Annotated in this window: 54 protein-coding genes (1 of these 54 cut by a window edge); 30 read left to right on the plus strand and 24 right to left on the minus strand. The window is 71.6% G+C overall.

Annotation, left to right across the window (positions count from 1 at the left end; translation table 11 throughout):
* On the minus strand, positions 1–1,017 hold a 1,017-nt coding region (locus AB0M88_RS32500; RefSeq protein ID WP_364109118.1), incomplete at its 3' end, for an MFS transporter.
* 4 nt (positions 1,018–1,021) lie between these two features.
* The gene (locus AB0M88_RS32505; RefSeq protein WP_364109120.1) at positions 1,022–1,276 is read right to left on the minus strand and encodes a hypothetical protein; all 255 of its coding nucleotides are present in this window, start codon (positions 1,274–1,276) and stop codon (positions 1,022–1,024) included.
* 184 nt (positions 1,277–1,460) lie between these two features.
* Between AB0M88_RS32505 and AB0M88_RS32510 the strand changes: the two genes are divergently transcribed.
* Together AB0M88_RS32510 and AB0M88_RS32515 are read left to right on the plus strand one after the other, a co-directional pair.
* Complete coding sequence (locus AB0M88_RS32510) at positions 1,461–1,697, plus strand: hypothetical protein (RefSeq protein ID WP_364109122.1); 237 nt, start codon at positions 1,461–1,463, stop codon at positions 1,695–1,697.
* Between the two features lie 39 nt (positions 1,698–1,736).
* Entirely contained in the window at positions 1,737–2,609 is an 873-nt protein-coding gene (locus AB0M88_RS32515) for a helix-turn-helix transcriptional regulator (protein ID WP_364109124.1), read from the plus strand.
* 49 nt (positions 2,610–2,658) lie between these two features.
* Here the strand turns inward: AB0M88_RS32515 and AB0M88_RS32520 are convergent, their stop codons facing one another.
* Entirely contained in the window at positions 2,659–3,630 is a 972-nt protein-coding gene (locus AB0M88_RS32520; protein WP_364109126.1) for a helix-turn-helix domain-containing protein, read from the minus strand.
* A gap of 96 nt (positions 3,631–3,726) precedes the next feature.
* Between AB0M88_RS32520 and AB0M88_RS32525 the strand changes: the two genes are divergently transcribed.
* The 5 genes from AB0M88_RS32525 (at position 3,727) to AB0M88_RS32545 (ending at position 10,565) form a co-directional block, all read left to right on the plus strand.
* Positions 3,727–7,899 (plus strand): carboxypeptidase regulatory-like domain-containing protein, encoded by a 4,173-nt coding sequence (locus AB0M88_RS32525; RefSeq protein ID WP_364109128.1) that lies wholly within the window; start codon positions 3,727–3,729, stop codon positions 7,897–7,899.
* 260 nt (positions 7,900–8,159) lie between these two features.
* On the plus strand, positions 8,160–8,504 hold the full coding sequence (locus AB0M88_RS32530; protein ID WP_364109130.1) for a S24/S26 family peptidase: 345 nt from the start codon (positions 8,160–8,162) through the stop codon (positions 8,502–8,504).
* Between the two features lie 10 nt (positions 8,505–8,514).
* Positions 8,515–8,799, plus strand: coding sequence for a hypothetical protein (locus AB0M88_RS32535; protein WP_364109132.1), 285 nt, complete (start codon positions 8,515–8,517; stop codon positions 8,797–8,799).
* Positions 8,790–9,800 (plus strand): alpha/beta fold hydrolase, encoded by a 1,011-nt coding sequence (locus tag AB0M88_RS32540; RefSeq protein ID WP_364109134.1) that lies wholly within the window; start codon positions 8,790–8,792, stop codon positions 9,798–9,800. The genes AB0M88_RS32535 and AB0M88_RS32540 overlap by 10 nt, the downstream gene beginning before the upstream one ends.
* A gap of 48 nt (positions 9,801–9,848) precedes the next feature.
* Positions 9,849–10,565 carry an isoprenylcysteine carboxylmethyltransferase family protein gene (locus AB0M88_RS32545; protein WP_364109136.1) on the plus strand — a complete coding sequence of 239 codons (717 nt, stop codon included), beginning with the start codon at positions 9,849–9,851 and terminating at the stop codon, positions 10,563–10,565.
* 87 nt (positions 10,566–10,652) lie between these two features.
* Here the strand turns inward: AB0M88_RS32545 and AB0M88_RS32550 are convergent, their stop codons facing one another.
* Positions 10,653–11,888, minus strand: coding sequence for a beta-ketoacyl-[acyl-carrier-protein] synthase family protein (locus tag AB0M88_RS32550; protein ID WP_364109138.1), 1,236 nt, complete (start codon positions 11,886–11,888; stop codon positions 10,653–10,655).
* Between the two features lie 29 nt (positions 11,889–11,917).
* On the opposite strand from AB0M88_RS32550, the gene AB0M88_RS32555 reads away from it, so the two are divergent.
* Together AB0M88_RS32555 and AB0M88_RS32560 are read left to right on the plus strand one after the other, a co-directional pair.
* The gene (locus tag AB0M88_RS32555; protein WP_364109140.1) at positions 11,918–12,508 is read left to right on the plus strand and encodes a TetR/AcrR family transcriptional regulator C-terminal domain-containing protein; all 591 of its coding nucleotides are present in this window, start codon (positions 11,918–11,920) and stop codon (positions 12,506–12,508) included.
* Positions 12,509–12,618: 110 nt separating this feature from the next.
* On the plus strand, positions 12,619–13,365 hold the full coding sequence (locus AB0M88_RS32560; RefSeq protein WP_364109143.1) for a YcnI family protein: 747 nt from the start codon (positions 12,619–12,621) through the stop codon (positions 13,363–13,365).
* Positions 13,366–13,934: 569 nt separating this feature from the next.
* Here AB0M88_RS32560 and AB0M88_RS32565 read toward each other — a convergent pair.
* The gene (locus AB0M88_RS32565; RefSeq protein ID WP_364109145.1) at positions 13,935–14,510 is read right to left on the minus strand and encodes a DUF5134 domain-containing protein; all 576 of its coding nucleotides are present in this window, start codon (positions 14,508–14,510) and stop codon (positions 13,935–13,937) included.
* A gap of 145 nt (positions 14,511–14,655) precedes the next feature.
* Complete coding sequence (locus AB0M88_RS32570) at positions 14,656–15,078, minus strand: SRPBCC family protein (RefSeq protein WP_364109148.1); 423 nt, start codon at positions 15,076–15,078, stop codon at positions 14,656–14,658.
* Positions 15,079–15,102: 24 nt separating this feature from the next.
* On the opposite strand from AB0M88_RS32570, the gene AB0M88_RS32575 reads away from it, so the two are divergent.
* Both AB0M88_RS32575 and AB0M88_RS32580 read left to right on the plus strand, forming a co-directional pair.
* Complete coding sequence (locus AB0M88_RS32575) at positions 15,103–15,699, plus strand: helix-turn-helix domain-containing protein (RefSeq protein ID WP_364109151.1); 597 nt, start codon at positions 15,103–15,105, stop codon at positions 15,697–15,699.
* A 223-nt stretch (positions 15,700–15,922) separates the two neighbouring features.
* Positions 15,923–18,958 carry an amidohydrolase family protein gene (locus AB0M88_RS32580; RefSeq protein WP_364109153.1) on the plus strand — a complete coding sequence of 1,012 codons (3,036 nt, stop codon included), beginning with the start codon at positions 15,923–15,925 and terminating at the stop codon, positions 18,956–18,958.
* Here the strand turns inward: AB0M88_RS32580 and AB0M88_RS32585 are convergent.
* Positions 18,955–19,719 carry a crotonase/enoyl-CoA hydratase family protein gene (locus tag AB0M88_RS32585; RefSeq protein WP_364109155.1) on the minus strand — a complete coding sequence of 255 codons (765 nt, stop codon included), beginning with the start codon at positions 19,717–19,719 and terminating at the stop codon, positions 18,955–18,957. The genes AB0M88_RS32580 and AB0M88_RS32585 overlap by 4 nt on opposite strands.
* Positions 19,720–19,797: 78 nt before the next feature.
* Between AB0M88_RS32585 and AB0M88_RS32590 the strand changes: the two genes are divergently transcribed.
* Positions 19,798–20,898, plus strand: coding sequence for a cellulose binding domain-containing protein (locus AB0M88_RS32590; RefSeq protein WP_364109157.1), 1,101 nt, complete (start codon positions 19,798–19,800; stop codon positions 20,896–20,898).
* A gap of 35 nt (positions 20,899–20,933) precedes the next feature.
* Here the strand turns inward: AB0M88_RS32590 and AB0M88_RS32595 are convergent, their stop codons facing one another.
* Together AB0M88_RS32595 and AB0M88_RS32600 are read right to left on the minus strand one after the other, a co-directional pair.
* Positions 20,934–21,098, minus strand: coding sequence for a hypothetical protein (locus AB0M88_RS32595; RefSeq protein WP_364109159.1), 165 nt, complete (start codon positions 21,096–21,098; stop codon positions 20,934–20,936).
* Entirely contained in the window at positions 21,095–21,532 is a 438-nt protein-coding gene (locus AB0M88_RS32600) for a MarR family transcriptional regulator (RefSeq protein WP_364109162.1), read from the minus strand. Before AB0M88_RS32600 ends, AB0M88_RS32595 begins: the two co-directional genes overlap by 4 nt.
* A gap of 83 nt (positions 21,533–21,615) precedes the next feature.
* On the opposite strand from AB0M88_RS32600, the gene AB0M88_RS32605 reads away from it, so the two are divergent.
* A complete protein-coding gene (locus AB0M88_RS32605; protein ID WP_364109164.1) occupies positions 21,616–22,395 on the plus strand; it encodes an ABC transporter permease subunit in 780 nt (259 codons plus the stop codon).
* Positions 22,392–23,192, plus strand: coding sequence for an ABC transporter permease (locus AB0M88_RS32610; protein WP_364109167.1), 801 nt, complete (start codon positions 22,392–22,394; stop codon positions 23,190–23,192). Before AB0M88_RS32605 ends, AB0M88_RS32610 begins: the two co-directional genes overlap by 4 nt.
* A gap of 6 nt (positions 23,193–23,198) precedes the next feature.
* Here the strand turns inward: AB0M88_RS32610 and AB0M88_RS32615 are convergent, their stop codons facing one another.
* On the minus strand, positions 23,199–24,851 hold the full coding sequence (locus AB0M88_RS32615; protein ID WP_364109169.1) for a thiamine pyrophosphate-binding protein: 1,653 nt from the start codon (positions 24,849–24,851) through the stop codon (positions 23,199–23,201).
* A 55-nt stretch (positions 24,852–24,906) separates the two neighbouring features.
* Here AB0M88_RS32615 and AB0M88_RS32620 point away from each other — a divergent pair, with 55 nt between their 5' ends.
* Positions 24,907–25,887: an ABC transporter substrate-binding protein gene (locus AB0M88_RS32620; protein WP_364109172.1), complete on the plus strand. Its 981-nt coding sequence runs from the start codon at positions 24,907–24,909 to the stop codon at positions 25,885–25,887.
* A gap of 2 nt (positions 25,888–25,889) precedes the next feature.
* A complete protein-coding gene (locus tag AB0M88_RS32625; RefSeq protein WP_364109175.1) occupies positions 25,890–26,711 on the plus strand; it encodes an ABC transporter ATP-binding protein in 822 nt (273 codons plus the stop codon).
* A gap of 64 nt (positions 26,712–26,775) precedes the next feature.
* On the opposite strand, the gene AB0M88_RS32630 is transcribed toward AB0M88_RS32625, so the two are convergent.
* The 3 genes from AB0M88_RS32630 to AB0M88_RS32640 form a co-directional block, all read right to left on the minus strand.
* Positions 26,776–27,942: a UDP-N-acetylglucosamine--N-acetylmuramyl-(pentapeptide) pyrophosphoryl-undecaprenol N-acetylglucosamine transferase gene (locus tag AB0M88_RS32630; protein WP_364109177.1), complete on the minus strand. Its 1,167-nt coding sequence runs from the start codon at positions 27,940–27,942 to the stop codon at positions 26,776–26,778.
* 24 nt (positions 27,943–27,966) lie between these two features.
* Positions 27,967–29,103: an NAD(P)/FAD-dependent oxidoreductase gene (locus AB0M88_RS32635; protein WP_364109180.1), complete on the minus strand. Its 1,137-nt coding sequence runs from the start codon at positions 29,101–29,103 to the stop codon at positions 27,967–27,969.
* Positions 29,104–29,466: 363 nt separating this feature from the next.
* Complete coding sequence (locus AB0M88_RS32640; RefSeq protein WP_364109186.1) at positions 29,467–30,048, minus strand: dihydrofolate reductase family protein; 582 nt, start codon at positions 30,046–30,048, stop codon at positions 29,467–29,469.
* Between the two features lie 188 nt (positions 30,049–30,236).
* Here AB0M88_RS32640 and AB0M88_RS32645 point away from each other — a divergent pair, with 188 nt between their 5' ends.
* From AB0M88_RS32645 to AB0M88_RS32660, 4 genes are all read left to right on the plus strand, one after another.
* Complete coding sequence (locus AB0M88_RS32645) at positions 30,237–30,998, plus strand: SDR family oxidoreductase (protein ID WP_364109189.1); 762 nt, start codon at positions 30,237–30,239, stop codon at positions 30,996–30,998.
* A complete protein-coding gene (locus AB0M88_RS32650) occupies positions 30,995–34,027 on the plus strand; it encodes an SUMF1/EgtB/PvdO family nonheme iron enzyme (protein WP_364109191.1) in 3,033 nt (1,010 codons plus the stop codon). The genes AB0M88_RS32645 and AB0M88_RS32650 overlap by 4 nt, the downstream gene beginning before the upstream one ends.
* Positions 34,024–34,245: a hypothetical protein gene (locus AB0M88_RS32655; RefSeq protein WP_364109193.1), complete on the plus strand. Its 222-nt coding sequence runs from the start codon at positions 34,024–34,026 to the stop codon at positions 34,243–34,245. Before AB0M88_RS32650 ends, AB0M88_RS32655 begins: the two co-directional genes overlap by 4 nt.
* 168 nt (positions 34,246–34,413) lie before the next feature.
* The gene (locus AB0M88_RS32660) at positions 34,414–35,247 is read left to right on the plus strand and encodes a hypothetical protein (RefSeq protein WP_364109195.1); all 834 of its coding nucleotides are present in this window, start codon (positions 34,414–34,416) and stop codon (positions 35,245–35,247) included.
* Here the strand turns inward: AB0M88_RS32660 and AB0M88_RS32665 are convergent.
* Both AB0M88_RS32665 and AB0M88_RS32670 read right to left on the minus strand, forming a co-directional pair.
* Positions 35,201–35,647 carry a hypothetical protein gene (locus tag AB0M88_RS32665; RefSeq protein ID WP_364109197.1) on the minus strand — a complete coding sequence of 149 codons (447 nt, stop codon included), beginning with the start codon at positions 35,645–35,647 and terminating at the stop codon, positions 35,201–35,203. The two genes, AB0M88_RS32660 and AB0M88_RS32665, sit on opposite strands and share 47 nt — an antisense overlap.
* Positions 35,648–35,690: 43 nt before the next feature.
* Positions 35,691–36,785, minus strand: coding sequence for a helix-turn-helix domain-containing protein (locus tag AB0M88_RS32670; RefSeq protein WP_364109199.1), 1,095 nt, complete (start codon positions 36,783–36,785; stop codon positions 35,691–35,693).
* Positions 36,786–36,788: 3 nt separating this feature from the next.
* Between AB0M88_RS32670 and AB0M88_RS32675 the strand changes: the two genes are divergently transcribed.
* From AB0M88_RS32675 to AB0M88_RS32690, 4 genes are read left to right on the plus strand one after another with little or no spacing between them, the layout of a single operon-like run.
* A complete protein-coding gene (locus AB0M88_RS32675) occupies positions 36,789–38,153 on the plus strand; it encodes a benzaldehyde dehydrogenase (RefSeq protein WP_364109201.1) in 1,365 nt (454 codons plus the stop codon).
* Positions 38,154–38,200: 47 nt separating this feature from the next.
* On the plus strand, positions 38,201–39,823 hold the full coding sequence (gene boxC / locus AB0M88_RS32680; protein WP_364109203.1) for a 2,3-epoxybenzoyl-CoA dihydrolase: 1,623 nt from the start codon (positions 38,201–38,203) through the stop codon (positions 39,821–39,823).
* Between the two features lies 1 nt (position 39,824).
* On the plus strand, positions 39,825–41,240 hold the full coding sequence (gene boxB, locus AB0M88_RS32685; protein ID WP_364109205.1) for a benzoyl-CoA 2,3-epoxidase subunit BoxB: 1,416 nt from the start codon (positions 39,825–39,827) through the stop codon (positions 41,238–41,240).
* A gap of 12 nt (positions 41,241–41,252) precedes the next feature.
* Complete coding sequence (locus AB0M88_RS32690) at positions 41,253–42,737, plus strand: benzoate-CoA ligase family protein (RefSeq protein ID WP_364109207.1); 1,485 nt, start codon at positions 41,253–41,255, stop codon at positions 42,735–42,737.
* 33 nt (positions 42,738–42,770) lie between these two features.
* Here AB0M88_RS32690 and AB0M88_RS32695 read toward each other — a convergent pair whose 3' ends face one another.
* Positions 42,771–43,583 carry a PaaX family transcriptional regulator C-terminal domain-containing protein gene (locus AB0M88_RS32695; protein ID WP_364109209.1) on the minus strand — a complete coding sequence of 271 codons (813 nt, stop codon included), beginning with the start codon at positions 43,581–43,583 and terminating at the stop codon, positions 42,771–42,773.
* A 53-nt stretch (positions 43,584–43,636) separates the two neighbouring features.
* Between AB0M88_RS32695 and AB0M88_RS32700 the strand changes: the two genes are divergently transcribed.
* Entirely contained in the window at positions 43,637–44,488 is an 852-nt protein-coding gene (locus tag AB0M88_RS32700; RefSeq protein ID WP_364109211.1) for an amidohydrolase family protein, read from the plus strand.
* 76 nt (positions 44,489–44,564) lie between these two features.
* The gene (locus tag AB0M88_RS32705) at positions 44,565–44,891 is read left to right on the plus strand and encodes an STAS domain-containing protein (RefSeq protein WP_364109213.1); all 327 of its coding nucleotides are present in this window, start codon (positions 44,565–44,567) and stop codon (positions 44,889–44,891) included.
* A gap of 14 nt (positions 44,892–44,905) precedes the next feature.
* Here AB0M88_RS32705 and AB0M88_RS32710 read toward each other — a convergent pair whose 3' ends face one another.
* From AB0M88_RS32710 to AB0M88_RS32745, 8 genes are all read right to left on the minus strand, one after another.
* The gene (locus AB0M88_RS32710) at positions 44,906–45,409 is read right to left on the minus strand and encodes a DinB family protein (RefSeq protein ID WP_364109216.1); all 504 of its coding nucleotides are present in this window, start codon (positions 45,407–45,409) and stop codon (positions 44,906–44,908) included.
* A 22-nt stretch (positions 45,410–45,431) separates the two neighbouring features.
* Complete coding sequence (locus tag AB0M88_RS32715) at positions 45,432–45,917, minus strand: GNAT family N-acetyltransferase (protein ID WP_364109218.1); 486 nt, start codon at positions 45,915–45,917, stop codon at positions 45,432–45,434.
* 121 nt (positions 45,918–46,038) lie between these two features.
* Complete coding sequence (locus AB0M88_RS32720) at positions 46,039–46,305, minus strand: beta-propeller fold lactonase family protein (RefSeq protein ID WP_364109220.1); 267 nt, start codon at positions 46,303–46,305, stop codon at positions 46,039–46,041.
* A gap of 150 nt (positions 46,306–46,455) precedes the next feature.
* Entirely contained in the window at positions 46,456–48,537 is a 2,082-nt protein-coding gene (locus tag AB0M88_RS32725) for an alpha-galactosidase (RefSeq protein ID WP_364109222.1), read from the minus strand.
* Complete coding sequence (locus AB0M88_RS32730) at positions 48,534–49,748, minus strand: cellulase-like family protein (protein WP_364109224.1); 1,215 nt, start codon at positions 49,746–49,748, stop codon at positions 48,534–48,536. Before AB0M88_RS32730 ends, AB0M88_RS32725 begins: the two co-directional genes overlap by 4 nt.
* A gap of 5 nt (positions 49,749–49,753) precedes the next feature.
* The gene (locus tag AB0M88_RS32735; RefSeq protein WP_364109226.1) at positions 49,754–50,632 is read right to left on the minus strand and encodes a carbohydrate ABC transporter permease; all 879 of its coding nucleotides are present in this window, start codon (positions 50,630–50,632) and stop codon (positions 49,754–49,756) included.
* Positions 50,632–51,534, minus strand: coding sequence for a sugar ABC transporter permease (locus AB0M88_RS32740; RefSeq protein WP_364109228.1), 903 nt, complete (start codon positions 51,532–51,534; stop codon positions 50,632–50,634). Before AB0M88_RS32740 ends, AB0M88_RS32735 begins: the two co-directional genes overlap by 1 nt.
* On the minus strand, positions 51,531–52,814 hold the full coding sequence (locus AB0M88_RS32745; protein ID WP_364109230.1) for an extracellular solute-binding protein: 1,284 nt from the start codon (positions 52,812–52,814) through the stop codon (positions 51,531–51,533). Before AB0M88_RS32745 ends, AB0M88_RS32740 begins: the two co-directional genes overlap by 4 nt.
* A 103-nt stretch (positions 52,815–52,917) precedes the next feature.
* On the opposite strand from AB0M88_RS32745, the gene AB0M88_RS32750 reads away from it, so the two are divergent.
* The 4 genes in view from AB0M88_RS32750 to AB0M88_RS32765 are tightly spaced (at most 46 nt apart) and all read left to right on the plus strand, a layout consistent with a single transcriptional unit that may run on beyond the window.
* The gene (locus AB0M88_RS32750) at positions 52,918–53,667 is read left to right on the plus strand and encodes an SDR family oxidoreductase (RefSeq protein ID WP_364109232.1); all 750 of its coding nucleotides are present in this window, start codon (positions 52,918–52,920) and stop codon (positions 53,665–53,667) included.
* Between the two features lie 46 nt (positions 53,668–53,713).
* A complete protein-coding gene (locus tag AB0M88_RS32755; RefSeq protein ID WP_364109235.1) occupies positions 53,714–54,430 on the plus strand; it encodes an FCD domain-containing protein in 717 nt (238 codons plus the stop codon).
* Positions 54,427–55,575 (plus strand): galactonate dehydratase, encoded by a 1,149-nt coding sequence (dgoD, locus tag AB0M88_RS32760; RefSeq protein WP_364109237.1) that lies wholly within the window; start codon positions 54,427–54,429, stop codon positions 55,573–55,575. The genes AB0M88_RS32755 and dgoD overlap by 4 nt, the downstream gene beginning before the upstream one ends.
* Positions 55,576–55,616: 41 nt before the next feature.
* Positions 55,617–56,098 carry the 5' portion of a hypothetical protein gene (locus tag AB0M88_RS32765; protein WP_364109239.1) on the plus strand. The gene runs 214 nt beyond the window's last position, so the window shows 482 of its 696 coding nt (coding positions 1–482); it begins with the start codon at positions 55,617–55,619; its stop codon lies beyond the right edge, outside the window.

A 56,098-nucleotide genomic window follows, 5' to 3' on the forward strand; every position in this document is an offset into this window, starting at 1 on the left:
CGCCAACCAGATCAGCGGATCCACCGCCCCGCCAGCGTAACGGAACTCCGTCACGACATATACCGGGCCGCCGCGGTTGCCCTTCACCTCGGCGGAGTCCAGGCTCTGGACGCCCACCGTCGCGAGCGCCAGCAGGCCGCCGGCCACGGCCCAGGTCGCGGTCAGGGCGATCACCGATCCGGCCCACGGGATCAGCGCCACGAACACGCCGCACCCGGCCAGCCCGGCCGCCGCCGCGAGCGGGGCCCCGATGCGGCCGCTCACCACGCCCCAGTAGGGCGCCAGCAGGATCGCGGCGACGCCGAAGCCGACCAGCACCAGGCCGAGGACGGTGCTCGACTCCCCCAGCCGGCGCTCGGCGTAGAGCGCGACCAGGAACGGCAGGCCCGCCCCGGCCGCGTAGGTGGCGAAGCCGGCCGCCGAGATGACGCCCATGCGGCGGGTGATCAGGGGCCGGAAGCGCGGCGCGTCGGCCTTCGGCCGCGCCTCGCCGCGCGGTGGGACGAAGGCGAGCGCGACCGCGACGAGCGCCGGGAGGACGTACGCCCACCGCCAGCCGACCGGCAGCGAAAGCGCCCCGACCAGCGGAGCCAGCGACTGCCCGGCGGCCTGACTGGCGGCGAAGACGCCGAGGGTGCGGGGCAGCAGCAGCGGCCCGGCCAGTTCGGCGAGACCGGCGACGAGCAGGGGAGTGGTGAACGCGTTCGCCACCCCTTGCAGGATCCGCCCGGTGAAGAACAGCGCGGCCCCCGGCGCGACCGCGCACAGCACGCTGGCGACGGCGTACGTCAGGAAGGCGGCGCGGGTCGTGCGCCGCCGCCCCCACCGCTCGCCGAGCGTGCCCGACACCAGCTGGACGACGGCGAACGGCACGAAATACGTGGTGATCGCCCAGCCGGCGGCTCCGAGCGACAGGTGCAGCGACTGGGCGAGCTGCGGCAGCATCGGCGCGGCGACACCCCCACCGAACGGGCCGAGCAGGCCCCCGACATGTAACGCCGCCCGCCTGAAGTCCACGTGATCAATCTTGCCCCGGTGGCCCGGCGTAGTGCGCGACGGCCAGCAGTAGGCCGAGTGTGCCGGCGAACGCGCCGCCGCCGGTGAGGATCGCGCCGGGCACGTTGTTTCCGGCCGCGTGCGACAGCAGCCCGGCGATGCCGCTGACCGGGGTCGCGACGACCAGCAGCAGGGTGATCGGAGGCCGGCGCCGGATGAGCGCGGGTTTGTCGGCCTGCAGACGGGATGCGCTGTTGACCATGGTTACCACTCCAGCCATCGTGTGGAACCCCGAGCATCTATTCACGGCCCGTGAATTTCCAGATGAATTCACAGACCGGCAAAGGATCTCGTGTTCCGGCCGATCAGACAGGTGGCAGGTTGCTACCATACACAACGCCAGTCCGCAGCTCGCGGACCCTCTCGCGGGCAACCGTCCGCCGTGAATATATTAGGGTGTTCCCGTGAATAGCACATCAGAATCGGCGGCTCCCGCGGGGCAGCCGATCATCGTTCGCCCCATCGCCAACCTCTGCACGAGTGGATCGTGCCCGACGATCTATGAAACGGGTGACGACTCCGTGGTGGTGCAGGGTTTCGTGGTGTCGGCCGACCAGGCCGGCGTCGCGTTGCCCTCCGGTGAGGCGCTGGTCAAGATTCCGGCCGCCCTGCTGGCCGAGGCTCTTCGTAACCTCGGCTGAGCCGTTCCGCAACTGTCAGTCACGTCGGAGGGGGTTCACGTGTCGGATGATCCCGGCTTCCCCGACGACGAGCTGGTCGGGGCCACGTTGGCGCGACTGCGCCGCGAACGTGGCCTCACCGGTGCCCAGCTCGCCGCCCGGGTCCGGATGAGCCAGCCCAAGATCTCCCGCATCGAGCGCGGCAAGGGCGTCGTCGATCCGGCCGACGTCCGAGCCATCGCCCGGGCGCTGGGTGCCCGCGACGACGAGGTGGCCCGGCTGGTCGAACTCGCCGAGCGCCCGCACGACCGCATGACCGACTGGCGCTCGACCGCCGACAACCTGGCCTCGCGGCAGACCACGGTGGCCGGATGGGAGAGCACGGCCGCGGTCATCCGGGAATTCCAGCCCGCGGTGGTGCCCGGGCTTCTGCAGTCGAGCGGATACGCCGAAGCCACCCTCACCGGCTTCCAGCAACTCGTCCTGGGCGGCTCCAACGCGGAGTCCATCATCCGCGCCGCGGTCACGGAACGCCTGCGACGCCAGCAGATCCTGGCCGATTCCAGCAAGTCGTTCTCGTTCCTGATCACCGAGCAGGTCCTGCGGAACGAGATCTGCCCACCGGCCGAGATGCTGGCCCAGATCGGCCGGATTCGCGACGCGGCCACGCGGTGGCCGAACGTCACCGTCGGTGTCATCCCGGACGGCATCCGGCTCGCGCTGCCTCCGCTGCACGGCTTCTGGGTCCAGGACGACTCCAAGGTCATCCTAGACGTCTTCAACACCGGGATCCTGACGCGCGGGCCCAAGGACGTGGCCGTCTACAACCGCGCCTTCGAGATCTTCGCGGCCAGCGCCGTGGCGCCCGGCCCCCTGCTCGACAAATACGAGGCTTACTACATCGGCCGCCTGCAGGCCCACCGCCCAGCCTGACTCAGACCCAGCCTGACTCAGACCCAGCCTGACTCAGACCCAGCCTGACTCAGACCCAGCCGCGGCGGACCGCCTCCATGCCGGTCTGGAAGCGGGTCTGGGCGCCGACCTGCCGCATGATGTCGTGCAGATGTCGTTGGACGGTGCGGATGCTCCAGCCGAACGTGCGGGCGATCACCTCGTCGGTCGCCCCGGTCGCCAGCAGGCCCAGCAGCTGGCGGTCGGTCTCGTCGATCGTGGCGTCCTCGCTGTCGCCGCGGTTGAGGGGCAGGGCCCGGTCGAACGTCGCCTCGAACAGGCCGCCGGCCAGGTCGAGCAGGGAGGACGGGCGCAGGATGTAGGCGAGGCCGCGTTCGAAGTCGGCCGGTGAGCTGATGATCGCCTCGGTGCGGTCGCTGATCACGAGCTTGACCGGGACGCCGGCGACCCGGGCCCGTTCGCCGCGCCGGATGCCGTCCCAGATGTTCTCCAGGCGGCCCGGCAGGGCGACCGACTCCTGGTCGTAGACGACGCGGTAGCCGACCTGGCCCTGTTCCAGTGACCGGCGTTCCTCCAGGTTGGGCCCGTCGTCGCCGTGTTCGCCCGGAGGCACGAAGTAGGGCGGCTTGTCGAACGCGCGTACCTCGTGCCGGGCCGCCCGCTGGATGCGGACGAAGGCCTGGTAGATGCGGGTCGCCCCCTCGATCACCTCGACCGGGTCGGCCGGCCCGGCGGTGGTCAGCCCGGCCTGGAACGACTCCTCCAGGGTGTTCAGGTAGTGCTGGAGTTTGCCGAGCTCGTATTCGCGCTTGGCGATCAGCACCGAGCCGGCCAGCGAGGGCGCGAGCGCGGTGTAGCGGGCGGGGCGTCCCGGCGTCTTGGTGACCAGCCCGCGGCCGATCAGGTCGGTGAGGGCCCGGGTGATCCGGGCCGGCTTGATGAGCGTACGGCGGTGCAATCCGTCCACAGTCGACATGGCCTGCGGGATCAGTGCCTCGTAGACCTGTGCCTCGGTCGCGGGTATCCCCACCGTCTCCCACATTGAACACTCTCCATGTCATGTTCGTGACAGGTGTCGGGAACACCCATCGATCAAAATCTTGTCCTGAGTGACACGAATATGACAGCGTCCGTTCGCATGATCTATCGATCGAAGGGTATGCGGCGCGGCCGTGCCGGCGCGGTGGTGGCCGCTGCCGCCGCCCTGGTCGCCGGCGTCCTCGTCGGGGCCGCCCCCGCCCAGGCGGCGCCGACGCGCTACACGCCCGCCCCCTGCAACTCGCTCACCGCACGTCAGGTGGCCGCCGACGTGCCCTACGCCCGCTGTTTCGCGGTCAGCCCGTCCGACCCGTCGACCGGAAAGAGGCCGGCGGCTCGCACGGCCGCGGCCGGACCGCCCGACTACGCGCTGACCCCCTCGGACATCCAGAACGCCTACCAGCTGCCGGACGCCGGCGCCGGGACGACCGTCGCCATCGTGGACGCGTTCGGCTACGACAACGCCGAGTCCGACCTGGCGGTGTTCCGCTCGTTCTACGGGCTGACGCCGTGCACCTCGGCCGACGGCTGCTTCACCAAGATCGACCAGCGGGGCGGCACCGACTACCCGGACCAGGACGGCGGCTGGTCGATCGAGACCGCGCTCGACCTGGACGCCGTCTCGTCGGCCTGCCCCAAGTGCAGGATCCTGCTGGTGCAGGCCGACTCGAACGACGCCCAGGACCTCGCCGAGGCGGTCGGCACCGCGGCGGCGAAGAAGCCCACGGCGATCTCCAACTCGTACGGGGTGGACGGCGAGTTCCCGGGTGAGGACTCGCTCGACACGTACTACGACCACCCGGGCATCGCGGTCACGGTCTCGACCGGCGACACCGGCAACGTCCAGTCGTACCCGGCGACCAGCCCGGTCGTGACCGCGGTCGGCGGCACCGAGCTGATCAAGGACGACTCGGCCCGCGGCTGGAACGAGGTCGCCTGGGACTCGGGCGGCTCCGGCTGCTCGGTCTACGAGCCGGCGCCGGACTTCCAGTCGAGCCTGAAGTCGGGCTGCGACAGCCGCGTGACCGCCGACATCTCGGCCGACGCGGCGACCCCGATCGGCGTCTACAACACCCTCGGGCAGACCGGCTGGGCGCCGTGGGGCGGCACCTCGCTCGCCTCGCCGCTGACCGCGGCGATGTACGCGCTGGCCGGCACCCCGACGCCCGGGACCTACCCGGCGACCTACCCGTACCTGAACACCGGCAAGCTCTACGACGTCACCGAGGGCGCCAACAGCGACTGCGGCAACGTCCTCTGCCAGGCCGGACCGGGCTGGGACGGCCCGACCGGACTCGGGACCCCGGTCGGGCTGTCCGCCCTCACCCTGGGCGACTCCGGTTCGGTGTCCGGCGCGGTCACCTCGGGTGGCGCGGCCCTCTCCGGAGCGGCCGTGGTCGCCACCGGCGCCAAGGGTGACACGTTCACCGCCACGACCGGCAGCGACGGTTCCTACGACCTGCACGCCCCGGTCGGCACCTACGACCTGGCCGTGTCCAAGTTCGGCTACAGCGCCGGATCGGCGGCCGGTGTCGTCATCGCCAAGGGCACCCCGGCCACGCGGAACTTCGACCTGCAGGCCCTGCCGACCCGGACGATCTCCGGCCACGTCACCGACGGCTCGGGCCACGGCTGGCCGATGCGCGCCAAGATCACCGTGGACGGTTACCCGGGTGGCGCTCTCTATTCGGACGCGTTCACCGGGCACTACTCGGTCTCGCTGCCGACCGGTGCGACCTACCAGCTGCACGTCGCCTCGGCCGACCTGCCCGGCTACGTCGACCAGGACCTCAGCGTGCCGCTGAGCGCCAACACCCAGCGCGACATCGCGCTGGCCGCCGACGCCACCGCGTGCGACGCCCCCGGCTACGCGTTCCAGGAGGAGGGCCTCACCCAGGCGTTCACCGGCTGGACCGGCGCCACGCCGAAGGACGGCTGGACGGTCACCGACGCGGCCGGCCAGGGCCAGACCTGGCGGTTCGAGGACATGGGCGGCTTCGGCCCGCCGCCGGGCGGCGACGCGAGCTTCGCCGACGTCGACTCCAACGTGTACGGCGCGGGCGGCAAACAGGACACCTCGCTCGTCTCCCCGGTCGTCGACCTGAGCGGCCGCGCCGACCCGGAGATCGGCTTCGACAGCACCTACATCGGATTTCCCGACCAGACCGGCTACGTCGACCTGAGCCTGGACGGCGGCACCACCTGGTCAACCGTGCAGACCCTGAGCGGCGGCGTCGTCCAGCACGTCGACATCCCGGTCCCGCAGGCGGCCGGGCACGCCCAGGCGCGGGTGCGGTTCCGCTTCGTCGGCGACTGGGGCCGGCGCTGGGAGATCGACAACGTGGTCGTGGGTGCCCGCTACTGCGGTGCGCAGCCGGGCGGCCTGGTCGCCGGGCACGTCACCGACGCCAACACCGGCGACGTCCTCAGCGGCGCCACGGTCACGGCCGACGACGACCCGGCCACCCTCGGGGCGACCGACGCCGACGGCTACTACTGGCTCTACAGCAGCCACCTCGGCAAGACCGCGTTCACCGTCACCGACGGGCGCTACGCCGCCGGCCACCCGGCCGTGAACGTCCCCGCCGACTCGGTGCGCGAGGCCGACGTGGCCCTCGAGGCCGGGCACGTCACGGTCTCCCCGTCGAAGTTGACGACGAGCATGACGCTGGGTGCCTCAACCTCGCAGACGGTCACGTTCGGCAACGACGGCAAGGTGCCGGTCCACGTCCACCTGGGCGAGTCGGACGCCGGTGTCACGCCGTCCTCGCATTCGGCCGTTCCGCCGATGCGGGTGCCGGCGAAGACGACCATCGCCTCCCAGGCGTCCCCGTCCCCGTCCGCGTCGGCGCCGGCCAAGCCGAGCATCGCCCCGTGGACCGACATCGCGGACTACGCGCTGCCGGTCATGGACAACACGACGGCCGCCCACAACGGCACCGTCTACGTGGCGGGCGGCAACGACGGCATCAACAAGCTGTCGGTGGCCGGCTACTACGACGCCACGGCCGGAGGCTGGCACCAGCTGCCCGACCTGCCGGAGGAGCTCAGCGCGGCCGCCGGCTCCTTCATCGACGACACGTTCTACGTCGTCGGAGGCTGGAACGAGCAGGGTGACACGTCGGTCCACGCGTACGCCCTGAAAGACGGAGCCACCGCCTGGCGCAAGGTGGCCGACCTCCCGTCCGGCGTCGCCGCCGCGGGAACCGCGGTGGTCGCCGGCAAGCTCTACGTCGTCGGCGGCTGCACCACCGGAGCCTGCCTGCCGGTCTCGGCCGGCGCCTACTCCTACGACCCGGGTGCCGACAAGTGGACCCGCGAACCCGACTACCCGACCGCGGCCGGCTACCTCGCCTGCGGCTCGGCCGCCTCCGCGGTCATCTGCGCCGGCGGCAACTCCGGCGGTGGGTCGCTCGCCAAGACGTACGCGTACGTCCCCGGCAGCGGCGCCTGGAAGGCGAAGGCCGACCTGCCGGCCGACACGTGGGGCGCCGCGGCGGCCTCGGCGAACGGCCGGTTCGAGGTCATCGGCGGTGCCGTCGGCGGCGGCTCGGCGATCACCAACCAGGGCTGGGAGTACGACCCGTCCACCGACTCGTGGGCGTCGCTGCCGAACGCGAACAACGCCACCTACCGGGGCGGCGCGGCGTGCGGCATCTTCCAGGTCGGCGGCTCGACCGGCGGCTTCAACCCGACGTCGGCGGCCGCGCTCCTGCCCGGCTACGGCGACTGCGGCGGCGACGTGCCGTGGCTCTCGTCCAGCGCGACCGACCTGACGGTGGCGCCCGGCGCGACGGTCAAGGTTCGCGTGTCCGCCGACTCCTCGCAGGTCGCCCAGCCCGGTGTCTACAGTGGCCTGGTCACGGTGAGCACGGACACGCCGTACCCGACGGCCGCCCCGATCTCGGTCACCATGACCGCCACACCGCCCGCGGCGTGGGGCAAGATCGAAGGCACGGTGTCGTCGGCCGGAAAACCCGTCGCCGGGGCGACGGTCGCGGTCTGCACGATGTACGACACCAAGACCGGCGCCTGCGGCCCGATCACGTTCACGCTGAAGACCGACGCGGACGGGCACTACCAGCTGTGGCTCAACAAGGGCTACAACCCACTGCAGGTGATCGCGGCCAAGGACGGCTACACGCCGCTCCTGAAGCTCGTGAAAATCCAGAAGGGTGAGACCGTGACCAGCGACTTCTCGTTGGCCGCCAACTCCGCCTTCTCGGCCGCGAAAGTGAACCGGTACCTGGCCGGCGCCCTGAAGAGGAGCTGACCTTCCCCCCGGTCCGGCACGGGCCCGTGTCCTGCCCCTCGCAGGCCCGTGCCGGACCCCCTTTCCGAGCGGCTGCCCTGCCCGCAGGCCCTCAGCCGGATGCGTCCACCGGCGTCGGGGGAGGACCTGCGGCAGGCTTCCGAGTCCCCTCGGGTCCCGCCGCCGCCCTTGGGCGTCCTCTCGGCCCGGGAGCCGCAGGCCGCGCCGAGCAGCGAATATTCGGTAGTGCGCGGCGGCCGGCGTGCCGCAAGCTGGGCGCGATGGGAGTCATGGACGCGGTCGCGAGCCGGGTGGCCGGCGGCGCCACCGTCGAGTTCCGGCCGAGCGGCGGATCTATGGTGCCGCTGATCCGCAGCCGCCAGCTGGTGACGGTTGCGCCGGTCGACCCGGCGAAGGTCGAGGTCGGCGACATCGTGCTGGCCCGGGTCGCCGGCACCGTCTATCTGCATCTGGTCTCGGCCGTCGACCCCGGCGCCGGCCGCGTGCGGATCAGCAACAACCGGGGCCGGGTCAACGGGTGGACCAACCACGCCCGCGTCTACGGCATCTGCACCTCGGTCGACGGTGCGCGGCGGCCTCGCCTGGACGGGAAGGTCCGCCGGTAGGTTAGCCCCTATGGAACCGTGGGCGGCCGAGCGCGAGGGCCAGTGGCTGACGGCCGGCGGCTGGCGGGCCACGCCCTCGCGCTCGGCCGCCCCGGTTCAGGTCGAGGGCGTGCTCCCCGGGGGTGAACTGTTCTATTTCCGGGCCCGGCACGACGAGGCCTGCCTGGCGATCGGCGGCCCCGACCCGGCCGGCCGGGCCCCGTGGGAACGGTGCCGCCCGCATCGGGAGGCCGGCCTCCTGCCCGCGGCCGACGGCCTGGCGATGTTGCGCGAGCTGTACGAGGAATGGCAGTGACCGGCCAGCGCATCGCCATGACAGCGTCCGGGGTCGCCTACGCCGTCAGCGGTGACGGGCCGCCGCTGGTCTACGTGTCGGGGTGGCTCAGTCACCTCGAGATGAGCTGGGCGTTGCCGGCCGAGCGGGCCTTCTACGAGGCGCTCGCCGACGGCCGCACGCTCATCCGGTACGACAAGCCGGGGTGTGGGCTGTCCGCGGCCGCCGCCCCGCGGGCATACACGATGCAGAGCGAGCTGGACGCTCTGCGCGACGTCGTCGCCGCGGCGGGGCTGCGGCGGTTCGACCTGATGGGCATCTCGCTCGGGGCCGCGGTGGCCGCCGCGTGGGCGGCGTCGGCCCCGGTCGCGCGGCTGATCCTCTACGGCGGCTGGGCGCACGGGCCGTCGGTCGCCGAACCGGCGATCCAGCACCATGTGCTCGGGCTGGTGCGGGAGCATTGGGGGCTCGCCTCCGACCTGTTGGCGAGCATCTTCACGCCCGACGCCGACGCGGCGACCAGGGCCGCTTTCGCCCTTTACCAGCAGGAGTCGGCGACCGCGGAGACGGCTTGCGCGATGCTGGCCCTCGCGTACGAAATGGACGTCGGGAATCTGCTGCCGCGGGTCGCGGCACCCACGCTGGTGTTGCACCGGGATCGCGATCGGGCGGTTCCGCTCGCCGAGGGCCGGCGTCTCGCCGACGGCATTCCGGGAGCCGTTTTCTCGGTTGTTCCCGGCCGTTCGCACCTGCCTTATATCGGCGACCGTGAGTCGTTGACCCGGCCGATCCGGCGTTTTCTCGGCCTGCCGGCGCGGCATCGCGGTGCCGCGCCGACGCTGACCGCGCGGCAGCGTGAGGTGGCCGCCCTGATCGCCCAGGGCTGCACCAACCGGGAGATCGCGGCGCGGCTGGGCATCGCCGAGAAGTCGGCCGAGGCGCACGTGGAACGGATCCGCTACCGGATGGACTTCCGTTCCCGGGCCCAGATCGCCGCCTGGTATGTGGCCTCCGCCGACTGAGGTATTTTCCCGCCTGTTTCGCGGATCCGCGGTCGCCACGATGGGGTCATGAGGCTTCTGCTGCTCGGGTATTCGGCCCTGGCCTACATCGCGTTTCTTCTCAGCTCGGTCTGGGCGTTCCTGTTCCTGGCCGGGCACGGTATCGACGATCCGGCCACCCACAACGCCTGGGTGTCGCTTTCGATCGACGGGGCGCTGCTGCTTGCCTTCGCCCTGCACCATTCGGTGATGGCCCGCGCCGGCCTCAAACGGTTTCTGCCCAAGGCGGCCGAGCGCAGCACGTTCGTGCTGGTCGCGAGCCTGCTGCTGGCGGCGGTCTTCACGTGGTGGCAGCCGGTGCCGGCGTCGGTCTGGCACACCGGCCGGCCCTGGTCGATGCTGATCTGGGCGCTTTACGGGCTCGGCTGGATCATCGTCGTCGGCGCGACCTACATGGTCGACCACGCCGACTTCTTCGGCCTGAAACAGGCCTGGCGTCACTCACGCCGGGAGGCTTACTCGCCCCCGGCGTTTCGCGAGCGTTTCCTGTACGCGTGGTTGCGTCACCCGATGATGCTCGGCCTGATCGTCACGTTCTGGGCGACCCCGAGGATGAGTGTCGGGCACCTGTTCTTCGCGGTCAGCTCGAGCGCGTACATCGCGGTGGGGATCCGGTTCGAGGAGCGCGACCTGCGCGCCAACCTGGGGCCGGCCTACGACGACTACGCCAGCCGGGTTCCCGCGCTGGTGCCCACCGGGCGTTCCCGGTCTCTCCTTCGCGAGTGATCTCGCGTGCCCGGCGTTCCAGTCGGCGCAGGTCGCGGGGCGGGTGGCCGGCCGGCGCTCCGGAGGGGGAGTGCCGGCCAGGTCAGCTCAGGCGGTGAAGACCAGCGAGACGTTCTGGCCGCCGAAGCCGAACGAGTTGCACACGGCGGCCCGGACGTCGTGCTTGCGGGGCTCGCCGGCCACCACGTCGAGCGCGACCTCGGGTGCCTTCTGCTCCAGGTTGAGCGTGTGCGGGATGACGCCGTTGGTCACCGTGAGCAGGGTCAGGATGCTCTCGACCGCGCCCGCCGCGCCGACCAGGTGGCCGAGGCTCGACTTCGGGGCGGTCAGGATGACGTCGTCGCCGAGGGCCTTCTGGATCGCCACCGCCTCGCCGACGTCGCCGACCACGGTCGAGGTGGCGTGGCAGTTGACGTGGTCGATGTCGCCCGGGGTCAGACCCGCGTCGGCGACCGCCCGCTGGATCGCCCGGATCTGGCCCGCGCCGGACGGGTCGGGGCCGGTGATGTGGTAGGCGTCGGAGGTGACCGCGAAGCCGGCCACCCGGCCGAGCACCCGGGCACCGCGGGCCGCCGCGAAACCGGCCCGCTCCAGCACGAGCACGCCGGCGCCCTCGCCGAGCACGAACCCGTCCCGCTCGACGTCGAACGGCCGGGACGCCCGCTCCGGCTCGTCGTTGCGCTTGGAGAGCGTGCGGGCCTGGGCGAACCCGGCCACGGTCAGCGGCGCGATCGCCGCCTCGGCGCCGCCCGCCACCACGATGTCGGCCTCACCGGCCCGGATCAGCCGGATCGCCATGCCGATCGCCTCGGCACCCGACGCGCAGGCCGAGACCGTGGCGTAGACCCCGGCCTTGGCGCCCAGCTCGAGGCTGACCCAGGCGGCCGGCCCGTTGGGCATCATCATGGGGACGACCAGCGGGGACACCCGGGACGGTCCGCGCTGCTCGATCACGTCGTCCTGGTCGAGCAGGGTGTTGAGGCCGCCGATGCCGGTGCCGATGACGGCGGCCAGGCGCTCGGGGTCGACCGCGGGGGAGCCGGCGTCGGCCCACGCCTGCTTGGCCGCGACCACGGCGGCCTGCTCGGCGCGGTCCATGCGCCGGGCCTGCACGCGGCCCAGCTGCGTCGCGGGGTCGACCGCCATCGGGGCGCCGATCAGGGTCGGCAGGTCGGCGGCGTGCGCGAACCCGGCGAGGCGGTCGTCGATGCGACGCACCCCCGACCGCCCGGCCAGCACGCCCTGCCACAGCGACTCGACGTCCGGGCCCAGCGGAGTGGTCGCGCCCAGCCCGGTGATCACCACGTCCTCGTTGCTTGTCACGAGCTATTTGTATCGCATACAAATAGAGAATGTCCACCGACGAGCCGGCCCGTGCCCGCGGGCGCCGCACCCGTGCCCGCATCCTCGACCAGGCCGCGGGACTGTTCGCCGACCAGGACTACACCGCGGTCAGCGTCGCCGAGATCGCCCGCTCGGCCGGCGCCCACCCCCACCAGGTCACCTACTATTTCGGCTCCAAGGACGCACTGTTCGTCCAAGCGGCATTCCTCCTTCTCCTGCGCGACGCCCGCCGGCTCGAGCCGATCGGCACCCGCCAGAAATCCCCGGCCAGCTTCCGGGCCGCCGTCTCCCGCACGACACTCGCCCTGCCCGCGCTGCCGGTCGTCGTCCGGGCGATGTCGATCAGCCGACAGCGCCCCGAGCTGCAGAAACTGGCCCAGCACCGGCTGGCGATCCTGTTCCGGCAGGCCGAGCACTACCTGGCCCGCGTACTCGACCGCCGCGGCTGGACCCTGGACCGGCCGATCGAGGTCGAGGTCCGCACCTTCTGGAGCGCCGTACTCGGAGCGAGGCTGATCTCGGAGTCCGGCTACGGCGGCCATTCCTCGGACATCGACGTCGCCGGAGTGCTGACGATCCACTCCAAGGGGGCCGATTAGGGTCGGGCAGTTATGCGCCGTCCACAGGCAGAGGAATTGCCCGGAACTAATCGCAGGCCCCCGACGACCTGTGGACGACCGCTGAAACGAAACGAAAGGCACTCCCCCCGATGAACCGCTCCCTGCTCGGCCGGATCGGCGTCGTGACCGCCGGTGCCGCCGCCCTCGTGCTCGCGATCGCCGGCCCGGCGTCGGCGCACGTGACCGTCAACCCGAACACGGCCGCCCAGGGTGCCTACACCAAGGTGTCGTTCCGGGTGCCGACCGAGAGTGACACCGCCTCGACCACAAAACTGCAGGTCAACCTGCCGACCGACACCCCGATCGCGTCGGTGTCGACCAAGCCGGTCGTCGGCTGGACCGTGGCGACGGTCAAGTCCAAGCTGGCCACCCCGATCAAGTCGGACGACGGCGACATCACCGAGGCGGTCACCCAGATCACCTGGACCGCGTCGAAAGGCGCCGAGATCAAGCCGGGCGAGTTCCAGGAATTCGACGTGTCGCTCGGCCCGCTGCCGACCACCGCCAACCAGATCATCTTCAAGGCGCTGCAGACCTACTCCGACGGCACCATCGTCCGCTGGATCGACGAGCCGACGACCGACGGCAGCGAGCCGGACCACCCGGCGCCGGTCCTCAAGCTGACCGCCGCCGCAGCCGCTCCGGCCGCCGCGCCCGCCACCACGACCGTGGCGCAGACGTCGGCCTCCCCGGCGAAGAGCAGCAACTCCGGCCTGGGCTGGGGCATCGCCGCGCTGGTCGTAGCGGTCATCGCACTACTCCTCGGCCTCGCCGCCTTCCGCCGCGCCGGCGCGGGCGCCGCTTCGACCGGCGCGGGCTCCGGCACCGCCGCCTGAGGCGGGCTTCCGAGCCCGTACGCGGCTGATCCGCCGCGTCGGGGCGGCCCGGCGGGTCATGCCTCCCGCGACGAGGGCGTGAGCAGGTCTTCCTGCTCACGCCCTCGTTCGGCTTATCGGCGGCGATCGTGGGCCCGCGGCCTTCGCCGGAGGCTGCTGTCCGGTAGGGCGGGTCGCGGGGTGAGCGCGTCGCCCGGGGGAGGGCACGTCGTGGGGTGAGCAGGTGGGCGGGCGTGGGGCGCGTCGTGAGGTGAGCGGGTCGTCGGGGCGCCGCGGGGTTGCCGGGTGGGCGGGTCGATCGGGGTAAGCGGATCGCAATGGCGGGTCGCGCTGTCGCGGGGCGAGCGGGTCTTGCGGTGGGCGGGTCGCATGGCGGGGCGGGTGGTGGGTCAGTAGTCGTGCGATGGGGCGGGTCGCGCGGTGACGGGTCGCTCGCTGGCAGGCCGCTCGGTGTGAGCGGGTCGCGGTGAGCGGGTCGTGCGCGGGGAGGCCGCACGGTGAGCGGGTCGCGGTGAGCGGGAGGCCACGCAGTTGCCGCGTCGCAGTGAGCGGGGTCGCCGTGGGGCAGCTCAGATCATGGTGAGCATGGCGAGGCCCATGCTGACGCCCATGATGCCGTGGCACAGTGCGGGCCAGTGCCAGGTGCCGCAGTGTGCGGTGTCGGGCGATGTCGTCCGTAAGGCACCCAGGCGTAGTCCGCTGAGGAGCCAGCACAGGCCGGCCGCCACGAGGTAGCCGCCGATCGCCGCGGCGGCCCAGGCGGCGGGGCTGGTCGGGGTGTGTTCCATGCCTGGCATGTCCATGGCCGTTGCCGGGGTCGCCGGCATCGTGCTGCTCATCCAGACCATGGCGGCGGCGGCCGAGGCGAAGTAGACCGGTACGACCCACCGTTTGCCCGCCCGGGACGCCTGGGCGGCGAACCAGCCGGTCGATCCGGCGAAGACGACCAGCCAGGCCGAGGCGGGCACCGTCCGGCCGAACGGCCACAGCATGGTGACCATGGCCAGGCCCATGACGGCGTGGAGGGACTCCGCGATGCGATGCTCGTGTGCCAGGCGGGGCCGCAGCGCCCGGCCCAGGTGGAACGTCGTGCCGGCGGCCAGGGCCAGCGTGAGCAGCCATCGCAGGGGTTCGGGGACGACCATCGAGAGCGACCTCCGGCCTCGGGTGCCCTCACGCTAGTGGCCCGATTCGGCGGGCGTTAAGGGGGAATTAGCCGCTTTCACCCGGGTCGCGTTGCCCACGAGCGGCGGCCGGCCGGAACCGGTGCGTCAGGGTCGCCCTGGGGCCTTACGCCGAAGCGGTGGCCTGGCGGGCGAACGCGGCCGCCTCCTGGTGGAGCGACTTGCGCATCAGGGTGCCGAAGAGGGCCGAGAACACGCCGGCGGCCGGGCCCGCGGTCTCCAGCACGAGGGTGTTGCGGGTGCCGGTGCCCGACGGTTCGAGCAGGTGGCGGCCGGTCATGCGGATGCCGAGGCGCTGGGTCTCCCAGGTGAACTCGCGCATCGGGTCGAGGCGGGTGACGGTCCAGACGGCGGGGGTCTGACCGGGCTGCTTGAGGCGGGCGGTGCTGCCGACCCGGACGGGGCCGTCGTCGAGCCGGTCGAGCCGCTGGACGGTGGGCATGAATGCCGGCCAGTCGTCGATGTCGGTGGTGAGGCGCCAGATCAACTCGACCGGCGCGTCGATGAGGGTGGTTTCCTCGTAGCGCATGCCCGTCACTGTACCATTTGGTACATGCCTGATTCCCGTGCCGATCTGCTCGCTCGCGTCATGGAGTTCGCCCAGCGTGCGGGGCTGGCCGACCGCAGCCTGCGGGAGATCGCGACCGGTGCCGGCACCAGCCACCGGATGCTGCTCTACCACTTCGGCTCCCGTGAGGGCCTGCTCGCCGCGGTGGTCGGGGCGATGGAGGCCCGGCAGCGGGCCGCGATGACCGCGCTGGCCGAAACCGTGACCAGCCCGGGTGAGCTGATGAGCGGCATCTGGCGGCAAGTCTCCAGCCCCGAGGTACGCCCGTTCGTCCGCCTGTTCTTCGAGGTGTTCGCGCTGGCAACCCGAGGGGAGCCCGGCCCCGGAGGCGAGCCCGGCACCCCAGGCGAGCCCGGCGTCCACGGCAAAACCGGCACCGGGCAGATCCTGCCCGGCCTGACCTCGTCCTGGCTCGCCGACGCCGCCGCGGTCGCCGAGCGCCTCGGCATCGAGCCCGACCCCGCGGCCCTGCGCCTGGGCGTCGCCGTCTCCCGGGGCCTGCTCCTCGACCTGCTGGCCGGCGCCACCCTCGAAGAGGTCACCGCCGCCCACGACTTGTTCGTCCGGCTGGCCCAGGACTGAGGCGGCCCAGGACCGAGGCGGCCCAGGACTGAGGCGGCCCAGGACTGAGGCGGCCCAGGATGAATCCGCCTCGAATCAGTGCGGGAACTCGCTCGAACAGCCGGTCCGGGAGCGGCGGCTTTGTCACTCTCCAGGTGATCGGGCCGTGACAACCGGGTGATGAACCATCGAGACTCATCGAAGGATTGAGGTCCGAGGTTCACCAATCGGAAGGAACGGAACGATGACGGGAATCCCCAGGCGTACGGTCCTCGCCGGAGGTGCCGGCCTGGCCGGCGCCGCCCTGATCGGCGTGCCCACCGCGGCGGCCGCGCGGGCGAAAGCCCTCGACCAGGGCACCGACATCGCCGCCCGCCTCTCGCCGGACGGGCGCACGATCGCGTTCGACCTGGTCGGCGTGCTTTGGCTGATTCCGGCGAGCGGCGGCCCGGCGCGGAGGCTGACCAGCGACTTCATCGACATCGCCCAGCCCGACTGGGCGCCCGGCGGGGAGGAGATCGTCTTCCAGGCCTATGCCGCGGGGTCGTTCGACCTGTGGACGGTGCGGCCCGACGGCTCGAAGCTGACGCGGCTGACCGAGGGGCCGTTCGATCATCGCGAGCCGCGTTTCAACCCGCGGACCCGGCAGATCGCCTTCTCGTCTGATTCGTCGGGGACCTATGCGGTCTATCTCTGGGACGACGGCAAGGTCAGCGCCGTGGCCGACGGGTACGAACCGGCCTGGTCGCCCGACGGCACGCGGATCGCGTTTGTCGTCGCCAATACCGCCATCGACGTGGTCGACGTGGCGACGGGAGTGCGGACCACCGCCGTCACCGTCCCGGCCGGCACGGTCCTGCATTCGCCCGAGTGGACCCCGGACGGGCGGGAGCTGATCTATACCGTGGTCGTCGACGGGCGCAGTGAACTGTGGCGCAACGGCAAGCCCGAGGTCACCGGCCAGGACGTCTTTCCGTTCCGGGTCTCGTGGAGGTCGCCGGGCGAATACGTCTACACCGCCGACGGTCAGATCCGCCGGGGTGGGACGGGCCGCGGCCGCATCGGCTTCACCGCCGTCACCTCGATCGCGAAGCCGGCGTATCGCAAGCGGCACCGCGATTTCGACTCGACCGTGCCCAGGCCCGTCAAGGGCCTCGCCAGCCCGGCGATCAGTCCGGACGGCAAGTGGGTCGCCTTCTGCGCGCTCAACGACATCTGGGTCATGACGATCGGGGAGAAGCCGCGGCGGGAGATCACCGGCGCGTCGTGGAAATCCCATCCGGCCTGGTCGCCCGACGGCCGCCACCTGTCGTACTCCACCGACCGGTCGGGCAAGCTCGACATCTGGCTCCGCGACCTGCACACCGGCACCGACCGCCGGCTCACGGCCCTGCCGAACGCCGCCGCGGTCTCCGGCAGCTGGTCGAAGGACGGCACCCACCTGGCCTTCCTCGACCAGACCGGCGCGGTCTACACGGTCGAGGTCGCCACCGGCACGGTCGAGAAGATCTACGCCGCCACCTTCGAGCCGGGGCGCCCGACCTGGTCGGCCGACGGCACCACGGTCGCGGTGGCCGCGATTGTGCCCTACTCGGCCCGCTACCGGGAAGGGCTCAGCAAGATCCTCCTGATCGACCGCGCGACCGGCACCGGTCGCTACCAGGACCCGCTGCCCGACCGCTCGATCCAGACCCGCGGCGACGACGGACCGGTCTGGTCGCCCGACGGCACGAAGATGGCGTTCGTGGTGGCCAGCGTGCTCTTCGTCGCGCCGGTCGCGCCCGACGGCACCTTCACCGGGCCGCCCCGGCAGGTCACCCGCGAGGTCACCGACGCACCCACCTTCAGCGGCGACTCCAGCACCATCCTCTATCTTTCCAACGGCCGGCTGCGCCTGGTCGCCGCCGGCGGCGGCGACCCGCGCCCGGTTGCGGTCGGGCTGAGCTGGGCGAACAGCTCACCCCGCGGCCGTACGGTCATCCGCGCCGGACGGGTCTGGGACGGCTCGTCGAAGAGCCTGCACCACGACGTCGACATCATCGTCGACGGCAACAAGATCAGCGCGGTCGAGCCGCACCGGGCCGGCCGCGACGGCGTACAGGTCGACGCCCGCAACGACGTCGTCATCCCCGGCATCATCGACATGCACCACCACCGCGAGATGCAGGGCTACTCCTACGGCGCCCGCCAGGGCCGGCTCTGGCTCTCGCTCGGCATCACCACGACCCGGTCGCCGGGCAGTCCGGCCTACCACATGGTCGAGGAGCGCGAGTCGATCCAGTCCGGCGCCCGGCTCGGCCCGCGCTACCTGGCCACCGGCGAGGCGATCGACGGCTCCCGCATCTTCTACAACTTCATGCGGCCGACGTTCGACGACGACCAGCTCGCACTCGAACTGTCGCGGGCCGGGGCACTCGACTACGACCTGATGAAGGCGTACGTCCGCCTGAGCGCCACCCGGCAGCGGGCCGTCATCGACTGGGCCCACCGGCACGGCATCCCGGCGACCTCCCACTACCACTACCCGGCGCTGGCGGTCGGCGGCGACGGGATGGAGCACGTCGGGGCGACCAACCGGTTGGGCTACTCCCGGACGGTCACCGCGCTCGGTGCCGTCTACTCGGATGTCGCCGACATCTTCCTGGCCAGCGGCGCCTCGCTGACCCCGACCCTGTTCAACTCGCTGTTCCTGCTCGCCACCGACGACTCGCTGGTCGAGGACGAGCGGGTCAAGACCCTCTATCCGAGCTGGGAGTACGCCAACCTCCAGGCCTCGCTGGAGTCGGCCCGCACCACCGACCAGACCGCCAACCTGGCCAACCTCGCCCGGCAGGTCGCGCACGTCGTCCGCCTGATCCGGGGCGGCGGCGTGGTGGTCACCGGCACCGACTCGCCGATCGTCCCGACCGCGGTCAGCACCCACATGAACCTGCGCGGCATGGTCGCCTACGGCGCCACCGCGTGGGAGGCGATGAGCAGCGCCACCCGGGTGTCGGGGGAGTTCCTCGACCTGCCGCTGGGCCGGCTGGCACCGGGCTACTTCGCCGACCTGGCCCTGCTCGGCGGCGACCCGCTGACCGACATCAAACAGGCGGCCAACGTGCGTCAGGTGATGGCCAACGGCGTCCTGCGCACCCCCGCCGACCTGATGGCGCCGTTCGCGGGAGTGGAAACGCGCCGGTCCGCGCCGGTCGCGATGGAGAAGGCCCCGGACCACTACTGGTGGCACGACCCGCACTGGGTCGAGGCCAGCCGGCACGCCTGCTGCTCCGACGACTAGAAGGCGCCGTGGCGGCCCTCTCCGGCAACGAAGCGGGCCGCCCCGGCCACCCCCTCGCGCTCCACGATCGGCCGCCCGCCCGCGCCCTCGGCTCGAAGCGCCTCGCCGAGCGGCAGATCAAGGCCGGCATAGACCGAGGCACGGTCGGCGAGCACGCACTCGAACGGGAAATCGGCGATCCGGGCGGCCAGGGCCCGGGCTTCGGAGACCCCGCGGCCCGGCTCGGCCACCAGGGTGGCCAGGCCCATCCCGTACGCCTCGGCGGCCGTGACCGGGCGTCCGGTGAGGATGAGATCGAGGGCCCTTCCGAGCCCGACGATGCGCGGGAGCCGCACCGTCCCGCCGTCGATCAGCGGCACGCCCCAGCGCCGGCAGAAGACGCCGAGAACCGCGTCCCGCTCGACCACCCGCAGGTCGGCCAGCAGCGCGAGTTCGAGCCCGCCGGCCACCGCGTGCCCGGCGATCGCCGCGATCAGTGGCTTGCCCAGCGCCATCCGGGTCGGCCCCATCGGCCCGTCGCCGTCCGGGTCGAGCGGGTTGCGCCGCCCCGGATCGCCGACTGCGGTCAGGTCGGCCCCGGCGCAGAACGTCCCGCCCGCCCCGGCCAGCACCGCCACCCGCTGGGCCGGATCGTTCTCGAACTCCTCGAACGCCGCGCGCAGCTCCGACGCCATCGGCCCGTCCACGGCGTTGCGCCGGTCCGGCCGGTCCAGCCAGATCGTGGTGATCGCCCCTGAGTTCTCGACCCGGATATCCGCCATGGGTCCATTCAACCCGTCCGGGCCTGGCTATGAGGGGCGCACCTTGACGGCCATCGATATATGGGTGACCGTCGAGAAATGCCGAACCGTCCACGAAGGATCTTCGCCGCGTTCGTCCTCGCGGCGGCCCTGACGGGGGCCGGGATCGTCACCGGACACGCCGCTCTGGGCAACGCACCCGCCCCGTCGGCCTCCGTGCCGCCCACTCCCAGCGATCCGGTCCCGCCGCTGCCGTCGGGACCGATCAACCCGTCTCCCTATCCGCCGAGCGTGCCCGGCGACCTGACCGCCACCGCCGTGCACGCCACCTCGGTCACGCTCTCCTGGACCGCCTCGCACGGCGGCTGCTGCGGGGTCGACCACTACGTGGTCCAGTACTGGCAGGCGTTCGACGACGTCATCAGGTCGGCCGACGTCGGCAACGTGACCACCGCGACCATCACGGGCGGCATCCTCGCCCGTCACCAGTACTACTTCCGGGTCAGCGCGCTCGACGACCTCAACCACCAGTCGGCCGGGTCGAACCAGGTCGTCGTGGTCACCCCGGCCTCCGACACCGCGGCCGACACGACCCCGCCGAGCGCACCCGGCGCCCTGGCCGTCGACGGCGCCTCGTTGACCTGGGCACCCTCGACCGACGACGTCGGCGTCGTGGCCTACGACATCTACCGTTTCGACGGCTGGTACACCTCGCAGCTGGTCGGTTCCACCGCCGCCACCAGCTACCCGGCCCCGGACGGCGGCGGGCGCATCCTGTTCTACGTCCGGGCCCGCGACGCCGCGGGCAACGTGTCGATCGCGTCGAACACGGTCACCACCGGGACCGCCTCGCCGCCCCCGACCGCGCCGCCCGCGACCCCGGCCTGCCGGGCCGGCTACCGCACGACCTCCAACTGGACCGGCGGCTTCGTCGCCGAGGTGACGCTCACCAACACCGGTTCGTCCACGGTCGACGGCTGGACGCTCGCCTTCACCTTCGGCGGCGACCAGCGGATCGGCGCGGCCTGGAACGCCTCGGTGGCCCAGTCCGGCGCGACGGTCACGCTGACCGACGTGAGCTGGAACCGCACGCTCGCGCCCGGGGCCGCCGCCACGATCGGCGTGATGGGTTCGTGGAAGGCCGGCAACGGCGTACCGACCGCGTTCACCCTCAACGGCGGCGCCTGCGCCGTCGCCTAGAAACGGGCCCGCCGGCGCCGGCCGCCGGCGGGCCGCTATTCGCCGAGCGTCTCCGTGGGGCCGGCACGGAAGTTGCCGTGCGGGTCGGCGTCGGTCAGGCCGTCGACCTTGACGATCACGGTGGCCCGCAGGAAGTCGAGCATGCCCGCCAGGGTCTCGCGCTCGCCGCCGTTCTCGGCCGGGCGCTGCCGGGCGGTCATCGGGGCAGGGCCCGGCGCTCGGCGTCGTCGGCCACGACCCGGGTGGCCAGGCGGGTGAGTTCCTCCCGCTCCGCGGTCGGGAGGCCCACGACGTACGCGTCGATGCGTGACCCGAACTCCAGCGCGACCTGACCGCCCAGCGCGCGCCCCGCCTCGGTGAGGGAGACGCGCACCGCGCGGCGGTCTTCGGCGCTGGGTGTCCGCCGGACCAGCCCTCGGCGCTCGGCGCGGTCGACGAGACCACTGATCGACGACTTGTCGAGGCCGAGGAACCGGCCCAGCTCCCGCATCGTCGGCTCGCGGTCGCGGAGGACGCCGAGCAGGCGGGTCTGGATCACCGACAGGTCGTGGCCGCCGGCGACCTCGGACAGGGTGCCGTGGACGAGGAAGGAGAGCTGGGCGAGCGCGTCCATGGTGCTGAGCCGGTCGGTCACGCCCGCATGATAGTTCGTGCCACAAACTACCGGCAAACGGTGACGCTTCCGCCGGTGCCGCCGCCCCTGGCAGGATGACCGGGGTGCGGTTGAAAAGGGGGCTCCGCGGTCTCACCGGCGTGCTGGCGTTTCTGCTGGCCGGTGAGGTTCTCGGGCGGATCGGCCTGGTCGACCGCGCCTACCTGCCGCCCTCCTCGGCCGTGCTCGCGCGGGCGGCCGGCCTGATCACCGACGCCGGCTTCCGGCAGGACGTGGCCGCGACCCTCGAGGTGTGGGCGGGCGGGCTGCTCCTGGCCCTGCTGATCGCGGTGCCGGCCGGCCTGCTGCTGGGCAGCCTGTCGGGGGTGAACTCCGCGGTACGCGTGCTGATCGAGTTCCTGCGCCCGATCCCGGCGGTCGCGCTGGTCCCGCTCGTCATCCTGATCGTCGCCGGCCAGCGCCAGATGGAGCGCGACCTGGCCGCCTACGCCGCGCTGTGGCCGATCCTCGTCAACACCGTCTACGCGGTCGGGGACGTCGACCCGGTCACCCGCGACATGGCCCGCACCTTCGGGCTCTCCCGGCCGGCCATCGTGGCCCGCATCGCGCTGCCCGGCGCCGCGCCGTTCATCGCGACCGGCACCCGGGTCGCGTCGGCGATCGCCCTCGTCGTCACCATCAGCACCGAACTGATCGCCGGCGGGGGCGAGCACGGCATCGGCATTTTCGTGCTCAACGCGAGCGCTGACGCCGGTCACGCCGACGTCGTCTTCGCCGCCGCCGGGATCGCCGGCCTCCTCGGGTACGCGATCGACCTGTCCCTGCGGATGCTGGAGCGGAGGGCGTTCCGATGGCACTTCCAGCGGCTGGCTCTGGCCGCGTGACCGGGGCGGCCGGGCTCCGCGGCTTCCTTCTGCGGTGGGCCGTCTTCGCGGCGGCCGTCGCCGCGTGGCAACTGGTGACCGCGGTCGCGGTGCCCGAGGAAAAGAAGGTGTTCTTCCCGCCGCCGTCGGTGATCGCGCGCCGGATGTACGAGCTGTGGCTGTCCGGCCCGGCCGACCACGCCTTCCTCACCCCGGCCGTGGCGGCCGACATCGTCCCGAGCGTCGAGCGCCTGCTGGCCGGCTGGCTGATGGCGGCGGTGCTCGGCATCGGGCTGGGGGTGCTGCTCGGGCGGCTCCCGGACGTACTCGACTATGTCGACCCGCTGATCCAGTTTTTCCGGGCCGTTCCGCCGCCGGCCCTCATCCCGGTGTTCATCGTGCTGTTCAAGCTCGGCCCGACGATGCGGCTCGCGGTGATCGTGTCCGGGGTGGTCTGGCCCATTCTGCTGAACTCGATCGACGGTGCCCGGACGGTCGAGCCACTGCGGCTGGAGGTCGCCCGGGTGTTCGCCCTGACGCGCTGGCAGCGCCTCCGGGGCATCATCCTGCCAGCCGCCGGACCCAAGATCTTCGCCGGGCTCCGGGTCAGCCTGTCGATGTCGATCATCCTGATGGTGATCTCGGAGATGGTCGGTGGCACCGACGGCCTCGGTTACCGGCTCTTCACCACCAAGGACGCGTTCCAGCTGCCCGACATGTGGTCGGTCATCGTGCTGCTGGGCCTGCTCGGATACACCCTCAACGCGCTGCTGCTCGGGCTCGAGCGCCACGTCCTGGCCTGGCAGCGCGGATCCTGACCGAGGTCACGGGCCGAGGTAGTCGGGATCGGTCATGATCTCGATCAGCGCCGGCCCGGGATGCGCCCGCGCCTTGGCCATCGCGGCCGGCAACGCGTCCGCGCGATGCAGGCGCTGGGCGAAGACGCCGTACCCGCGGGCGATCGCGGCGACGTCGATGCCGGACAGGTCCTTGCCCGGGTAGACGCCGCGCTTCACCGCGGTGCCGCCGTAGCGGCGCAGCGCCGCCGCCACCGCCGCGTAGGACTCGTTGTTTATCACCACATAGGTCACCGGGATGCGGTAGCGGGCGGCGACCCACAGGGCCTGTGGGCTGAACTGGAACGCGCCGTCGCCGAGCACGGCGATCACCTCGCGTTCGGGCCGGGCCAGCTTGAGCCCGAGGGCCGCGCCCATGCCCCAGCCGAGCGAGCCGGAGGACGTGGTGTGGTGCTGGTGCGGCGGGTCCTGCGGGAGCCGCCGCAACAGGATCGCCCCGGTGGTCGTCGCGTCGCCGACCACGGTCGTGTCGTCGGCGACGAGCCGGGCGAGCGCCTCCGCGACCGCGGCCACGTTCTCGACGCCGTCGCGCTCGGGCGGCAGCGGGCCGCTGTCGGCGAGGAACTCCGCCCGCATCGCGGCGACTCGGTCGTCGCCGGCCGGACCCCGCTGACCGTCCAGTTCGGACCGGAGCCGCGCGAGGGCCAGGCGCTCGTCGGCCACGATGCCGACGTCCACGCCGTAGATCGCGCCGATCTCGCCGGCGTCGCTGTGCAGGTGGATCACGCGGCTGCCGTCCGGCACGTCGGGGCGGCCCGGCACCTCGAACTCGGTGAAGCAGCGACATCCGGCGAACAGGATCACGTCGCGGTCGGCGACCGTCGGGCGCTTCGCGTCGTACAGGCCGGCGTAGTTCGGGTGGGAGCTGGGGAAGCCGGGGCGTTCGAAGGTACGCCGGTCCTCGTTGACCACCGGCGCGCCCAGCCGCTCGGACAGCGCGACGAGCTCGGCGACCGCGCCGTGGCGTGCCACCTCGGCCCCGGCCACGAGCAGGGGGCGGCGGGCCGTGGCGAGCAGCTCGGCGGCCTGGCGGACCTGCCGCGGATCGGGGGCGGTGCGGGCGCGGGGACGGTAGCGCTCCGGGTCGGGCACGGGCGTCTCGCACGCGGCGTTCATCAGGTCCTGCGACAGCCCCACCCACACCGGCCCGGTCGGCTCGGTCAGGGCGAGTCGCAGCGCGCGGTTGAGGTCCTCCGGGAGGTCGTCGGCGCGCAGCGACTGCCACTGGTGCTTCACGTACGGCTCGGCGAGCCGGCCGGTGTCGGGTACGCAGGTGAAACCGCGGTGGGACTGCAGGCGGGCGGGCTTGAGTCCAGTGAGGACGACCACCGGCGAGCGAGCCAGGCGGGCGGCGTTCAGGTGGGCCAGCGAGTTGGCCAGCCCCACGTGCGTGTGCAGGTACGCCACGGCGAGCTCGCCGGTGCCGCGGGCGTACCCGTCGGCCGCCGACACCGCGACGGACTCGTGCGGGGTGAGGACGACCTCGAAGTCCGGATGGTCCACAGTGGCGTCCAGAAAGGACGCCTCGGTGCTCCCGGGGCACGTGAAGACCCGCCGCACACCCCAGGCCAGCAGGGTCTCCAGAACCGCCCGGCCGCCGCTGCGCTCCGATTCACTCACCTGGTCCCGTTTCGCCGAGGTTGTCTTCTATCGCCAGATGTCTATGTTTATTCGCATGCTACGACACCGCAAATCGAAGAGCTGGGCCCCGGCGGTCGTGACCGGCCTCCTCGTCGCCGCGGTCCTCGCCGGATGCGGCGGCTCGGACAAGGGGCCGGCCCCCGGCACCAACGGGCTGGAGAAGACGGATCTCAAGGTCGGCATTCTGCCGATCCCCGACGCGGCCACGGTGTACATCGCCAAGAGCAAGGGCTACTTCGCGGCCGAGGGGCTGAACGTGACGCCGGTGGTGCTCACCAACGGTTCCGAGACGGTCAGCCGGCTCGTGTCCGGCAGCGTCGACATCGCCTACAGTGCCTACGTGCCGATTATCCAGGCGGCGTCCTCGGGCGTACGGGTGCGGGTGATCTGCGACGGCTACCGGGGGCGCACCGACCTCTATCCGATCGTGACCCGGCCGGACTCGCCGATACGCGACCCGCGGCAGCTCGCCGGCAAGAAGATCGGCCTGATCAACACCAAGGGGTTCCCGTCACTGCTCACCGACGCCGCGCTGGCCGGCGTCGGCGTACCGGCGTCCGCGGTCCACCTGGTCGAGATCCCGTACCCGAACATGCCGGCCGCACTGCAGAACGGCTCCATCGACGCCGCGTTCATGACCGAGCCGTACCTCAGCCAGTCCCGCAAGACCTTCGGTGCCCGCGTGGTCGTCGACACGATGAGCGGCCCCACCGCCGATCTCCCGGTCGGCGGGTACGTCTCGTCCCCGCGGTTCGTGACCGGCAACCCGAAGACCCTGGCCGCCTTCGACCGCGCGATCGCCAAAGCCCAGGCCGCGGCCGCGGACCGCACGCTGGTCGGCCAGACGCTACCGATGTACGTGCACGGCCTGTCACCCAGTGTCGCTCAATCGATCACCCTCGGCGTGTTCCCGTCATCCCTGGACCCGGCCCAGCTCCAGCGCGTCGCCGATCTGATGACCCGGTTCGGCGCCATCCCGAAGCACTTCGACGTCCAGCAACTCCTGCGGTCCTGACCGTGCTCGAGGTCATCGGCCTGAGCCACGCCTACGACGACCACGCCGCCCTGGCCGGGATCTCGTTCGACGTCCGGGCCCGCGAACTGGTCAGCGTGGTCGGCCCGTCCGGCTGCGGAAAGTCCACCCTGCTGCGCGCGATCGCCGGGCTGATCCGCCCGGCCGCCGGCGAGATCCGGCTCGCCGGGCGGCCGGTCAGCGGCATACCGGCCGGCCTGGCCGTGGTCTTCCAGGACTACTCGCGCTCGCTGCTGCCGTGGATGTCCGTCCGCGACAACGTGATGTTCCCACTGCGCCGGCGCGCTCTCGGCCGGGCCGGCCGGCGCCGGGCCGCCGACGCGGCGCTGGCCGAGGTGGGCCTGGCCGAGGCGGCGGGCCGGTTCCCCTGGCAGCTGTCCGGCGGGATGCAGCAACGGGTGGCGATCGCACGGGCGCTCGCCTACCGCCCGTCGCTGCTGCTCATGGACGAGCCCTTCGGGTCGGTCGACGCCCAGACGCGGGAGGACCTGGAGGACCTGCTGTTGCGGGTGCGGGCCGACACCGACATGACGATCCTGCTGGTCACCCACGACATCGACGAGAGCGTGTACGTCGGCGACCGGATCCTCGTGATGGGACGCGCGCCCGGCCGGGTGCTGGCCGACCTCGCCGTCGACCTGCCAACGGCCCGCGACCGGATCGAGACCCGCGAACTGCCGGCGTTCATCCGGCTGCGCTCGGCGGTCGGACGCCTCGTCCGCGACAACGCCCCCGGCCTGGTCGCCGGCGGCCGGTCCGCCCCCGACGCCCGAAGCGGGCACCCACAACCCGACCGGCCGGGCTGAGCCGCCGGCCCGGAAACGTGCTCAGATCCGGCGCGTCGCGCGGCTGACGTTCAAGTCCGGGGCGCTAGCGGGCGCTGACCGCCAGGAGCTCGGCGACGACGTGGTCGGCCGCCTCGGGTTTGCCGTGGGTGCGGGCGGCCTGGGCCATCGCGGCGCGGTGCTGGGGGTCGACCAGCAGGCCGTGGATGGCGTTGCGGAGTTCTTCCGGGGTGGCCGTCGGGCCGTCGAGCATCAGCGCGGCGCCGGTTGCGGCCAGGTGGCGGGCCGTGACGCGCTGTTCGTCGGCCGCCGAGTGGGGGTAGGGGACCAGGACGCAGGCCTTGCCGAGGGCGGTCAGCTCGGCGACCGTGCCGGCGCCGCTGCGGGCGACCACGATGTGGGCCGCCGCCAGCAGGTCGGGGAGCTCGTCGTGGATGAAGTCGAGCACGTGGTAGCGGGCGGCCAGGTGCGGCGGGAGGGCGGCGGCCACCTGCTGCATCTCGGCGTAGCTGAGGCTGCCGCACTGGTGCACGATCTGGCTGTGCTGGAGCAGGTCGCCCAGGGCTCCGGTGAGCATGCGGTTGATCTGCTGGGCGCCCGCCGCGCCGCCGGTGACCAGCACCAGCGGCAGGTTGGGGTCGAGGTTGAAGGCCTGGTAGGCGCGGGCCGGGTCGCCCTGGAAGACCTCGGCGCGGATCGGGTTGCCGGTGACGACCGCCTTGGCGCGGGCCTTCGGCGGCAGGTGTTCGAGGGACGCCTCGTGGCTGAGCAGGATGCGGGTGGCGACCCGGGCCAGGATGCGGTTGGCCAGGCCGAGGCTGAGCGTCTGCTCGTGCAGCAGGTAGGGGACGCCGAACAGCTTGGCGGCCAGGCCGATCGGCACCGAGACGTAACCGCCGGTGCTCAGCGCGACCGCCGGTTTGGTGCGGGCGACCGTGAGCACGGCCTGGAGGACGCCGACCGGGATGCGGAACGCGTCGACGAAGTTGCGGGCCAGGTCGCGGGGGCTGACCGAGCGGCGCAGCTTGCCGGTGGTGATGGCGCGGAACGGGATGTGGTTGCGTTCGGCGATTTTGGCCTCGAGGCCGCTGGCCACGCCGACCCAGAGGACCTCGGGGGCGGCCCCGGTCTCGGCCAGGCGACGCTGCAGCGTCGTGACCGTGGTCAGCGCCGGATAGGTGTGCCCACCGGTGCCACCGCCGGTCACGATCACGCGCAGGGTGTGCAGGCGCTCGCTGCTGTAGAGAGACATACGGTCGGCGAGTCTACGGGGTCTTCAAATCCGGTCGCCGTTGAGGACGCTGCTGCAGCGCCGGATGGTCATCAGCTGCAGCCGGGTGAACAGCGACGGCCCCATGAGCCGGCCGGCCAGCCGGGCGGCGGGGGCCGGCGGCCGGTTGGTGATCTCGCTGGCGGCCAGCGACGAGATGCGGCGGACGCGGCGGGCCCGCACCCGCTCATACCCGCGCAGAGCGTCGGACACCGTGCTGGCGGACGACAACGCCCGCCGGAGCATCCACGCGTCCTCCAGGGCCTGGTTGGCGCCCTGGGCCTGCGACGGGGGAAAGGCGTGCGCGGCGTCGCCGAGCAGGGTCGCTCCATCGGTTCCCCACCGGTCGGGAATGGGGTGAACGGCGTGCCGGAAGGCGTGGACGTCGGCCTCGGTCAGCACGTCGAGCAGCTTGCGGACCGGGTCGGCGTAGGAGCGGAACCGCTCGCGGAGCCAGCCGATCACCGGCCGCCCGGCCGGGGCCGGCCCGTCGACGTCGAACCACCACTGCACCAGGCCGCCGCCGGCCGGCATCAGGCCGCAGAGCCCGGCGTCGCCGACGATGCAGCGCGCGTAGGCCCCGGCCGCCAGTTCGGGCATCGTCGCGGTCAGCCCCTGCCAGCTCACCCACCCGTTGTAGGACGGGTCGGCCGAGCCGAGCAGGGCCCGCCGCACGGCCGACCGGACGCCATCGGCTCCGACGACGAGCGCGGCCTCCTCGCGTACGCCGTCGGCGGTGACCACCGCGGCGCCGGAACCGGCGGTCTCCACCGTCCGGACCTGCCGCCCGTAGTCGACCGCGTCGGCCGGAAGGCCGGCGGCGAGTCGCTGCAGCAGCGTGGCCCGTGGGATGGTGGCGACCCGGTAGCCGGTCCAGCGGCGCAGCAGCGTCAGGTCGGCGTGGGCGAACGCGTGCCCGCCGGCGTCGAAGAACCCGAGCGTGTCGATGGCGCCGCCGAGGTCGTCGAGGGAGACCCCGAGTCCGGCCGCGGCGGCCGCGCCGTTGCTGAAGATCGTGACCGCGGCGCCGTCGGTGCGCGGGGCGTCGGCCCGTTCGAGCACGCGCACGTGATGACCGTCGGCCACCAGCCCGTTGGCCAGCGCCAGTCCGCCGACACCCGCTCCCACGATGAGGATGTCCATGATTCGGCCCCTTTCGCGGAGGGTGTCCCAGCGGCCCGGTTCCGGAGGTTACGGGCCGCTGGGGCACTCGCTCCCAGGAAGGCTCAGATCGATCAACGTCGCTGATTCACATTCTTTTCAGTCCCGGTGCAGAAAGTCAACCTCCGAAGTTCCGATACTTGGCCGGAATTTTCGGCCGGCTCCGAGCCTGTTGACGCTCCAGGTGGAAGCCTGAAGATCAACTGTTCGGAGCCACGCCGGTTCCGAAACTATCGGGGAGGCCGCCAACGGTGGCTGTGCCCCGGCGTCGTGCTGAGGCCCGGCCTGGACGGCCGCCTCCGACGCCGCGGCTCGGCACCTGCGACCGCATCCACGCCGGCCCGGTCAGTCCTCGACGTGCAGGGTAGGCCGGTAGATCAGCTCCTGGATGTTGCCGTCGAGCGTCCGCCGCTCGAGCAGCTCGAGGTCGAAGTCCGCCGCCCCGGCGAAGATCGGGTCCGACCCGGTCTGCCCGGTGATCACCGGGAACAGCGACACCTGGATGCGGTCGACGAGGCCGGCGGCCATCAGCGCCCGGTTCATCGACAGGCTGCCGTGCGACCGCAGCGGCACGTCGGACTCCTCCTTGAGTCGCGCGACGACATCGACGGCGTCCCCCTTCACGAGGGTCGCGTCCGGCCAGTCGAGCGGCCCCTGCAGCGTGTTCGACACGAACGTCGCCGGCAGGTTGGTCATCCGGGTGACCCACGCGTCGTGCACGGTCTCCTCCTCGCCCGACGCCAGCAACTGCGAGAACGCCCGGTAGGTGTTGGCCCCGAAAACCATCCGCTGTGGTTCGTCGTAGACGGCGAGGCGGTGTTCGAGCAGCTCGGGGCCCTGCTTGCCCCAGTAGCCGCCCCAGCCGCTGACGGCCGTGCCGAATCCGTCGAGGCTGGTGAATACGTCGAAGGTGTAGGTGACGGTCATGGTGTTCTCCCATTCATTGCGTGTTCGCCGGGACAGACCACCGGCCGCGGCGAAACTCATCGGGGCCGGGACGGCAGAGTGGACCCTCGTTGTGGTGATAGATCAAAGTGGCCGCATCGTGACAGCCGTACTACCCTGCGCTACGGGATGTGCGCCTTGGGTAGGCGCTGCTCTCGAGCGGAGGCGAGATGAGCGCAGGTGTCGGCAACGAACCACCCACGCCGTTGCACATCTTGATCACCGGCGGAACCGGGACGCTGGGCGAAGCCATGGTGATGGCGTTCGCCAAGGCGGGAAACCGGGTCTCCTTTCAGTACCATCGCAACCTCGAGATCGCGGAACGACTGGAGTCCCAGTGGGGCGCCGCCGGCGTGCCGATCGATTTCGCCGGTGAGTTCGACACCCCGGCGGGCGAGTTCGACGTGCTGATCAACTGCGCCGGGATCAACGAGTCGGAGGAGCTGACCGGAAGCGTCAGCCTCGCCGTCTGGGAGCGGATGCTGCGGATCAACGTCACCGTACCGCTGCTCCTGACGCAGGCCGTGCTGCCGGGCATGGTGAAACGCGGGTGGGGCCGCCTGATCAACATCGGCTCGATCTACAGCCTCCGGGTCGCACCTCACCGGGCACCGTACGCGGCGTCGAAACACGCCCTGAGCGGGCTGACCAAGACCATCGCCAAGGAGTACGCGGGCGCCGGCATCACGTGCAACGAGATCTGCCCGAGTGCCGTCGAGTCCCGGCTGATCAACCGGATCGCCGAGGACCGGGCCGCCGCCCGCGGCATCGATGCCGAGCGGGTGCTCGACGAGTACCGCTCGATGAACCCGCTGGGCCGGCTCGTGACGGCCGAGGAGGTGGCTTCGGTCGCGTTGTATCTCGCCAGCGGGCAGGCGGGCAACGTGAACGGCGTCTCGATCCCCGTCGACGGCGGATCGGTGGTCGGATGACCGCCCCGGAGGACCCGCTGGGCACGCCGCCGGCCCAGATCAAGTACGGCATCTGGAGCGACAACCCCGCGCCGGCCGATCAACTGCTCCACGAGCTGAGATCGCGCAACCAGCCGGTCGCACTGCTCGGCGCCGGGCTCACCACCCCGGTCGAGTGCCTCGTCGTCCTGATGCGGTCGCCGCTCAGCGAGGCCGGTCTGACCCGGCTGACCGAGCTGGCGAACCGGGCCCGGATGACGGTCGCCGTCGAGCCGCCCCGCGATCGTCGACAGGGGCCTCCGTGGCCCCGGGAGGCGACGCTGTGCTGGACCGGGCAGGGCGCCGACCTCGAGCGCATCGCCGAGGGCCTGATCCGGCTGATCAGCCGGACCGGCCTGCCGTTCGCCCCGTTCCCGTCGCTGCTGAGGACCGTGCGGCCGCTGCCGCAGCTGCCCTGGGCGAGTTCGCGCCAGTCCCTGGTCGAGCAGCTGCGCCGTCCGGAGCTGCCCCGGGTGATCCCGGTCGCGCAGGGGCTCTACGACGAGCTGGTGCATGCCGAGAAGGCCACCGGGGCGATCGACTACGACCTGATCCGGCTGGCCCGGTGGACCCGCGACGAACGCCGCAACACCGTCATCAACCTCCGGCTCGGCAACCGCGACGACCTGAACTCGTCGCTGACCCGGCCGCAGTCCCTCGAAGAGGTGGTGCTCGGCCGGCGCACCCGGCGGCTGATCATGGTGCTGGGCGAGCCCGGCGCGGGCAAGAGCCTGCAGTTGCGCTACCACGACGCGCTGGCCGCCCTGCGGTCGATCCGGCGACCGGGAGATCCGTCGGCCAAGGGCAACTCGTTCTACGTGGCCCTCGCTGATCAGCCGGCGAGCCCGGACATCTCCTTCAACTGGCTGGCCTCACGCTGGAGCGACCTGGTCGACACCAGCCAGTGGTGCGACCTCGACCAGTTCGTCCACGACGGCGGCACCGTCCTGCTCGACGGGCTGAACGAGGGCGGCATCCGCACCCTGCAGCTCACGCAGTGGATGGTGCACTGGCGCGACGTGATCCGCGACCTGTTGCGGCGCGGCGCGTCCAAGGTGGTGGTCACCTGCCGCACCCGAGACCAGGTGATCAACATGCGGGCGCCGGAGAACCGGGACCCGACCGAGGTTTCCCTGCTGCCGCTGTCCCGCGACCACATCATCGCGATCGCCACCGGACATGACGTCGACACGGGTGCGCGCCTGCACGAGGCGCTGCGGTCCGACGAGGGCCTGATCGAGCTCTACTCCAACCCGTTCCGGCTGGCGTCCTTCCTGCGCTCCGGCGCGCCGCAGGTCGCGGACACCGAGACGCTGCTGTTCGGCACGGCCGTGTCGGCGGCGATCGTGCACGAGTGGGAGCACGACGCCTCGCACGGGCCGCTCGTGCCGGTCGGCATCCCGAACCACCTCAAGCGCATCGCGAACTCGGGCGCCGACCCCTGGCCGATCCTGGAGAGCATGCCGCTCATCCGGGCGCTCGGCGTGCTCGCCCGGCAGTTGACGTTGCCCGCGACGCCGGGCGGCCGCGCCCGGCTGACCATGTCGCCGCGGGACGCCGGGGCGACGCTCAGCCGGGCCCTGCACGACGCCGGTGAGCGGGCGGTCGACCCGGCGCTGATCGTGGAGACCGCGAAGGATCTGCACATCCTCGCCGACGACCCGACGCATGTGCGCTTCGCTCACCCGTCGATGCAGCACCTGTTCGCGGCGCTCGGCACGCCGGTCGACGGCATCGTCTCGCTGGCCCAGCAGGAGCTCAGCGTCAGCCCGGCGCCGGACAGCCAGGCGCCGCCCGCGCCGCCGGTCACCGCGCCCGGCTACGCGCACCGCCGGTACGAGGAGCTGTTCAAGTTCGCCGCCCAGCTGCGTGGCGTCGAGGTCGCCGACCGGCTGGCCGACGTCGACCCGGTGCTGGCCGCCCGCGTCTACCTGTCCATCCGGTCGGACGTCGACGCGACGATCGCGGCGCGGATCCGGAACGCGATCCTGCGCCAGCTGCGCGACCTGACCGATCGCCGCCCGCGCAGCGCGATGCTGGCCGCGCTGGGCGACATGGGCTGGAGCCTGCCCTCGACCGATGAGGGCAGCGGCGCGACCGTGCTGGTGCCGGCCCGGGAATGGCAGCTCGGTGACCGCCGGAAGGAGAACTTCGACCGGCGGGTGGGCAGCGAGGTCCGCACGATCAGCCTGCCGGCCTTCCGGATCGCGCGCTTCCCGGTGTCCAACGCCGAGTTCGAACTGTTCATCCAGTCCGGCGGCTACGAGGACCCGACCCTGTGGTCACCGGAGGGCTGGGAGTGGCGCATGCGGCGCCGCGCGGTCGACCAGTTCGTCTCCGACTGGCAACGGCGTCAGGCGAAGCTGAACAGCGAATATCCGGAGATGGTCCTGAAATTGCTGCGCAGCGGTGCCGCCACGCCGGTCGGGGCGGCCGCCCTGGTGCGCTTCGCGAAGATGCCGGAGTGGGAGATAGCCGAGCACGCCCGCACGCAGCTGGCCCAGCCGGTGACCAAGCCGAAATACTGGCACGAGACGACCCTGCGCAACCGCCTGCAACCCGTGGTGGGCGTCTCGTGGTTCGAGGCCAACGCCTACTGCATGTGGCTGGGCCGGCTGCTGCGGGCCACCGTCCGGCTGCCGAGCGAGAACGAGTGGGAGGCGGCCTGCCTGCACTCGTGGCAGGTCCAGACGACGGCCGGCATCGAGGCGGTGCTGGGCGCCGCATACGCGAACACCAAAGAGTTCGGCTATGAGGCGACGACGCCGATCGGCACCTTCGCCACCCGCGAGCAGGAACGGAGACTGCTGCCGGTCGAGCTCCTCGGCAATGTGTTCGAGTGGACGTTCGACTACTACGCGGCCGGTGTCCACAACCGCCGAACGGTCAAAGGTGGCTCCTGGCAGCACGAGTTGTGGCGTGCGCGCCCGGCGTACCGTGGACGAGGCGACGTCGACAACCGCAACAACGACCTCGGATTCCGTTACGTGATCACGGAGGAGCCGGCATGAGTGGGCACGATGACACGTACGGCAAACCCGCCGACGAGATGCGGGCGACGCCTCCCGGCACCGAGGATCAGGTCGGCGAGATCGCGCTTCTGGCCGCCGACCCCGACTCGGACGACGACGAGATTCTGCGGAAGCTGAACGCTCTCGCGAGCAGTTTCACCGCCGAAGAGATCTTCACCGCGCTGGTCCGGTTCGACGTCCCCGACGTGCTCGGGTAATCCTTGCGCCAATCGGCGGCACAACCTGTCCATCCGTGTTGTCGTTGGAGGCGTGGGCGCGGCGGAAGGCATCCTCTCTGGTGCTGGTCGCTCGACTAGGGCTAGAGTCGCGTCCCTCACCAGCGGAGGTGCAAGGTGCTGCTGCACGACATCGGTCGACAAAAACGGTTGACGCGTCTCATCCCGCACACCGGTGCGGCCCTCTGGCTGCCGCTCGACGACGGGCTGATCTCCGGCCCCGAGGATCACCTGCGTGACCTTCGGCCGTTCCTCAAGCGTGATGTCGTCGAGTCGGTCACCGCGGTCCTCGGTTTTCGGGGGGCGCTGCGCTCCTGCCACCGCGAGCTGGCGCGGACTCCCACGATCATGAACCTGACGGCCAGCACGACGCTGGGCGAGCACACCCGCAAGGTGGTGGTCGGCTCGGTCGCCGACGCCGTCCGCGACGGGGTCGACGCGGTCGCCTGCCACGTCAACATCACTTCGGCGTACGAGGGAGAGCAGCTCGAGATCCTCGGCCGGGTGGTTTCCGAGGCCGACGCGTACGGAATGCCGGTCGTCGCCATGGCCTATCCCCGTCGCCGGCACCCGAACGGCACCGACGACAACCATCTGGGGCTCCGCGAAAAGAACCCGGACGAGTTCGCTGTGCTGGTGCGACACGGCGTGCGCGCGGCCGTGGAGCTCGGCGCGTCAGCCGTCAAGACGATCTACACGGGGACGGTCGAGTCGTTCCAGACGGTTGTCGACTGCGCGATGGACGTGCCCGTGCTGATCGCCGGCGAGAAGCTGATCGACGAGGGTGACGCGGTCGCGAAGGCTCAGTACGCCATTCGGGCCGGCGCCGCCGGGGTGGCGTTCGGCCGGCAGATCTTCGCCCGGCACGACCCCGGCCCGTTCGTGCACAAGCTGCGGACCGGCATCGACGACTGCTGGGCCGAACGCAACCGGACGGTCACGTCCGTTCCTCCCAGATCAAACGCGCTGCTGGGCGGGGGCTGACCGCGATACCGCCGGTCTCCCGCAGCTCACCGGACCCGAGCCGCTCCCACCGCCGCCCGAACGAGTCGACGATCTCCAGCGGCAGGAACAGCGTCCCGACCTCCACATCGCTGGGCACCCGCAGGCCCCGGGTCTCGCTGGGGGAGAGGGCGACCGGGGCGGACCACGTCTCCGCGTCGACCACCACCCGTACGGAAACGGCGACACCGTTGCCGTTCTTGACCGACCACCGCCGGGGGTTGACGGGCCAGCAGCTGACCAGAGCGGCCTGTTCCCGCGCCCGTTCGGCGTTCTCCCGGCGTCGCTCCTGCCCGTTGCGCACATAGGAGACCGCGGCGATGGTCAGGGAGATTCCGGTGAGGAGCGACCCCACCCACGCCGGGACGTTCCCCCAGTCCATGCCCCGATGGTAACGAGCCGGGCCGCCCGGACTCGCCGATGCCTTACCGGGCCGCGCGGCGGCGATAGGCGGCCGGCGTCATGCCGAAGCGGGCGTGGAACGCCCGGATGAAGTGGGCCTGCACCGGGAAGCCCCAGAGGGCCGCGATCTCCATCGTGGGGTGGCGGGCCAGCGCCGGTTCGGCCAGGTCGGCGCGGATCCGGTCCAGCCGCCGGCCGCGGATCGTCTCGGCGACGGACTGGTCGGCGCCCTCGAAGAGACGGTAGAGGGTTCGCGTCGAGATGTGGTGGGCCCGCGCGACCGACGCCGGGTCGAGGCCGGGGCGGCCGAGGTGGGTGGCGATGTGGGCCAGCACCGAGACCCTCAGCGCCTCGTCGGTCAGGTCGGCCGGCGGGCCGGCTTCGGCACTGATGAGGCCGGCCAGCAGGTTGGCCCCGGCCTCGCCGAGATGCGGTGCGGCAAGCGCTCCGGCCTCGCCGAGATGCGGTGCGGCAAGCGCTCCGGCCTCGCCGAGATGCGGTGCGGCAAGCGCTCCGGCCTCCCCGGGATGCGGTGCGGCGAGCGCGCCAGCCGCGCCGGGATGCGGTGCGGCGAGAGCTCCGGCCTCCCCGAGATGCGGCGTGACGAACGCTCCGGCCTCGCCGAGCGGCGCCCGGCCGGGTGAGCCGGTCGCGGCGCGACCGGCGCCGCTGCCGTCCGGGCCCGGCTCGGCCGCCGGAGCCGCGATCGCCGTTTCCAGCAGGTGGGTGAGCACCGCGCCCGGCCCCGCGAGAGCCCCGAACGCATGCCGCATCGCCGCGACCAGCACCCGCTGCGGCACCGACAGGGCGTCGCGCGGCACCGTCATCACCGTGCACGCCCAGGCGCCTTCCAGCCGCAGGGCGTAGGGACGGCCGGTGTCGTAGACCGCCAGCTGGCCCGGTTCCAGGGTCAGCGTGACGTCGCCCTGGTGCAGGACGGTGCGGCCGGCCCGCTGGATGCAGATCTTCAGCGGGTCGGCGGGCGCGGTCCTCAGCGAGGTCGTGGTGCGGCGGAGGATCTGCGGGCTGCCGGCCACGCGGAACGCCCGGGCCAGCCCGAGCGGGGTCGAGCGCACCCGGCCAACGGGCGGCGGCGCCGAGGTCAGCGGCGCCGGCACCAGTTGGGCGAACGTGTCGGCCGCATCACCACCGCGACCGCCGCCGACGTCGGCGTGGCGGCCGGGAACGCGGCCCGGGCGCAACCGGAGTGGGCCGCCACGCCGGGACCGCAGCGGGCGGCGCTGATTCGCCGGGCGGCGAGGACCCTCGAGGACAACCGGGCCGAGTTCGAGCGCTGGCTGGTCCGCGAGGGCGGGTCGATCCCCGGCAAGGCGGCCTTCGAGGTCGACCTGGCGCTGGGCGAGCTGTGGGAGGCGGCGGCCCTCCCGACCCAGCCGTGGGGTCACCTGCTGCCGACCAGCGAGCCCGGCCGCGACAGCATCGCGCGCCGCGTCCCGCTGGGTGTCGTCGGCGTGATCAGTCCGTGGAACTTCCCGCTCATCCTGTCGATGCGGGCGGTGGCTCCCGCGCTGGCACTCGGGAACGCCGTACTCCTGAAGCCGGACCTGCAGACGGCGGTCTCCGGCGGTGTTCTGCTGGCGCGACTCTTCGAAGAGGCCGGCCTGCCCGAAGGCCTCCTCGGCATCCTGCCGGGCGACGCCGAGCCGGGAAAGGCGCTCGCCGAAGACCCCACGGTGGCGATGATCGCCTTCACCGGCTCGACCGCCGTCGGCCGGGAGGTCGGCGCGGCCGCCGCCCGTACGCTCAAGCGCGTCTCGCTCGAACTCGGCGGCAACAACGCGCTGATCGTCCTCGACGACGCCGACCTGGAGGTCGCGAGCTCGGCCGGCGCGTGGGGCGCGTTCCTGCACCAGGGCCAGGTCTGCATGACCGCCGGGCGCCACATCGTGCTCGAGTCGGTGGCCGGCGAATATCTGGACCGTCTGGCCAAACGGGCGGCGAACCTTCCGGTGGGCAATCCGTTCACCGACCAGGTCGCCCTGGGGCCGCTGATCAACGAGCGCCAGGCGGCCAACGTGGAACGCATCGTCGCCGAGACGGTCGCCGCGGGGGCCGAGGTGCGGGCCGGCGGCGTACGCGATGGTTTGTTCTTCGAACCGACGGTCCTGGCCGGGGTGACGCCGGCGATGCCGGCCTTCCGTGAGGAGATCTTCGGCCCGGTCGCTCCGGTGATCGTGGTGGCCGACGAGGCCGAGGCCGTGGCGGTCGCCAACGACACCGACTACGGCCTGGTCGTGGCCGTGCAGACCGGCTCGGCCCAGCGAGGTCTCGATCTCGCGGCCTACCTGAATTCCGGCATCGTCCACGTCAACGACCAGACTCTGAACAACGACGCCTTCGCCCCGTTCGGCGGCGTCGGGGCGTCCGGCAACGGCAGCCGGTTCGGCTCGCGGAGCAGCTGGGACGAGTTCACGTCCTGGCAGTGGGTCACGTCGCGCGCCCAGGCGCACGGCTTCCCGTTCTAGTTCTACAAACCATTGACGTAGCTGGGAGCTTCTGTAGAGTTTTGAACGTGAACGTTGAGTTCCGCACCGACCCGGCGAACTACCGGCACTGGCGGCTGGAGTTCGACGGTCCGGTCGCGACCCTGACCATGGACGTCGACGAGCAGGGCGGCCTCGTCCCGGGCTATGAGCTGAAGCTCAACTCCTACGACCTCGGCGTCGACATCGAGCTCTACGACGCCGTCCAGCGGCTGCGCTTCGAGCACCCCGAGGTGCGGGCGGTCGTCATGACCAGCGCCAAGGACAAGATCTTCAGCGCCGGGGCGAACATCCGCATGCTCGCCGCCTCGGAGCACGGCTGGAAGGTCAACTTCTGCAAGTTCACCAACGAGACCCGCAACGGCATGGAGGACGCGTCGGCCAACTCGGGCCAGGTCTGGATCGCCGCGTGCAACGGCACCGCCTCGGGCGGCGGCTACGAGCTGGCGCTGGCCTGCGACCACATCATGCTGGTCGACGACCGGTCGTCCACGGTGTCGCTGCCCGAGTTGCCGCTGCTCGGGGTGCTTCCCGGCACCGGCGGGCTGACCCGGGTGGTCGACAAGCGGCGCGTCCGGCGCGATCGGGCCGACTATTTCGCCACGCGCGCCGAGGGAATCGGCGGGCGGCGGGCGGTCGAGTGGGGTCTGGTCGACGAGGCGGTGCCGCGTACTCAATGGGCCGCGAGCGTCGCCGCCCGGGCGACCGAAATCGCCGCGCGATCCGCTCGCCCCGAAGGGGAGAGCGGCATCGAACTCACCCCTTTGCACAAGGGGCGCTCCGGGAGCGCCATCGCTTACCGGTACGTCGAGGCCTCGCTCGACCCGGAGCGGGGCTGTGCCGAAATCACCGTGAAAGGCCCCGACGGTGTCCCGGGTGAACTGACGGCCGATTTCTGGACGCTCGCGATGACCCGCGAGCTGGACGACCTCATTCTGGATCTGCGCACCAATGAGCCGCTGCTCGGCACCTGGGTCCTGCGGACGAAGGGCGATCCGGCGGGCGTTCTGGCCCATGACGATGTGCTGCTGGGGCTGCCCGACGACTGGCGGGCCACCGAGATCGTGCTCTACCTGAAACGGACGCTGAAGCGGCTGGATGTTACCAGCCGGAGCCTCCTCGCCCTGATCGAACCCGGCAGTTGTTTCGCCGGTTCCCTGTTCGAGCTGGCATTGGCCGCCGACCGGTCCTACCACCTCGACGGCGTTTTCGAAGACGTCGACCCGGGTGCGGCGCCGGCGACCGTGATCGTCGGCGACATGAACCGGGGGCCGCTGCCGATGGGCAACGACCTGACCAGGCTGGCCACGCGTTTCGGCGGCGGCGAGGCCCCCGACTTCCCGGACAAGCCGCTGGACGCGCGGGCGGCGGAGGCGGCCGGGCTGATCACTTTCGCCCCGGACGACATCGACTGGGCCGACGAGGTCCGCATCGCGATCGAGGAGCGCGCCTCGTTCAGCCCCGACGCCCTCACCGGCCTCGAGGCCAACTACCGCTTCGCCGGCCCGGAGACGATCGAGACGAAGATCTTCGGCCGCCTCTCGGCCTGGCAGAACTGGATCTTCAATCGCCCGAACGCCTCGGGCCCGGAGGGTGCCCTGCGCCGCTTCGGAACCGGGCAGCGGGCCGCGTTCGACCGGAAGCGAGTGTGAGATGACCAGCGCCGACTATTCCGAGAAGATCCCGAACAACGTCGAACTGCACGAGGACCGCCGGTTGCAGCGCGCGCTCGAGTCGTGGCAACCGAACTTCCTCAACTGGTGGTCGTCGATGGGCCCGACGCTGCCGACCCAGGACGTCTATCTGCGCACCGCGGTCAACGTCGGCCGCGACGGCTGGGCACACTTCGGGCACGTGCCGATGCGGGAATACCGCTGGGGCATCTTCCTCGCCGAGCGCGACCGCGAGCGGACGATCGGTTTCGGACAGCACAAGGGCGAGCCGGTGTGGCAGAAGGTGCCCGGCGAATACCGCGCCGACCTGCAGCGGCTGATCGTCATCCAGGGCGACACCGAGCCGGCCTCGGTCGAGCAGCAGCGCAATCTCGGGGCGACCGCGCCCAGCCTCTACGACCTCCGCAATCTCTTCCAGGTCAATGTGGAGGAGGGACGGCACCTGTGGGCGATGGTCTATCTGCTCCACGCGTACTTCGGGCGCGAGGGCCGCGAAGAGGCCGAGGAACTGCTCCACCGCAATTCGGGCAGCGAGGAGTCGCCGCGCATCCTCGGCGCCTTCAACGAGGAGACGCCGGACTGGCTCTCGTTCTTCATGTTCACCTACTTCACCGACCGGGACGGGAAATATCAGCTCGGCACGCTGAAGGAGTCGGCGTTCGACCCGCTGTCGCGCACCTGCGAGTTCATGCTCAAGGAAGAATCGCACCACATGTTCGTCGGGACGACCGGGGTGGACCGGGTCGTCGAGCGGACCGCCCAGCTGATGGTCGAGAAGGACTCCGACGACGTCGGGCCGTTCGGCGCGATCCCGCTGAAGGTGATCCAGAAATACCTGAACTTCCACTACTCGGTGTCGCTCGACCTGTTCGGCGGGGAGACGTCGACCAATGTCGCCAACTACTTCACGTCCGGTCTGAAAGGGCGCTGGTCGGAGGACCGGCGGCGGGACGACCACCGGCTGACCGACGACTCGATCATGGTCGACGCGCTGGTCGACGGAGAAATCGGACAAAATGAGGTCGCGGCGCTGGTCGGGCTCAACACCGACCTGCGGCGCGCCTACATCGCCGATTGCCAGAACGGTGTCAGCCGGTGGAACAAGGTCCTCGAATCGGCCGGCCTGCCGCAGCGCCTTTTCCTCCCGCATATCGCTTTCAATCGTCAGGTCGGGGCGTTCCGCGACATTCAGGTGTCGCCGACCGGTGAGATGCTGACCGCCGACGAATGGGAGCGGGCGAAGAGCAACTGGCTCCCCACCGAAGTGGACAAGACGCACGTACGGTCGCTGATGCGGCCCGTACACGAGCGCGGCAAGATCGCGTCCTGGATCGCGCCGCCACGGCAGGGCATCAACGGAAAACCGTTCGACTACGAATACGTCCACCTCACCTAGGGCGGGTCGCCGATGTCGTTCAACGCCAGCACCTACCTGCTCGACCGGCACATCGGGAACGGCGACGGCGACCGGCTCGCCCTCACCGGCGTCCGGGGCGAGCTGACCTACGCCGAACTGCACGACCGGGTCCGGCGGACCGCGGGCGGCCTGCGCCGGGCCGGGCTCCTTCCCGAGCAGCGGCTGCTGATGTTCATGGCCGACTCGCCGGAGTTCGTCACGGTCTTCCTGGCCGCGCTGCGGATCGGCGCGATCCCGGTGCCGGTGTCCACGATGATGCGGGCGGGTGGGCTGGCGGCTCTGCTCGACGACTCCCGGGCACCGTTCCTGATCGTGACGCCGGAGTTCGGGGAGCTGGCCGCCCAGGCCGCCGCCGTGCCCATTCTCGAACCCGACGAACTGGCCGCCGGCGACCCCGACGACGCGATCTATCCGACGACCGAGGACTCGCCGGCGTTCTGGCTCTACACCTCGGGCACGACCGGCAAACCCAAGGGCGCGATGCACCGCCACGGCTCGATCCGGGTCGTCTGCGAAACCTACGGCCAGCAGATCCTCGGCATCCGCCGAGACGATCGGTGTCTCTCGGCGGCCAAGGCCTTCTTCGCGTACGGGCTGGGAAACTCCCTGCTGTTCCCGCTGTCGGTGGGCGCGGCCGCCGTACTCGAACCGGCCCCGTCGAAGCCCGACGTGATCGCCGAGCGGGCCCAGAAATACGGCGCCACCCTGTTCTTCGGCGGCCCGACCTTCTTCGCCGGCATGCTCCGCTCCGGGCTCGCCGGCGACGCGCTGGCCGGCGTGCGCCTGGCCGCGTCGGCCGGGGAACCGCTGCCGGCCGAGCTCTACCACCGCTGGACCGGCCACTTCGGCGTCGACATCATCGACGGCATCGGCATGACCGAGATGCTGCACATCTTCCTGTCCAACCGCCCCGGCGCGGTCCGGCCCGGCACGACCGGCGTGGCCGTTCCCGGCTACGACCTGCGGATCCTCGACGAGGCGGGCTACCCGGTCGGCGTCGACGTGCCCGGCACCCTCTTCGTCCGCGGCGACTCGACGGCCACCGGCTACTGGTGCCGCTACGCCGCCTCACGCCAGGTCTTCCAGGGCGAATGGCTCCGCACCGGCGACACCTACGTCCAGGACTCGGACGGCTACTACCGCTGCCTGGGCCGCACCGACGACGTGCTCAAGGTGAGCGGCATGTGGGTCGCCCCGGCCGAGGTCGAGAACCGTCTCCTCGCCCACCCCGGGGTGGCGCAGGCCGTGGTGGTCGCCGCGCCCGACGCCGACGAGCTCGACAAACCGGTCGCCTTCGTCATCCGGGCCGACGGGGACGTCACCGAGGACGAGCTGGTGACCTTCTGCCGCGACGGCATGGAATCCTACAAACGCCCCCGCCGCGTCGTCTTCGTCGCCGAATACCCGACCACCGCGACCGGCAAGGTCCGGCGGGTCGAGCTGCGGGCAACGGCCGCCGACGTCCTCAACAGCTGACCGAGCCGCGGCCCGGTCGGGCTTGGTGGCTGGTCAGACGTTGATCGTTGCCCAGGCGGTCTGGGCGGCGGCCGACCACTCGTCGTGCCGCCGGTGGAACAGCTCGGCGGCCTGGGTGCCCCGCCACGGCTGGGGGAGCAGCTCGGCCGGCAGGACCGGGTCGACCCACGGGAACCGCCGCCACGCGTGCACGAGCCCGGTCAGATCGGCGATCGCGTCTTTTTCCGATTTGTCGGAGAAGTCGGCGGCGAAGGTCTCGTAGCCGTCCTCCAGATCGTCCAGATCCCACGCCTGGCGGGCCATGGACACGTCGTCGTAGCCTTCGACCTGCCGCGCCACGAACACCCGGGCGTCGACCTCGGCCAGGATCTTCCGCGCCTCGGCCACCCGCGACGTGTGCGGGCTGATCCACACCCCCGGCTCCGGGCTGCCGAAACCGGCCCACGTCATGCGGGTGCGCAACCGGTGCCGGGCCGGCCGGTCGGTCTCCGGCACCCGGGCCAGCGCGAGCAGCCACTGCCCGTCCCACCCGCTGGCCGTCCCGGTGAACCCGTAGATCCGCTCGGTGCCCTCGGTCAGCATCTCCTCGGCCGCCGCGGTCAGGCGCCAGCGCGTACGCCGGCCCACCCGCTCCGAGGCCAGCCAGCCGTCGGCGGCGGTGCGCATCAGCGCCTGGCGTACGTTCTTCTCCTCGACCCCCAGCCGAGCGATAGCATCGATCAAAGCCGAGGTCCAGGCCGTGCCGCCGTTAGGCAGCACGAATTCCCCGAGCACCGTGAAGAGCAGCCCGCGCGCGCTCGGCGCCCCGGCGGCGTGCCGGCGCGATATCGTGAGGCCGTCGGTCATGCCCGGATTCTACAGTCCGTTGCCGCGCCTCGATCCGTCTGTAGAATGTGGTGGTGCTGGACGGACGACCGCTGATCGACGTGCACCTGCATCCGGCCCGCCGTGCCTCCCTCAAGCTCGACTGGGCGACCTGGATGCAGGGTTTCACGCCGCCGGCCGGGCTCTACGACGAGGCCGGCGACGTCCGGCCGGCCGCCTTCGACGCCTACCTGGAGAGCGAAGGCGTCGACGCCGCAGTGGCCCTCGCCGAATACAGCCCCCGGGTCACCGGCTGGCAGACCGCCGAGGACATGGCCGCCCTCGCGGCCGCCAACCCCCGCCGCGTCTACTTCGCCGCCAACGTCAACCCCCACCTCCACTACCCGGTGGCCGACGAACTCGAGCGCCAGCTGGCCCTCGGCGCCGTCGCCCTGAAGATCCACCCCGTCCACGCCGGCTTCCCCGCCGACGACCAGGCGATGTATCCGGCGTACGAGATCTGCCAGTCCGCCGGCATCCCGCTCGTCATCCACTTCGGCACGTCGACGTTCCCGGGCGCCCTCAACCGCTTCGCCGACCCGGCCCTGCTCGACCGGGTGCTGTCCGACTTCCGAACCCTCAACATCGTCCTGGCCCACGGCGGCCGCGGCTGGTGGTACGACGCGGCCGCCTTCCTCGCCCTCGCCGACCCGCGCGTCTGGATCGAGCTCTCCGGCCTGCCCCCGTCCCGCCTCCAGACGTATTACGCCAAACACAACTGGGCGCGCCTCACCCGCCGCATGATCTTCGCGACCGACTGGCCCGGCATCCCCGGCATAGCCGCCAACGCCCGCGCGGTCGCCGCCCTCTGCCCCGACGAGGAAACGGCATCCCGCGTCCTGGCCGGCAACGCGATGGAGATCTACCACCTCAAACCGGCCCTCTGAGACGGCGCCCGTTTCCTCCGCAAAGTCAGGGTCATCCCGGATGCCGGGCCCAGTCGGGGCGAGCCATGCTGCGAGAATGCCTGATCAGAACGCACCGGCCCGAGCCACCGTCTTTACCACCCGGCAACTCCTGCTCACCGCCAGCGGCGAGGTCGACGCCACCATCGCCGCCGAGATCGGCACCCTGGCCGACCACAACCTGGGCCCGGAGATCGACATCCTGGTCGTCGACCTGACCGCGGTCACCGCGCTGGACGACCGGGCCGCGGCCGCGCTGATCAACCTGGCCGACCACCTCCGCGCCGCCGGCCTGCCGACCGAGTTCCGCGCGCCCGCCACCACGCATCCGGCCCTGGCCGAGGCCGCCGCCCAGGGCCGCCTCCGCATGAGCTTCCGGGACTGAGCACGCCGGGCCCGCTAGGGCCTCCACTGCCACAGGTCCCGAAGCAGGCAGATCTCCGCGCCGTGGTGGATGACCTCGCGGTGGGCGTGCAGGACAAGCTTGGCCACCGGCGCGTCGGCGAACTCCGGGGGCGAAAGGGCGCCCTGCGGCCGGGCCAGACCCTCCGAGCCGAGCGCGCGCACGTCACGGATCCACGCGTCGTGACCGGCGTCGAGCTGCCGCAGCGCCCCGGCGGCGTCGCCCGCATAGCGGATCGGCGGCCGATCGGCGCGGTGCCGGTCGAAGTGCGGTGCCGATGGCGGCCCGAACACGTCGATCAGATGCGCGAGCCGCCACGCGATCGTCGTCACGGGCGGGCCGGACTGGTCCACCGAGCCGTCGCGGGTCACGGTCCAGCAGCCCGGAACCGGCTGCCAGAAATACTCGTCGTCGGTCAGGCCGTCCAAGCGGGGCCGGAGCTGGTCCACCCAGTGCGACTCGAGCTGGTCGGCGAGTTCGAGGTTCCAGTCGACGGTCACGCGATCTCCTCAACCTCTTTGATCAGGAACCGGCACGGGTCAGCGACGTCGTGGCGGCCGCCGTCGTCGACGAAGGCGTAACGGTCCAGGTAGTGGAAGCCGGTCTCCCGGTAGCCGAGCCGCAGGTAGAGGGACGCGGCGCGCGGATTGCCGTCGTCGACGCCCAGCCCGGTCCGGCGGAAACCACGCCGGGCGGCGAACTGTTCGGCGGCCCGGTGATGCCGGTGCCGATGCCGCGGGACTGGCGGTCGGAGGCCACGGCCAGGCCGTTGACCTCGGGGCAGTCCGGAAACCGGGCCCGCACGTCCGGCTCCTTCGGCCCGTCCCAGAGCACCTCGCCGCAGCCCACCGCGACGCCATCCCACAGCGCGACCAGGAAGGTCGACCCCGGCCGGCGGAATCGCACCTCGTGAAAGCGGTTCGGCCCGCTCGGAAGCTGCTCCTCCAGCGCGGCGACGTCCGGCAGCGTGCACTGCCGGACCTCGAGCCGCCGCAAGTCACCGTCCATGGGGGTGCATGGTAGGGCGTCCGGGCGGCCTTGCGCGGCCGCTGTGGTGTCGCCGACCGCGTCAAGGACGAGCTCGGGCGGTGGCGCCGGAGACGCTTCGGCGGCAGGTCGGAACCGTCGGTCAGGGGTGACGCTGTCGCCCACCGACCCGATCCCGCCGGCTGCCGTCGAGGACCAGGTCACGGGGCCGGCGCCCGCCGCACGGCACCTCGGTGATGCGGCGCAGCGCCGGCGACCGCTCGAAGACCGCGATCGTGTCGGCGCCGCGGTTGGTGACGTAGAGCAGGTCGCCGTCGAGGACGATCGCGCTCGGAAGGTTGCCCTCCGGCTCCTCGGCGATCACGGCGCCGTCCGACACCACGAGCACCGACGAGGAAAGCTCACCCACGACGTACCACCGGGCGGCCGGGCGGTCTCGCCGGTCGCGGTCAGCCGGTAGTGCATCCGTAGGAGCTGACGTGGCCGTCGCCGGTCTCGTTCACCGCGTACAGAAAACGGCGGTGACCGTGACCGCCGGGAACCGCCCGTCTCGGGGGTGTCACAGCCGCTCCAGCTCGAAGAGGTCGGCGTCGTAGACGGCGGTCCATCGGACCGGCAGACCGACCGAGGTCAGGTGGCGCCCGGACGCCTCGAACCCGCCACCGTGCCCGCCGGTGTCCTGACCGGTCAGGCCCGGGTATGGCCGCGCCGCGACGGCGCCCGTGCTGATCCGGGTTCCGACCCGGCGGTAGCGGGCGTTCGGCGGCAGGTCGCGCAGCGGCAGGCGGACGTCTCGGGCCGGCACCCCGCCGCTCCCGTCGAGCCCGGCCGGGTTCCAGGCCAGCACGACCACCCGGTCGCCGAGTGAGTATTGCACCGCGCAGCGCGCCTGGTCGGGGGAGCCGATCCGGTGCACCGAGCCGTGCAGGATCACGTCGCGGACCTGCTTGTAGCGGGCTACCCACGCCGCCGCCTGTTCTCGCTCCTCGGCGCTCCACCGGGCGATGTCGGCGCCGATGCCGAGCACGCCGGCGCTGGCCAGCACGAACCGAAAGGCCAGCGATCGTGGCCGCGGGTCGAACATGCCCGGCGCGTCGGTCACCCACGAGCTCATCAGGTGCGGCGCGTGGGCGGAGAGGAAGCCGTGCTGGATGCGCAGCCGGTCGAGCGGCGCCGTGTTGTCGCTGGGCCACAGCACGTCGGTGCGGGCGGCCATCGCGATGTCAGCCCGGGCGCCTCCGGCCGCGCAGCCTTCGACGATCACCGACGGGTGGGCGGCGCGCAGATGGTCGAGGAGGCGGTAGAGGTTGCGGACGTGCGCGCCGTCCAGATCGGCCGCCGACCGGTCGGCCTCGGTGCGCGGCCGGTTGAAGTCCCACTTCAGATAGCCGATCGGGTAGTCCGTGAGCAGCCGGTCGAGCGTGTCGCGGACGAACTCGTAGACCTCGTCGAGTCCGAGATTGAGCAGGTACTGGTTGCGGATCGTCGACCGCGGGCGGCCGGAATCCTGATAGACCCATTCGGGATGGGCGGCGTAGAGGGCCGACTTCGGGTTGACCATCTCCGGCTCGACCCAGAGGCCGAACTCGAGCCCCCGCCCGCGGATCGCCGCCACGAACGCGTCGAAGCCGTCCGGGAACTTCGCCGGGTCGGGGGTCCAGTCGCCCAGGCCCCCGGTGTCGTCGTGCCGCCCGACGAACCAGCCGTCGTCGACCACGAACGTCTCCACGCCGAGCCCGGCCGCCACGTCGGCGAGCGCCAGCTGCCCGGCGGCGGTGACGTCGAAGGTGGTCGCCTCCCACGAGTTGTAGATGACCCGGCCGGCCGTGGAAAGGCGCTCCCCGGCCAGCGCCTGCTCGTAGGCGTGCCAGTGCCGGGCGAGGTCGTCGCCGGCGTAGACCCCGAGGGCGATCGGCGTCGTGACTGCAGAACCGGGCGCGAGTCGCACCAGGCCGTCGCGTCCCGCGCGCACCCGGGTCAGGCCGGCCGCGTCCACGTCGGCGGTGATCGACCACGATCCGGTCCAGGCGAGCTGGAAACCGTACATCGCGTCGCCGTTGTCGACCGCGAGGTAGGGCGAGAACTGGTGACCGGTCACGCCCTGCGCGCTGCCGATCTCGAACCGCCCGCGTACCAGCGTCGTCGAGCCGGTCGTGAACTCCTGAGCCCACTGCCCGTGCAGGTAGTGCAGGGTCGCGCCGGCCGGCGTCGGCACGCAGAAGGCCGCCGACCCGAGCCGGGTGATCTCCACCGTCTCGTCGCCGCGGTTGCTCACCGTCGCCCAGCGTTCGAGGACGTCGGTGCCCGCGGCGAAGCGCCAGCGCAGCTCGACCTCGATCCCGGTCACGTCGTCGGCGAGGGTGGCCGTCAAGCCGTCGTCCTCGGTCACGGAAAGGAGCCGCCAGGTCAGCCCCTGCCCGGCGACCGACAGATCGGCGCCGAGGAACGGCCGCAACCCGTCCGGCAGGTATTCGGTCGCGGCGACGTCGCCGGGCAGCATGTATTGCACCCGGCCGTGGAAGTCGTAGGGCGACGGGCCGTCGGACACCCCGATCGGCCCCCAGGTGACCAGATCGAGCCGATCGCCGCGGGCCGCCACCGTGTATTCGGTGGTGGCGCCGGTCAGGGTCCACGTGCTCACGCGCGCTCCCGGAAGTCGGCGTTCAGACGGCGTTGCAGGGCGATGTCGTTCCACATCGGATGGTGTGGCGCCGCGTTGGAACAGACCACGGTGCCCACGGCACCGATTTCCCGCGATTTCCGTACGGCGTGGGCGCAGATCTCCGCGCCCACCGGGCCCTCCTCGAAGCCGGCGTGCAGCGGGGTGTATCCGACCCAGCCCTCGCCGAGGACCAGCGGGATCCCGCTGGCCGCGGCGTGATCGGCCGCCACGTCGAGCCAGGTGTCGAGCGTCTGCCGCATCGCCCGCCGGTGCTCGCCGTACCGGTCGTAGAGCCACCGGTCCCACTTGCCGGGATCGCACCAGTCGTGGGTGTAGATCTCCCGGTGCGGGATGATCGTCGCCTCGGACTTCCAGGACGCGGGCGGGTGCCAGTCGTCGAGAAGGGGAGCCCCGTCGCGCAGCAGTTCCGCCCAGGCCCGCTCCTGCGGATAGGGCCGGTCGGTGTCCCGCAGCGCGAACTCGTCGACCAGTTGCTCGAGCACGCCGTAGACGTACGGGTGGAAGACCGCGACGTCGGCGTTGCCCGGCAGGCCCCGCATCTCGCCGACCGGCACCCGGGCGTAGTTGACCGTGACCGGAACGCCCGGCTGCCGTTGCTTGAACCGCTCGATGCCACGCTCGAGGCCCGGCCGCATCCCGACGATGCCTTCGCCCGAGTGGAGTCCGCTGAACTGCACCTCGTTGTGCAGCTCGACGAACGCCACCGCCTCGGTCAGCGACTCGGCCCGCAGCAGGTCGATCAGGGCGGCGTGCGCGTCGGCCAGGGCCACCGGCCGGTCGGCCACCGGCACGGCCTGCAGCGCCCGGTGCCACGCGTCGTCGACCGAGAACGACGGGCTCTGCTGGTATTCCCAGCTCGACACGATCACCCGGCAGTCGTGCCGGCGGGCGGCCCGGAACAGCTCGAGCAGCCGGGCCCGGCCGTCGACCGGGGGCGACTCCGGTACGTCGTACCACCGGGTGCGCTGGCCGTACTCCCCGCCGAGCCCGGCGAAGCGCAGCGCCGACGTGTCGAGGCCGGAGCCGAAGAGCAGGAACGGCATCGCGCAGATCCGCACGGTGTCGTAGCCCCGCTCGACCGCCTGCCGGAACGCCGCGTCCAGATCGTGGAACGGCTGCCCGGGACCGCCGCGGGTGTACCAGGTGAAGTCCCACAGCGTGATGGTCATCGGTCTCATTTGTTCGACCCCATCAGCAGGCCGGAGACGAAGTGCCGCTGGAACGCGAAGAACACGATCGCGGTCGGGATCGCCGCCACCACCGAGGCGGCCGCCACCACACTCCAGTTGCTGGTGTAGCCGCCCTGCAGGTTGAGCAGGGCCGCGGTCACCGGCAACTTGGCCTCGGTGCGCAGCACGGTGATCGACCAGATCAGGTCGTTGAAGATCCAGGTGGTGGCGAGCGCGCCGAGCGCGGCCAGCGACGGCCGGCACAGCGGCATGATGATGCGGGCGTAGATCGAGATCGGACCGGCCCCGTCGATGCGGGCCGCCTCGGTCAGCTCGGCCGGGATCGAGCGCATGAAGCCGTGCAGCACGAAGGTGTAGAAGCCGAGCCCGAACCCGACGTGGATCACGACCAGGGCGAACAGCGTGTCGTAGATGCCGAGCGAGTCCATCACCCGGGAGACCGGGATCAGCAGGATCTGCGGCGGCAACAGGTTGCCGGCCAACATCAACAACAGGATCAACCGGCGCCCGGGGATCGCGTGCCGGCTCAACGCGTACGCCGCCCAGCTCGCCAGAAGCAGGCTGAGCAGCACCGCCGGCACGGTCACCTGGACGCTGATCCAGAGGGACCGGCCCATCTCGCCGGTCGTCAGGGCGGTGCGGAACCCGCTCAAGGTCAACGACTTGGGCCACGCGGCGGTGCCGTTCTGTGCGATGTCGTCGAACGAGCGGAACGCCAGGACCAGCACGAACACCATCGGCGCGATCCAGATGATGGTGAGCGGCGCCATCACCGCGTGGAACGGCCACCGGCGGCGCCCGCGCCGCTGGGCCGGCACGGCCGACTGTTCCTCCACCCGGGCCAGGGTTGTCGCGGCGGTCATCAGAGGGCCTCCTCCTTCGTCGCCCGAACCAGGTACGTGATGATGAAGATCAGGGCGAGCGCGAAGATCACCACGGCGATCGCGGACGCATAACCGAGGTTGAGGAACGTGAAGCCCTGCTCGAACATGTACGTGCTGAGAAGCTCGGACGAGTGGTAGGGCCCGCCCTGGGTCATCGCCCACACGATGTCGAAGGTGCGCAGCGAGTCGATCACCGTGACCGCGAAGATCACCGTGTTGACCCCCCGCAGCTGCGGCCACGTCACGAAGCGGAACCGCTGCCACGCGCTCGCCCCGTCGACCGCCGACGCGTCGTCGAGCGTCGGGTCGGTGCTCTTCAACCCGGCCAGATAGAGCACCATGATGTAGCCGACCTGGCGCCAGACCGCGGCCACCAGCACCGCATAGAGCGCCGTGTGGGGGTCGGCCAGCCACTGCTTCTCGAGGCCGTGCAGCCCGACCGCCCCGAGCAGCGTGTTGATCGTGCCGTCGGGCTGGTATTGCACCCGCCAGAACAGGCCGGTCACCGCCAGCGAGAACACCATCGGCAGGTAGATCGCGCTGCGGTAGAGCCCGACGCCGCGGCGGGGCTTGTTGAGCGCCACCGCCAGCGCCAGGCCGCCGAGCACCGACAGGCCGCCGAACCCGACCACCCAGATGACGTTGTTCTTCAGCGCGCCGAGGAACACGTCGTCGGAGGCGAGGTCGCGGAAGTTGGCCAGCCCGACCGGTTTGGCCGCGCCGAGCCCGTTCCACTTGGTCAGCGACAGGTAGAAGCTGTTCAGCGCCGGCCAGAACACCATGCCGACCTCGACCACCGCCGGGATCAGGAGGAACAGCCAGACGACCGGCGGCACCTTGCGGAAGCGCGCCCGCCGGCTCGGCGCAGCCACTGTGGTCACGACGCGAGGACCTTCTTCGCGGACGCCTGCCAGTCGGACAGGATCTTGTTGACGTCACCGGGCTGGTCGAGGAACTTGGTCAGCGCGGTGTCGGCGGTCGTCTGCAGTTCGTCGCTGGAGTCGCGGTTGAAGAACTGGGTGATGTCCTTGGCCCCGTGGAGCAGCTGGATGCCCTTCTGGACCAGCGGCGAGAACTTGGTGGTGTCCACCTTGTCGGAGGTGGGCAGGTTGGACGACTTGGACAGCGTGATGAACTGCTGCTGGGCGTCGGGCGAGGCGAGGTAGGTCAGGAGGTCCTTCGCGCCCTGCGGGTTCTTCGACTTGGCGCTGGCGAAGAAGCCGTCGGTCGGGCCCTCCTCGGCCACCGGCACGCTCGGGTCGATGATCGGCACCTGGAAGAAGTCGAGGTCGTCGCCGACGTCGGACGGCACCGCGCTGGTGATGAACGCTCCCACCAGATACATCCCGGTCTTCTTGGACGCCAGCGGGGTGACGGCGTCCTGCCAGGAGTAGGACCGGCCCTTGGGGTCGATGAACTCGAGGATCTGCTTGTAGTGGTCCATCACGGCCTTGACCTCGGGCCCGTCGAACGGGTGCTTGCCGGCCAGCAGGTCGCGGTGGAACTGGGCGCCGTTGATGCGCAGGTTGAGGTAGTCGAACCAGCCGGAGGCGACCCACGGGGTCGAGCCGGTGCCCATCGTGATCGGCGGGACGCCCTTGCTCTTGATCGTCTTGCAGACCTGGATGAACTGGTCCCACGTGGTCGGGACCTGCACGCCCCACTCCTGGAAGGCCGACTTCCGGTAGAACAGGCCCCACCAGTAGTAACTCGTCGGCACGAAGATCTGCTTGCCGCCGGCCGTCGACAGGTCGCGGAGGGCGGGGGAGAAGTTGGCGCAGGGCCCGCTGCCGGTCCACAGATCGGAGACGTCGAGCAGGAAGCCCTTGCTCGCGTAGTCACGGGCGACTGACCCCGCGTACCACGTCAGGACGTCGGGCGGGTTGCCCGAGTTGAGATATGTGGGCAGCTGGGCCCGGAAGGTCTCGATGGCGATGGTGTTGAGGGTCGTCTTGTTCTTGGTGTAGCCCTGGACCACCTTCGTCAGCGCCGCCTTGGGGTCGGCGTCGGACAGCGACGACTGCAGCGTCAGGGTGGAGGAGGACGCGCCGCCGGAAGAGCTGTCGTCACTCCCGGTAGCGCACGCGCCGAGCAGGCCGGCGACGCCGAGGCCGCCGACCCCGGCGAGGAACCCCCGGCGACTGAGGGGAGCAGAAATCATGCTGTGCCTCCTGGGTCGTGTTTCCAAGAGGTTGCATCACGGTTCTCGGCCTGTCAACATATCTTCGTAATTAATGGTTAGTCATGAGGTCGGAGGCTAGCGCATGCACCAGCGTTTCGCAGGTCGCACCGCAGTTGTCACCGGAGCGGCGGGTGGCATCGGAGCCGCCTGCGCGGTCCGCCTGGCCGCCGAGGGTGCCGCCGTGGTGCTCGCCGACGTGCGCCCGGCCGACGACGTGGCCAAGCAGATCATCGATGCCGGGGGCCGTGCGCTGGCGGTCGTGGCCGACGCCTCCAGCGAGGACGACTGGGCTCGGCTGGCCACTACGGCGCGTGATGAGCTCGGCCCGGTCGGCGTGCTGGTCAGCAACGCCTACACGGTCGAGGTCGCGCCGGCCGACCAGACCACTCTGGCCTCCTGGGAGCGCCAGATCGCGGTCAGCCTGACCGGCACGTTCCTCGGCGTGAAGGCGCTGCTGCCCGATCTCACCGCCAACCAGGGCAGCGTGGTCGTGGTCTCGTCGGTGCACGCGCTGATCGGACTCCCCGGCCGCCCGGCCTACGCGGCGGCCAAGGGCGGCCTGGTCGCGCTGGCCCGCCAACTGGCGGTCGAGTACGGTCCCGCGCTGCGGGTCAACACCGTCCTGCCCGGACCGGTCATGACGGCGGCCTGGGATCCGGTGTCCGAGGAGGACCGTGCGCGCAGCGTCGCCGAGACGGTCGCCCGCCGGTTCGGCACCCCGGCCGAGGTGGCCGCCGCGATGGCGTTCCTGGCCTCCGCCGAGGCCGCCTTCGTCACCGGCACGAGCCTGGTGGTCGACGGCGGCTGGACGGCGGTGAAGTCCTCGGCATGACTCAGCGTGGTGTGAGCGAACAACGGGGCGACCTAGGGGAGACGCAATGCAGCAGTACTCGGCACGCGGCGTGCACGGCCAGACGGTGGAGGTCCTCGCCCAGCGGATTCTGACCGGCCAGCTGTCCGAGGGCGCGACCCTCGACCTGACCGGCCTCCAGGCCGAGTTCGACGTGAGCCTCACCGTGCTGCGCGAGGCACTGCGGGTGCTGGCCGCCAAGGGGCTGGTCGACGCGCGGCCCAAACGCGGCACGTTCGTCCGCCCGCGTGGTGACTGGAGCCTGCTCGACGCCGACGTGCTGCGCTGGCATTTCGCCCGCTCGCAGGTGCCCGGCCTCTTCGACGACCTGCACGAGCTGCGCGCGATCGTCGAGCCCGGCGCGGCCAGCCTGGCCGCCGCCCGGGCCACCGGCGACGACCTGGCCGCGCTCGACGCCGCGCTCGACGCGATGTCCACCGCGGGCAGCGACGCGGTCGACGCGGTCGCCGCCGACCTCGCGTTCCACCGGGCGCTGCTGGCCGCCACCCACAACGAGCTCGTCCAGCGCATGGAAGTGGTGATCGAGACCGGGCTGGCCGAGCGCGACCGCATGGTCCACGGCGCCGGCGGCCCCCGAGACCCCGTGCCCAGCCACAAGGCCGTGGTGGACGCGATCCGGCGACACAACCCCGCCCAGGCCGCCCGCGCCATGGGCGAACTGCTCGACCAGGCGATCGAGGACGTGGCCCGGCTCGAGTGGCCCCACCGAAAGGACCCCGCGTGAAGATCGATCGCATTGAGACCTTCCTGGTGGCGCCCCGCTGGCTGTTCTGCCGCGTGGCCACCGACGAGGGCCTGGTGGGCTGGGGCGAGCCGGTCGTCGAGGGACGCGCCGAGGTCGTCCGGGCCGCGGTCGACGTGCTGGCCGAATACCTGATCGGTGAGGATCCGCTGCGCATCGAGCACCACTGGCAGATCATGACCAAGGGCGGCTTCTACCGGGGCGGCCCGATCCTCTCGAGCGCGGTCGCCGGCCTCGACCAGGCGCTGTGGGACATCGCCGGCCAGGCCTACGGAGCACCCGTGCACGCCCTGCTCGGCGGTCCGGTGCGCGACCGGGCCCGGGTCTACGCCTGGGTCGGCGGCGACGAGCCGGGCGAGATCGCCGAGGCGGTCGCTGAGCACGTCGCGGCCGGCATGACCGCGGTCAAGATGAACGCGAGCGGCCGCCTCTCCCCGGTGCCGACCGTGGCCGAGATCAACGCCGTCGTCGAGCGGCTCGCCGCCGCCCGCGAGGTGCTCGGCGACGACCGCGACGTGGCGATCGACCTGCACGGCCGGTCCAGCCTGCCGGCCGCCCGCATGATCCTGCCCGCGGTCGCCCCGTTCAGCCCGCTGCTGGTCGAGGAGCCGCTCGTCCCCGAGCAGACCCACCTGCTGGGCGACCTGGTGCGCTGCACGTCGGTGCCGGTCGCAACCGGCGAGCGCCTCTACGACCGGGCCGGCTTCCTGCCCGCCCTGCAGGCCGGGGTCGGCGTGGTGCAGCCCGACCTCTCGCACGCCGGGGGGATCTCCGAGGTCCGCCGCATCGCGGCGCTGGCCGAGACGTACGGCGCGTTGTTCGCCCCGCACTGCCCGCTCGGGCCGATCGCGCTGGCCGCCAGCCTGCAGGTCGCGTTCGCCACGCCCAACTTCCTGATCCAGGAGCAGAGCATGGGCATCCACTACCACCGGGGCAGCGCCGACCTGCTCGACTACGTGACCGACACCGCCCCGCTGCAGATCGTCGACGGCCACATCGCCCGCTCCGACGCGCCCGGCCTGGGCATCACGGTCGACGAGCAGGCCGTGCGCCGGGCCGACGCCGGCGGCCACGCCTGGCGCAACCCGGTCTGGCGCCACGAAGACGGGTCGTTCGCCGAATGGTGACCGTGAGGACCGACCCGGCACGCGGAGGCCGGTGGACGTCATTGCGCGCGGGCGATCGCGAGTGGTTGTGGCACCGGGTCGAGCCCGCTCGCCTGACGGTCCAGCCCGGTGACTCGTTCGCCGACGCGGGCGGCCTGGAGGAGTGCATCCCGACCGTACGCGGAAAGCCCGACCACGGCGAAGCGTGGTCGCGCCGCTGGCTGTCGCTCGGTCCGGACGCCGCGCGGGTTGATGCCGACGAGTTCACGCTCTACCGGGTGTTTCACACCGACGATGAGGCGCTGGTCGTGTCCTACCGGCTGACCGCGTCGCCGGGCTGGCCGTTCGTCTGGGCCGCGCACGCCCTGCTCGACCTCTCGCCGTCGGCCGTGCTCGAAGCGCCGGCCGGCACGGTGACCCGCGTCGACGACGGTTCGGTCGAGGCCTGGCCCACCCCGCTCGCGTCGCTCGGACCCGACGACGGCAGCGCGACCGGCGCGATCCTGATCGACTGCCCGCAGGTGACCGTGGCCGACGGCGAACG

Source organism: Actinoplanes sp. NPDC051411 (assembly GCF_040682075.1).
In the GTDB taxonomy this organism is placed as follows: domain Bacteria; phylum Actinomycetota; class Actinomycetes; order Mycobacteriales; family Micromonosporaceae; genus Actinoplanes.

What these genes read in the sequence shown, in the direction of transcription:
- AB0M88_RS32505 (WP_364109120.1), bottom strand. Translation starts at nt 1,276, where the DNA reads ATGGCTGGAGTGGTAACCATGGTCAACAGCGCATCCCGTCTGCAGGCC.
- AB0M88_RS32520 (WP_364109126.1), bottom strand. Translation starts at nt 3,630, where the DNA reads ATGTGGGAGACGGTGGGGATACCCGCGACCGAGGCACAGGTCTACGAG.
- AB0M88_RS32525 (WP_364109128.1), top strand. Translation starts at nt 3,727, where the DNA reads ATGATCTATCGATCGAAGGGTATGCGGCGCGGCCGTGCCGGCGCGGTG.
- AB0M88_RS32530 (WP_364109130.1), top strand. Translation starts at nt 8,160, where the DNA reads ATGGGAGTCATGGACGCGGTCGCGAGCCGGGTGGCCGGCGGCGCCACC.
- AB0M88_RS32535 (WP_364109132.1), top strand. Translation starts at nt 8,515, where the DNA reads ATGGAACCGTGGGCGGCCGAGCGCGAGGGCCAGTGGCTGACGGCCGGC.
- AB0M88_RS32540 (WP_364109134.1), top strand. Translation starts at nt 8,790, where the DNA reads ATGGCAGTGACCGGCCAGCGCATCGCCATGACAGCGTCCGGGGTCGCC.
- AB0M88_RS32545 (WP_364109136.1), top strand. Translation starts at nt 9,849, where the DNA reads ATGAGGCTTCTGCTGCTCGGGTATTCGGCCCTGGCCTACATCGCGTTT.
- AB0M88_RS32555 (WP_364109140.1), top strand. Translation starts at nt 11,918, where the DNA reads ATGTCCACCGACGAGCCGGCCCGTGCCCGCGGGCGCCGCACCCGTGCC.
- AB0M88_RS32560 (WP_364109143.1), top strand. Translation starts at nt 12,619, where the DNA reads ATGAACCGCTCCCTGCTCGGCCGGATCGGCGTCGTGACCGCCGGTGCC.
- AB0M88_RS32565 (WP_364109145.1), bottom strand. Translation starts at nt 14,510, where the DNA reads ATGGTCGTCCCCGAACCCCTGCGATGGCTGCTCACGCTGGCCCTGGCC.
- AB0M88_RS32570 (WP_364109148.1), bottom strand. Translation starts at nt 15,078, where the DNA reads ATGCGCTACGAGGAAACCACCCTCATCGACGCGCCGGTCGAGTTGATC.
- AB0M88_RS32575 (WP_364109151.1), top strand. Translation starts at nt 15,103, where the DNA reads ATGCCTGATTCCCGTGCCGATCTGCTCGCTCGCGTCATGGAGTTCGCC.
- AB0M88_RS32580 (WP_364109153.1), top strand. Translation starts at nt 15,923, where the DNA reads ATGACGGGAATCCCCAGGCGTACGGTCCTCGCCGGAGGTGCCGGCCTG.
- AB0M88_RS32585 (WP_364109155.1), bottom strand. Translation starts at nt 19,719, where the DNA reads ATGGCGGATATCCGGGTCGAGAACTCAGGGGCGATCACCACGATCTGG.
- AB0M88_RS32590 (WP_364109157.1), top strand. Translation starts at nt 19,798, where the DNA reads ATGCCGAACCGTCCACGAAGGATCTTCGCCGCGTTCGTCCTCGCGGCG.
- AB0M88_RS32595 (WP_364109159.1), bottom strand. Translation starts at nt 21,098, where the DNA reads ATGACCGCCCGGCAGCGCCCGGCCGAGAACGGCGGCGAGCGCGAGACC.
- AB0M88_RS32620 (WP_364109172.1), top strand. Translation starts at nt 24,907, where the DNA reads ATGCTACGACACCGCAAATCGAAGAGCTGGGCCCCGGCGGTCGTGACC.
- AB0M88_RS32630 (WP_364109177.1), bottom strand. Translation starts at nt 27,942, where the DNA reads ATGTCTCTCTACAGCAGCGAGCGCCTGCACACCCTGCGCGTGATCGTG.
- AB0M88_RS32635 (WP_364109180.1), bottom strand. Translation starts at nt 29,103, where the DNA reads ATGGACATCCTCATCGTGGGAGCGGGTGTCGGCGGACTGGCGCTGGCC.
- AB0M88_RS32640 (WP_364109186.1), bottom strand. Translation starts at nt 30,048, where the DNA reads ATGACCGTCACCTACACCTTCGACGTATTCACCAGCCTCGACGGATTC.
- AB0M88_RS32645 (WP_364109189.1), top strand. Translation starts at nt 30,237, where the DNA reads ATGAGCGCAGGTGTCGGCAACGAACCACCCACGCCGTTGCACATCTTG.
- AB0M88_RS32650 (WP_364109191.1), top strand. Translation starts at nt 30,995, where the DNA reads ATGACCGCCCCGGAGGACCCGCTGGGCACGCCGCCGGCCCAGATCAAG.
- AB0M88_RS32655 (WP_364109193.1), top strand. Translation starts at nt 34,024, where the DNA reads ATGAGTGGGCACGATGACACGTACGGCAAACCCGCCGACGAGATGCGG.
- AB0M88_RS32665 (WP_364109197.1), bottom strand. Translation starts at nt 35,647, where the DNA reads ATGGACTGGGGGAACGTCCCGGCGTGGGTGGGGTCGCTCCTCACCGGA.
- boxB (WP_364109205.1), top strand. Translation starts at nt 39,825, where the DNA reads ATGACCAGCGCCGACTATTCCGAGAAGATCCCGAACAACGTCGAACTG.
- AB0M88_RS32690 (WP_364109207.1), top strand. Translation starts at nt 41,253, where the DNA reads ATGTCGTTCAACGCCAGCACCTACCTGCTCGACCGGCACATCGGGAAC.
- AB0M88_RS32695 (WP_364109209.1), bottom strand. Translation starts at nt 43,583, where the DNA reads ATGACCGACGGCCTCACGATATCGCGCCGGCACGCCGCCGGGGCGCCG.
- AB0M88_RS32705 (WP_364109213.1), top strand. Translation starts at nt 44,565, where the DNA reads ATGCCTGATCAGAACGCACCGGCCCGAGCCACCGTCTTTACCACCCGG.
- AB0M88_RS32715 (WP_364109218.1), bottom strand. Translation starts at nt 45,917, where the DNA reads ATGGACGGTGACTTGCGGCGGCTCGAGGTCCGGCAGTGCACGCTGCCG.
- AB0M88_RS32730 (WP_364109224.1), bottom strand. Translation starts at nt 49,748, where the DNA reads ATGACCATCACGCTGTGGGACTTCACCTGGTACACCCGCGGCGGTCCC.
- AB0M88_RS32735 (WP_364109226.1), bottom strand. Translation starts at nt 50,632, where the DNA reads ATGACCGCCGCGACAACCCTGGCCCGGGTGGAGGAACAGTCGGCCGTG.
- AB0M88_RS32745 (WP_364109230.1), bottom strand. Translation starts at nt 52,814, where the DNA reads ATGATTTCTGCTCCCCTCAGTCGCCGGGGGTTCCTCGCCGGGGTCGGC.
- AB0M88_RS32750 (WP_364109232.1), top strand. Translation starts at nt 52,918, where the DNA reads ATGCACCAGCGTTTCGCAGGTCGCACCGCAGTTGTCACCGGAGCGGCG.
- AB0M88_RS32755 (WP_364109235.1), top strand. Translation starts at nt 53,714, where the DNA reads ATGCAGCAGTACTCGGCACGCGGCGTGCACGGCCAGACGGTGGAGGTC.